Annotated in this window: 55 protein-coding genes (1 of these 55 cut by a window edge); 20 read left to right on the top strand and 35 right to left on the bottom strand. The window is 74.3% G+C overall.

The window, feature by feature from the left end; translation table 11 throughout:
• From AB0H53_RS14635 to AB0H53_RS14625, 3 genes are all read right to left on the bottom strand, one after another.
• On the bottom strand, positions 1 to 36 hold the start of the coding sequence (locus tag AB0H53_RS14635; RefSeq protein WP_362111740.1) for a PTS transporter subunit EIIC. It extends 1,458 nt beyond the left edge of the window; 36 of the gene's 1,494 nt are visible here — the first part of the coding sequence; its start codon is at positions 34 to 36; its stop codon lies beyond the left edge, outside the window.
• A 70-nt stretch (positions 37 to 106) separates the two neighbouring features.
• A complete protein-coding gene (murQ, locus tag AB0H53_RS14630) occupies positions 107 to 1,027 on the bottom strand; it encodes an N-acetylmuramic acid 6-phosphate etherase (protein WP_362111737.1) in 921 nt (306 codons plus the stop codon).
• A 14-nt stretch (positions 1,028 to 1,041) separates the two neighbouring features.
• On the bottom strand, positions 1,042 to 1,956 hold the full coding sequence (locus tag AB0H53_RS14625) for a MurR/RpiR family transcriptional regulator (RefSeq protein ID WP_362112060.1): 915 nt from the start codon (positions 1,954 to 1,956) through the stop codon (positions 1,042 to 1,044).
• 138 nt (positions 1,957 to 2,094) lie between these two features.
• Between AB0H53_RS14625 and AB0H53_RS14620 the strand changes: the two genes are divergently transcribed.
• Entirely contained in the window at positions 2,095 to 2,451 is a 357-nt protein-coding gene (locus AB0H53_RS14620) for a hypothetical protein (RefSeq protein ID WP_362111734.1), read from the top strand.
• Positions 2,448 to 2,717, top strand: a complete 270-nt coding sequence (locus AB0H53_RS14615) for a DUF4031 domain-containing protein (protein ID WP_362111731.1) — start codon at positions 2,448 to 2,450, stop codon at positions 2,715 to 2,717. Before AB0H53_RS14620 ends, AB0H53_RS14615 begins: the two co-directional genes overlap by 4 nt.
• Here AB0H53_RS14615 and AB0H53_RS14610 read toward each other — a convergent pair.
• Entirely contained in the window at positions 2,671 to 3,606 is a 936-nt protein-coding gene (locus AB0H53_RS14610) for a LysR family transcriptional regulator (protein ID WP_362111728.1), read from the bottom strand. The genes AB0H53_RS14615 and AB0H53_RS14610 overlap by 47 nt on opposite strands.
• Positions 3,607 to 3,662: 56 nt before the next feature.
• On the opposite strand from AB0H53_RS14610, the gene AB0H53_RS14605 reads away from it, so the two are divergent.
• Complete coding sequence (locus AB0H53_RS14605) at positions 3,663 to 4,850, top strand: MFS transporter (protein WP_362111725.1); 1,188 nt, start codon at positions 3,663 to 3,665, stop codon at positions 4,848 to 4,850.
• A 78-nt stretch (positions 4,851 to 4,928) separates the two neighbouring features.
• Here AB0H53_RS14605 and AB0H53_RS14600 read toward each other — a convergent pair whose 3' ends face one another.
• From AB0H53_RS14600 to AB0H53_RS14590, 3 genes are all read right to left on the bottom strand, one after another.
• Entirely contained in the window at positions 4,929 to 5,537 is a 609-nt protein-coding gene (locus AB0H53_RS14600; protein WP_362111722.1) for a hypothetical protein, read from the bottom strand.
• Entirely contained in the window at positions 5,534 to 5,866 is a 333-nt protein-coding gene (locus tag AB0H53_RS14595; RefSeq protein ID WP_362111719.1) for a hypothetical protein, read from the bottom strand. The genes AB0H53_RS14600 and AB0H53_RS14595 overlap by 4 nt, the downstream gene beginning before the upstream one ends.
• 86 nt (positions 5,867 to 5,952) lie before the next feature.
• Complete coding sequence (locus AB0H53_RS14590) at positions 5,953 to 6,642, bottom strand: hypothetical protein (protein ID WP_362111716.1); 690 nt, start codon at positions 6,640 to 6,642, stop codon at positions 5,953 to 5,955.
• A 274-nt stretch (positions 6,643 to 6,916) separates the two neighbouring features.
• On the opposite strand from AB0H53_RS14590, the gene AB0H53_RS14585 reads away from it, so the two are divergent.
• Together AB0H53_RS14585 and AB0H53_RS14580 are read left to right on the top strand one after the other, a co-directional pair.
• Entirely contained in the window at positions 6,917 to 7,825 is a 909-nt protein-coding gene (locus AB0H53_RS14585; protein WP_362112057.1) for an ALF repeat-containing protein, read from the top strand.
• 157 nt (positions 7,826 to 7,982) lie between these two features.
• Positions 7,983 to 8,675: a copper homeostasis protein CutC gene (locus AB0H53_RS14580; protein ID WP_362111713.1), complete on the top strand. Its 693-nt coding sequence runs from the start codon at positions 7,983 to 7,985 to the stop codon at positions 8,673 to 8,675.
• A 156-nt stretch (positions 8,676 to 8,831) separates the two neighbouring features.
• Here AB0H53_RS14580 and AB0H53_RS14575 read toward each other — a convergent pair whose 3' ends face one another.
• Complete coding sequence (locus tag AB0H53_RS14575) at positions 8,832 to 10,781, bottom strand: UvrD-helicase domain-containing protein (protein WP_362112054.1); 1,950 nt, start codon at positions 10,779 to 10,781, stop codon at positions 8,832 to 8,834.
• A gap of 297 nt (positions 10,782 to 11,078) precedes the next feature.
• Here AB0H53_RS14575 and AB0H53_RS14570 point away from each other — a divergent pair, with 297 nt between their 5' ends.
• Positions 11,079 to 11,255, top strand: a complete 177-nt coding sequence (locus AB0H53_RS14570; protein WP_362111710.1) for a hypothetical protein — start codon at positions 11,079 to 11,081, stop codon at positions 11,253 to 11,255.
• Here the strand turns inward: AB0H53_RS14570 and AB0H53_RS14565 are convergent.
• On the bottom strand, positions 11,242 to 12,942 hold the full coding sequence (locus tag AB0H53_RS14565) for a DNA repair helicase XPB (RefSeq protein WP_362111707.1): 1,701 nt from the start codon (positions 12,940 to 12,942) through the stop codon (positions 11,242 to 11,244). The genes AB0H53_RS14570 and AB0H53_RS14565 overlap by 14 nt on opposite strands.
• A 66-nt stretch (positions 12,943 to 13,008) precedes the next feature.
• Here AB0H53_RS14565 and AB0H53_RS14560 point away from each other — a divergent pair, with 66 nt between their 5' ends.
• A complete protein-coding gene (locus AB0H53_RS14560) occupies positions 13,009 to 14,610 on the top strand; it encodes a recombinase family protein (RefSeq protein WP_362112051.1) in 1,602 nt (533 codons plus the stop codon).
• Between the two features lie 255 nt (positions 14,611 to 14,865).
• Positions 14,866 to 15,393 (top strand): SMI1/KNR4 family protein, encoded by a 528-nt coding sequence (locus AB0H53_RS14555; protein ID WP_362111704.1) that lies wholly within the window; start codon positions 14,866 to 14,868, stop codon positions 15,391 to 15,393.
• 31 nt (positions 15,394 to 15,424) lie between these two features.
• Here the strand turns inward: AB0H53_RS14555 and AB0H53_RS14550 are convergent, their stop codons facing one another.
• Positions 15,425 to 15,895: an NUDIX domain-containing protein gene (locus tag AB0H53_RS14550; protein WP_362111701.1), complete on the bottom strand. Its 471-nt coding sequence runs from the start codon at positions 15,893 to 15,895 to the stop codon at positions 15,425 to 15,427.
• A 5-nt stretch (positions 15,896 to 15,900) separates the two neighbouring features.
• A complete protein-coding gene (locus AB0H53_RS14545; protein ID WP_362111698.1) occupies positions 15,901 to 16,641 on the bottom strand; it encodes a helix-turn-helix domain-containing protein in 741 nt (246 codons plus the stop codon).
• Between the two features lie 115 nt (positions 16,642 to 16,756).
• Between AB0H53_RS14545 and AB0H53_RS14540 the strand changes: the two genes are divergently transcribed.
• Both AB0H53_RS14540 and AB0H53_RS14535 read left to right on the top strand, forming a co-directional pair.
• A complete protein-coding gene (locus AB0H53_RS14540) occupies positions 16,757 to 16,951 on the top strand; it encodes a hypothetical protein (protein ID WP_362111695.1) in 195 nt (64 codons plus the stop codon).
• A 403-nt stretch (positions 16,952 to 17,354) separates the two neighbouring features.
• Positions 17,355 to 17,960, top strand: coding sequence for a VanZ family protein (locus AB0H53_RS14535; RefSeq protein ID WP_362111692.1), 606 nt, complete (start codon positions 17,355 to 17,357; stop codon positions 17,958 to 17,960).
• A 73-nt stretch (positions 17,961 to 18,033) separates the two neighbouring features.
• On the opposite strand, the gene AB0H53_RS14530 is transcribed toward AB0H53_RS14535, so the two are convergent.
• Together AB0H53_RS14530 and AB0H53_RS14525 are read right to left on the bottom strand one after the other, a co-directional pair.
• Entirely contained in the window at positions 18,034 to 18,186 is a 153-nt protein-coding gene (locus AB0H53_RS14530) for a hypothetical protein (protein WP_362111689.1), read from the bottom strand.
• Positions 18,187 to 18,575: 389 nt separating this feature from the next.
• A complete protein-coding gene (locus tag AB0H53_RS14525; RefSeq protein WP_362111686.1) occupies positions 18,576 to 21,149 on the bottom strand; it encodes a helicase C-terminal domain-containing protein in 2,574 nt (857 codons plus the stop codon).
• Positions 21,150 to 21,222: 73 nt separating this feature from the next.
• Here AB0H53_RS14525 and AB0H53_RS14520 point away from each other — a divergent pair, with 73 nt between their 5' ends.
• Both AB0H53_RS14520 and AB0H53_RS14515 read left to right on the top strand, forming a co-directional pair.
• Entirely contained in the window at positions 21,223 to 22,320 is a 1,098-nt protein-coding gene (locus AB0H53_RS14520) for a hypothetical protein (protein ID WP_362111683.1), read from the top strand.
• A 110-nt stretch (positions 22,321 to 22,430) separates the two neighbouring features.
• Positions 22,431 to 23,066, top strand: coding sequence for a haloacid dehalogenase-like hydrolase (locus AB0H53_RS14515; RefSeq protein WP_362111680.1), 636 nt, complete (start codon positions 22,431 to 22,433; stop codon positions 23,064 to 23,066).
• Here AB0H53_RS14515 and AB0H53_RS14510 read toward each other — a convergent pair.
• Positions 23,036 to 23,293 carry a hypothetical protein gene (locus AB0H53_RS14510; protein ID WP_362111677.1) on the bottom strand — a complete coding sequence of 86 codons (258 nt, stop codon included), beginning with the start codon at positions 23,291 to 23,293 and terminating at the stop codon, positions 23,036 to 23,038. The two genes, AB0H53_RS14515 and AB0H53_RS14510, sit on opposite strands and share 31 nt — an antisense overlap.
• Positions 23,294 to 23,500: 207 nt before the next feature.
• On the opposite strand from AB0H53_RS14510, the gene AB0H53_RS14505 reads away from it, so the two are divergent.
• A complete protein-coding gene (locus tag AB0H53_RS14505) occupies positions 23,501 to 23,884 on the top strand; it encodes a cold-shock protein (RefSeq protein ID WP_362111675.1) in 384 nt (127 codons plus the stop codon).
• A gap of 3 nt (positions 23,885 to 23,887) precedes the next feature.
• Here AB0H53_RS14505 and AB0H53_RS14500 read toward each other — a convergent pair whose 3' ends face one another.
• Genes AB0H53_RS14500 through AB0H53_RS14485 form a run of 4 tightly spaced genes read right to left on the bottom strand, consistent with a single transcriptional unit; the run spans position 23,888 to position 27,362 of the window.
• A complete protein-coding gene (locus tag AB0H53_RS14500) occupies positions 23,888 to 24,727 on the bottom strand; it encodes a 1,4-dihydroxy-6-naphthoate synthase (RefSeq protein WP_362111672.1) in 840 nt (279 codons plus the stop codon).
• Complete coding sequence (locus AB0H53_RS14495) at positions 24,724 to 25,500, bottom strand: futalosine hydrolase (RefSeq protein ID WP_362112048.1); 777 nt, start codon at positions 25,498 to 25,500, stop codon at positions 24,724 to 24,726. Before AB0H53_RS14495 ends, AB0H53_RS14500 begins: the two co-directional genes overlap by 4 nt.
• 2 nt (positions 25,501 to 25,502) lie before the next feature.
• Positions 25,503 to 25,982, bottom strand: a complete 480-nt coding sequence (locus tag AB0H53_RS14490) for a DUF2771 domain-containing protein (protein ID WP_362111669.1) — start codon at positions 25,980 to 25,982, stop codon at positions 25,503 to 25,505.
• A 27-nt stretch (positions 25,983 to 26,009) separates the two neighbouring features.
• A complete protein-coding gene (locus AB0H53_RS14485) occupies positions 26,010 to 27,362 on the bottom strand; it encodes an MFS transporter (RefSeq protein WP_362111666.1) in 1,353 nt (450 codons plus the stop codon).
• Between the two features lie 284 nt (positions 27,363 to 27,646).
• On the opposite strand from AB0H53_RS14485, the gene AB0H53_RS14480 reads away from it, so the two are divergent.
• On the top strand, positions 27,647 to 28,567 hold the full coding sequence (locus tag AB0H53_RS14480; RefSeq protein WP_362111663.1) for a DUF3027 domain-containing protein: 921 nt from the start codon (positions 27,647 to 27,649) through the stop codon (positions 28,565 to 28,567).
• A gap of 524 nt (positions 28,568 to 29,091) precedes the next feature.
• Positions 29,092 to 32,187: a molecular chaperone Hsp90 gene (locus AB0H53_RS14475; RefSeq protein WP_362112045.1), complete on the top strand. Its 3,096-nt coding sequence runs from the start codon at positions 29,092 to 29,094 to the stop codon at positions 32,185 to 32,187.
• Here AB0H53_RS14475 and AB0H53_RS14470 read toward each other — a convergent pair.
• The 5 genes from AB0H53_RS14470 to rfbA form a co-directional block, all read right to left on the bottom strand.
• Complete coding sequence (locus tag AB0H53_RS14470) at positions 32,184 to 33,395, bottom strand: acyltransferase (RefSeq protein WP_362111660.1); 1,212 nt, start codon at positions 33,393 to 33,395, stop codon at positions 32,184 to 32,186. The two genes, AB0H53_RS14475 and AB0H53_RS14470, sit on opposite strands and share 4 nt — an antisense overlap.
• Before the next feature lie 50 nt (positions 33,396 to 33,445).
• Positions 33,446 to 34,267 carry an SDR family oxidoreductase gene (locus AB0H53_RS14465; RefSeq protein ID WP_362111657.1) on the bottom strand — a complete coding sequence of 274 codons (822 nt, stop codon included), beginning with the start codon at positions 34,265 to 34,267 and terminating at the stop codon, positions 33,446 to 33,448.
• Between the two features lie 112 nt (positions 34,268 to 34,379).
• Positions 34,380 to 35,285 carry a methylenetetrahydrofolate reductase [NAD(P)H] gene (metF, locus tag AB0H53_RS14460; RefSeq protein ID WP_362111654.1) on the bottom strand — a complete coding sequence of 302 codons (906 nt, stop codon included), beginning with the start codon at positions 35,283 to 35,285 and terminating at the stop codon, positions 34,380 to 34,382.
• 72 nt (positions 35,286 to 35,357) lie between these two features.
• Positions 35,358 to 36,332 carry a carbohydrate kinase family protein gene (locus AB0H53_RS14455; protein WP_362111651.1) on the bottom strand — a complete coding sequence of 325 codons (975 nt, stop codon included), beginning with the start codon at positions 36,330 to 36,332 and terminating at the stop codon, positions 35,358 to 35,360.
• Between the two features lie 14 nt (positions 36,333 to 36,346).
• Positions 36,347 to 37,351: a glucose-1-phosphate thymidylyltransferase RfbA gene (gene rfbA / locus AB0H53_RS14450; protein WP_362111648.1), complete on the bottom strand. Its 1,005-nt coding sequence runs from the start codon at positions 37,349 to 37,351 to the stop codon at positions 36,347 to 36,349.
• 224 nt (positions 37,352 to 37,575) lie between these two features.
• On the opposite strand from rfbA, the gene AB0H53_RS14445 reads away from it, so the two are divergent.
• From AB0H53_RS14445 to AB0H53_RS14430, 4 genes are read left to right on the top strand one after another with little or no spacing between them, the layout of a single operon-like run.
• Entirely contained in the window at positions 37,576 to 38,724 is a 1,149-nt protein-coding gene (locus tag AB0H53_RS14445; protein WP_362111646.1) for an acyl-CoA dehydrogenase family protein, read from the top strand.
• A 56-nt stretch (positions 38,725 to 38,780) separates the two neighbouring features.
• Complete coding sequence (locus tag AB0H53_RS14440; protein WP_362111643.1) at positions 38,781 to 39,215, top strand: nuclear transport factor 2 family protein; 435 nt, start codon at positions 38,781 to 38,783, stop codon at positions 39,213 to 39,215.
• 18 nt (positions 39,216 to 39,233) lie between these two features.
• Complete coding sequence (locus tag AB0H53_RS14435) at positions 39,234 to 40,304, top strand: LLM class flavin-dependent oxidoreductase (protein ID WP_362111640.1); 1,071 nt, start codon at positions 39,234 to 39,236, stop codon at positions 40,302 to 40,304.
• On the top strand, positions 40,301 to 41,245 hold the full coding sequence (locus AB0H53_RS14430) for a 3-hydroxyacyl-CoA dehydrogenase NAD-binding domain-containing protein (protein WP_362111637.1): 945 nt from the start codon (positions 40,301 to 40,303) through the stop codon (positions 41,243 to 41,245). Before AB0H53_RS14435 ends, AB0H53_RS14430 begins: the two co-directional genes overlap by 4 nt.
• 103 nt (positions 41,246 to 41,348) lie before the next feature.
• Here AB0H53_RS14430 and AB0H53_RS14425 read toward each other — a convergent pair whose 3' ends face one another.
• From AB0H53_RS14425 to AB0H53_RS14370, 12 genes are all read right to left on the bottom strand, one after another.
• Positions 41,349 to 42,173, bottom strand: coding sequence for a BTAD domain-containing putative transcriptional regulator (locus tag AB0H53_RS14425; RefSeq protein WP_362111634.1), 825 nt, complete (start codon positions 42,171 to 42,173; stop codon positions 41,349 to 41,351).
• Between the two features lie 170 nt (positions 42,174 to 42,343).
• The gene (locus AB0H53_RS14420) at positions 42,344 to 43,657 is read right to left on the bottom strand and encodes an MFS transporter (protein WP_362111631.1); all 1,314 of its coding nucleotides are present in this window, start codon (positions 43,655 to 43,657) and stop codon (positions 42,344 to 42,346) included.
• Between the two features lie 118 nt (positions 43,658 to 43,775).
• Positions 43,776 to 44,696 (bottom strand): alpha/beta fold hydrolase, encoded by a 921-nt coding sequence (locus AB0H53_RS14415; RefSeq protein ID WP_362111629.1) that lies wholly within the window; start codon positions 44,694 to 44,696, stop codon positions 43,776 to 43,778.
• 29 nt (positions 44,697 to 44,725) lie between these two features.
• Positions 44,726 to 45,709, bottom strand: a complete 984-nt coding sequence (locus AB0H53_RS14410) for a Gfo/Idh/MocA family oxidoreductase (RefSeq protein WP_362111626.1) — start codon at positions 45,707 to 45,709, stop codon at positions 44,726 to 44,728.
• On the bottom strand, positions 45,706 to 47,136 hold the full coding sequence (locus tag AB0H53_RS14405; RefSeq protein WP_362111623.1) for an NDP-hexose 2,3-dehydratase family protein: 1,431 nt from the start codon (positions 47,134 to 47,136) through the stop codon (positions 45,706 to 45,708). Before AB0H53_RS14405 ends, AB0H53_RS14410 begins: the two co-directional genes overlap by 4 nt.
• A complete protein-coding gene (rfbH, locus tag AB0H53_RS14400; RefSeq protein ID WP_362111620.1) occupies positions 47,133 to 48,437 on the bottom strand; it encodes a lipopolysaccharide biosynthesis protein RfbH in 1,305 nt (434 codons plus the stop codon). The genes AB0H53_RS14405 and rfbH overlap by 4 nt, the downstream gene beginning before the upstream one ends.
• Complete coding sequence (gene rfbB, locus AB0H53_RS14395) at positions 48,434 to 49,447, bottom strand: dTDP-glucose 4,6-dehydratase (RefSeq protein ID WP_362111617.1); 1,014 nt, start codon at positions 49,445 to 49,447, stop codon at positions 48,434 to 48,436. The genes rfbH and rfbB overlap by 4 nt, the downstream gene beginning before the upstream one ends.
• A gap of 191 nt (positions 49,448 to 49,638) precedes the next feature.
• Positions 49,639 to 50,463: a 4'-phosphopantetheinyl transferase superfamily protein gene (locus AB0H53_RS14390; protein WP_362111614.1), complete on the bottom strand. Its 825-nt coding sequence runs from the start codon at positions 50,461 to 50,463 to the stop codon at positions 49,639 to 49,641.
• A 64-nt stretch (positions 50,464 to 50,527) separates the two neighbouring features.
• Positions 50,528 to 51,115, bottom strand: coding sequence for an NAD(P)H-dependent oxidoreductase (locus AB0H53_RS14385; protein WP_362111611.1), 588 nt, complete (start codon positions 51,113 to 51,115; stop codon positions 50,528 to 50,530).
• A gap of 75 nt (positions 51,116 to 51,190) precedes the next feature.
• Complete coding sequence (locus tag AB0H53_RS14380; protein ID WP_362111608.1) at positions 51,191 to 51,460, bottom strand: acyl carrier protein; 270 nt, start codon at positions 51,458 to 51,460, stop codon at positions 51,191 to 51,193.
• 522 nt (positions 51,461 to 51,982) lie between these two features.
• Positions 51,983 to 52,747 (bottom strand): response regulator transcription factor, encoded by a 765-nt coding sequence (locus tag AB0H53_RS14375; protein WP_362111605.1) that lies wholly within the window; start codon positions 52,745 to 52,747, stop codon positions 51,983 to 51,985.
• A 343-nt stretch (positions 52,748 to 53,090) separates the two neighbouring features.
• Complete coding sequence (locus AB0H53_RS14370) at positions 53,091 to 54,023, bottom strand: ScbA/BarX family gamma-butyrolactone biosynthesis protein (RefSeq protein ID WP_362111602.1); 933 nt, start codon at positions 54,021 to 54,023, stop codon at positions 53,091 to 53,093.
• A 234-nt stretch (positions 54,024 to 54,257) separates the two neighbouring features.
• On the opposite strand from AB0H53_RS14370, the gene AB0H53_RS14365 reads away from it, so the two are divergent.
• Positions 54,258 to 54,875, top strand: a complete 618-nt coding sequence (locus AB0H53_RS14365) for a ScbR family autoregulator-binding transcription factor (protein ID WP_362111599.1) — start codon at positions 54,258 to 54,260, stop codon at positions 54,873 to 54,875.
• Positions 54,876 to 55,189: the final 314 nt, after the last annotated feature.

Raw genomic sequence — 55,189 nt, 5'->3', positions numbered from 1 at the left:
GGACGAAGGCGCGGGTGTGGGGGGAGTCCGGTGCATGGGGTGCCTTGCTGTGCGGGGGCGCCGGCCGGGGGGTGGTCGGTCCGGGGCCCGGGGCGCGGGCAGGGGGTCAGTCGGGGAGGGTCAGGGCCTTGCGGAGGTGGCCGTCCGCCTTCGCCAGGAGCGCGGCCGCCGTGGGGGCGTCCACGCCGGCCAGCAGGGTGAGGATGGCGTCCTTCACCTCGCCCCCGGTCGCCGTGAGCGCCGCCTCGATCCGGTCCTCCGGCGCGCCCGTGGCCAGGGCGACGATCCGGCGTGAGCGGGCGCGGAGCTTGTCGTTGGTGGCGCGGACGTCGACCATCAGGTTTCCGTACGTCTTGCCGAGCCGGATCATCGTGATCGTGGAGATCATGTTCAGCACCAGCTTCTGGGCCGTCCCCGCCTTCAGCCGTGTGGAGCCGGTCAGGAACTCGGGGCCGACCACCACCTCCACGCGGTGGTCCGCCGCCGCGCCCAGGGCGCTGTCCCGGTTGCAGGCCAGACCGACCGTCAGGGCGCCGACCGAGCGGGCGTACTCCACCGCGCCGAGCGCGTACGGCGTGCGGCCCGAGGCGGAGACGCCGACCACCGTGTCGTCGGCGGTCAGACCGATGGCCGAGAGATCGTGGACCGCCAGGGACGAGGAGTCCTCCGCGCCCTCGACGGCCGCCGTCAGCGCGGTGGGGCCACCCGCGATCAGGCCGACGACCTGGGAGGGGTCGGCGTTGAACGTGGGCGGGCACTCGCTGGCGTCCAGCACGCCGAGCCGCCCGGCGGTGCCGGCGCCCGCGTAGATCAGCCGGCCACCGCGCGCCATGCGCTCCGCGACGGCGTCGATCGCCGCCGCTATCCGTGGGAGCTCGCCCGCGACGGCGGCGGGGACGGACTGGTCCTCGGCGTTCATGAGGCGGGCGATCTCGGCCGTCGGGAGCTGGTCGATCTCCGCGAGTTCGGGCCGGAACGCTTCGGTGGTGAGGGTCGACAGCTCTGACTGGAGGTCCGGGGAGGTCATCGGTCGGGGCTCTTTCAACGGGTGCTGGTCCGGGGGCTGTGGCGGTGGGCGAGTGCCTCGTAGGAGGCGGCGAGCGCGGGGGCCGCCGTCTCGTACGTCCGCTGTGTGACGCCGGTGAACAGGCAGTCGACCACCAGGAGTTGGCTGGTCCGGGAGGACATCGCGGCCGGGCGCAGTTCGCTCTCGCGGGCCGTGGAGGTGGTCAGTATGTGGTCCGCGTACTGCGAGACGGGCCCGTCGGGCCGGCCGGTGATGGCGACCGTGGTGGCGCCGTGGTCGAAGGCGACGCGGAGCGGTTCTATGACGTCCCCGGTGGAGCCGGAGTGGGTGATGGCGATCGCCACGTCACCGGAGCGGAGCTGTACGGCGTTGGTGACGGCCAGGTGGGGGTCGCTGTGGGCGTGCGCCATCAGGCCGATGCGCAGCAGCTTCTGGGCGAGGTCCTGGGCGACCAGGCCCGAGGCGCCGACCCCGTAGATGTCGGTGCGGCGGGCGCCCGCCAGCGCGGTGACGGCGGCGCCGAGCTGCACGGTGTCGAGGCCGGCCGCGGTGTCGGCGAGGGTCTGCTGTTCGTCGTGGGCGAGCTTGGCGACCACGTCGGCGATCGGGTCGTCCACGGCGATGTCGGCGGTGACCGAGGGCGCCCGGCCCGACTGCTGGTGTGCGGCCAGTCCGGCGAGCGCCAGGCGCAGGTCCCGGTAGCCGGGGTAGCCGAGCAGCCGGGCGGTGCGGACCACGGTGGCCTCGCTGGTGCCGGTGAGTTCCGCCAGTCCGGTGACCGTCAGGGCGGCGCAGCCCGCCGGGTCGCCGGCCACGGCCTCGGCGACCCGCAGCATGGAGCGGGTCATCGACGGTGCGAGGGTGCGCACCTTGGCGGCCAGCGCCGCCGGCGCGGGGGCCGCGGGACCGGCGGGCACGGCGGCGGGCACGGTGGGCTGCGCGCTCCGCCGGGTGAAACTTTCCTTCACATGGTCGGTCACATCTGAAACGTATTTTCAGTGCGGTGGGCCGTCAACCCCAGTTCCGTCACTGGTGGCACAGGCGTTCCCCGGGGTGACAATGGCTCCATGGACACGCTGGACCCCACCGAACAGGCTCTGCACGCCGCCCGCGCGCTCGTTCTCGCCGACCTCATGGCGCGGGAGGTCGCCCGGGCCGAGGTGGTCTCGCTGGTCGAGGACGCGGTGACGCACCGCCGCTGGTGGGTCCAGCAGTGGCCCGAGGGAGCCGAGTACGTCACCGGGCTCGTCGCCCAGGACGTGCAGGACGCGCTGCTCGAACGGCATGGACGCTGGCCGCTGTGCCCGGTCTGCGACGCGGGCGACCCGCACGCGCTGGAGGTGCAGCCGGAGTTGGGCCCGGACCCGCACTGGGTCTGCGGCAAGGCGGGCGTGGTGGTGGCCCGGGTGGGCGGCCTGACGTGACGGTCTACATCGACCCGCCCACCTGGCCGGGCCACGGCCGTATGTGGTCCCACCTGGTCAGCGACGTGTCCTACGAGGAACTGCACGCCTTCGCCGCCGCGATCGGCGCGCCCGCCCGGGCGTTCGACGGCGACCACTACGACATCCCCTCCGACCGGTACGCGGACGCGGTGGCCTCCGGCGCGGTGGAGATCGGCTCCAAGGAGCTGGTACGGCTGCTCAGCGCGGCCGGGCTGCGGCGCCGCAAGCACCGCCCGCGCGACTGACGGCCGCCGCGAACGCCCGGACGCGGGCCGTCTCCCTGCCCCGGTGCCACACCAGGCCCAGCGCCGAGTCGGGCAGCCCCTCCACCGGTACGAAGGCCAGCGGGCCGCGCCCGTGGTACTCGGCGGTGGGGCGGCACAGCAGCATCGCCCCCCGGCCGGCGGCGGCCAGGGTCAGCCCCTCCTGGAGGGTGGCCACCGCCGGGCCCGTGGGGATCGGCAGTCCGCCGGGGGTGCGGTCGGGGGCCGCGGCCCGCCGCCAGTACCCGGGGGCCGGCTCCCGCACCCCGATCAGGGCGCGGCCCGCCAGTTCCTCCGCCGTCACCGACGCGCGGGCCGCCAGCGGGTGGCCCGCCGCGACCGCCAGGGTCTGCGGCTGCCGCGAGAACACCGGCCCCAGCATCAGGTCCGGCTCCTGGACCGGCAGCAGGACGACGGCGGTGTCGACCTCGTCGCGGCGCACCGGCCCGAACGGGTCGGACAGCGGCACCTCCACGATCTCCGTCGCGCAGTGCGGGTGCCGCTCCTGGAACAGCGACACCGCCCGCACGAGGTGGTCGCCGGCCGTCCCCTGGAAACCGACGCGCAGACTCCCCCGCACGCCGCGTGCCGCCGCGCGGGTGGCGTCGACCGTCGCCCGCAGCGCCGCGTAGGCGGGGCCCAGCTCGGCGGCGAACGACTCGCCGAGCGGGGTGAGCCGGACCCTGCGGCTGGTGCGCTCCACCAGCCGCGCGCCGATCCGGCCCTCCAGGGCGCGCAGGAGCTGGCTGACCCGGGACTGCGACACGTACAGCCGCTCGCCGGCCCGGCCGAAGTGCAGTTCCTCCGCCAGCACGAGGAACGCCTCCAACTCCCGTATCTCCAGGCCCGCCGATCGATGAGTCACACTCATGGAAGGGTGAGGTAACGGCCGTTGTTCCCAGCCGCCGGCGCGGGTTGCCTGGAGGCATGGCACAGACCGAAGACATCACCCGTGGAGCGCGCGGCGGGCACGCGGCCGTCGCGGCCGTGGCGCTGGCCACGTTCACCGTCGTCACCTCCGAGATGCTGCCGGTGGGGCTCCTCACCCCGGTGAGCGGCGCGCTCGCAGTCACCGAGGGCACCGCCGGCCTGACCCTGACCGTCACCGGGGTGGTCGCCGCCCTGGCCGCGCCGCTGGCGGCGCCCGCGCTGCGGCGGCTGGACCGGCGCCGGGCGCTGGTGGGGCTGATGGCGGTGCTGGCGGCCGGGAACCTGCTGGCCGCCTGGGCCCCGCACTTCGCCGTCCTGATGGCCGGGCGCGTCCTGGTGGGGCTGGGCATGGGCGGGGTGTGGGCGGTGGCCGCCGGCCTCGCGGTACGGCTGGTGGCGCCGAAGGCGGTGCCCGGCGCGACGGCGGTCGTCTTCAGCGGTATCGCGGTGGCCTCGGTACTCGGGGTGCCCGCCGGGACCTGGCTGGGCGAACTGGCGGGCTGGCGGGCGGCGTTCACCGTCGCCGGGGTGCTGGCCCTGGTGGTGGCGGGCCTGCTCGCGCTGCTCCTGCCGCCACTGCCCGCCGAACGCGCCGTCGGGCTGGCGGCGGTCGCGCGGCTGCTGCGGGACCCCGCCCTGCGCACCGGACTGCTGGCCGTCGCCCTCCTGGTGACCGGGCACTTCGCCGCGTACACCTATGTGCGTCCCGTGCTGGAGCGGGTCTCGGGCGCCACTGCCGGAACGATCGGCACCCTGCTGCTGGTGTACGGCGTCGCGGGCGTGGCCGGGAACTTCGCGGCCGGCGCCGGGGCGGGACGGTCGCCGCGCGGCACGCTGCTGGTGCTGAGCGCGACGCTGGCGGTCGCCGTCCCGCTGCTGCCCCCGCTGGGCGCCTGGCTGCTGGTGCTCTGGGGCCTGGCGTACGGGGGTGTGTCGGTGGCCGCCCAGTCCTGGGTGACGGCCGCCGTGCCACAGGCCCGGGAAGCCGGTTCGGCGCTGTTCGCGGGGGTGTTCAACGCGGCCATCGCGGCCGGCGCCCTGCTGGGCGGACAGGTGGTGGACGGCTTCGGGCTGCGGTCGGTGATGTGGACCGGCGGCGCCCTGGCGGCGGTGGCACTGCTGGCGCTGGTGACGGGCACCGCGGGTGCCGGCCCGGGGCGGGCCCGGCGGGGCGGGGCCGGGTGAGGGTGACCGATGCGGGCCGGGCGACGGGGGCGGCCGGGGCGCGACAGGGCGCGCGCGAAGGGCGGGGCCCGGGTGCGCCTACCCGCCGTCCGCCGCCGTCCCCTCCCGCCGTACCGCCAGGGGATCGCGCCGGGCCACCACCAGGCCGGCCGCCAGCAGCGCCACCGCCAGGACCAGGGCCGGCACCGAGCCCGGTGCGTGGAAGGGCCAGGCCCATGGCTCCGGCCGCCCGGTCGGACGGACCCCGAACGAGGCGCAGGCGAACGGGAACAGCGCCACCACGACATTGGCGGCGCCCGGCCCGGCGACCCAGCGGGCCAGCAGCGCCAGCCCCAGGTAGCCGGCGAGGTTCCGGGCGATCGGGACGCCCACCGGGTGGCCTGCCCAGGCGGTCACCGCACCGGCGGCGCCGGCCAGCGGCACCAGTCCCGCCATGGCCCAGGCGTCCCACACCCGGACCGGCCGTACCGCGACCCGTTCCGCCTCGGCGTCCCCCCGCGCCTGGCCGTGCAGGAGCAGGCAGACGGGCACCACCGGCAGGAGCAGCGCGACGGGCACCGGGAAGACGGCGCCCTGGACGAGCGGGACGGGCACGGCGGCGGAACGGGCCAGGGCGCCCAGGGCCATGACGGCGGCCAGCGTCCCGTACACGGCCGGGAGCATCCGCACCCGTGACCAGAAGATCACCGGGGGGCTCCCGCGCGGTAGCGCTCCGGCCGCAGCTCGGGCCGCCGGTCGCAGCGGGACAGCGCGGTCACGTTGTCGCCGAACCACCGCCGCTGCGCGGCAGGCGGGAGCTCCCGTACCTCGCGGGCCAGCCGCACCTCCTCCTCGGGACGGGCCGCCGCCACGTCGTCCGGCCGGGCCCCCGCGGCGAACAGCGCCCAGGCCATCACCGGGCCCGACGCCGCGCTCCCCGGCCACGGGCCGTACCGCGCGCAGGACGGGACGTCCGGCGGCAGGGCACTGAGCGCCAGCGCCGCCACGACCTCGGGGCGCTCGGGCGCGCTGGACAACACCCGCACCCGGCGGGCCGGCCTCACCCCGGCCGCTTCGAGGCTTATTCCATCCGGGCTGGCGACAACTCGCCAACGCCGCCGCGTCAGCCGCCCGCGGTGAGCAGTTCCAGCTCCGTGGCGAGGTTCTGCCGGGCCCGCTCCTCCCACTCCCGCGCCCCGTGCGGAGTGCGGAACAGCCGTGGCAGACCCAGGAGTTGCCGCAGGACCGCCGAGCGGCCCGCCCGGAAGTCGTCGTCGGGCACGAAGCCGTACTCCTCACGCACGGCCGCCGCGTACGCCGCGTACGCCTCCGGCCCGGCGGCCAGGACCGCGAGGTCCGCGTCGCACAGGGCGGCGCCGTTGCGGTCGTCGTCGGCCGGGTCGTGGGTGAGGGTGAGGCGGACCAGTCGGGCGACCTCCGCCGTACCGGCCCGGCCGACTCCCAGCTCGGGCAGCGCGCGCTCGGCGAGGCGGGCGCTGCGCTCCTCGTTGGTGGAGCGGTCGGGGAGGTAGACCGCGTCGTGGAACCAGGCGGCGAGCCGGACCAGGGCGGGGTCGTCGGCGTACCGCTCCAGCTCGTCCACCCGGTCGAGCACGGCGACCAGGTGGTCGGTGGTGTGGTAGCGCCGCTGCGGCTCGGCCCAGCGGGCGAGCAGGTCGTCGGCGTAGCGGGCCGGGTCCGGTGCGCCCTCCGGGACCGGGGGGCCTCCGTCCGTGGCGCGGGCGGCGGTCACGGCCGCCTCCCACCGGCGGCGGAGCTCGTCGTGGGCGGGGTGAGCGGGGAGTGCGGGCATGCCGTGCATTGTCCCCGACGCACCCGGCGGCGCCACGGCCCGCGGGGTGCCCGCGGGTCCGTGGCCGGGCGCGGCTGCCCAGGGCCCCGGTCCCGGGCGCCGGTACCGGGGCGGGTGGGACATGACGGCCCGTGGCCCGACGCCCCGGGCCCGCCGCCCACCCCGTCCGAACGGCGGGGCGCCTCAACTCATTTGACCTGATGCGGGGATTCGCACAAGATCGACATGCTTTCGAAGATGACGTGAAGATCGTTCTTATGGTTGGTAGGTGTGCATGAAGCTGGCCCGTATCCCGGCCATTGTCGCGGCGGTGGCGATCACCCCCGCTCTCCTGTTCTCCGTCCCGGCGATCGCCGCCGACGGTGAGGCGCCGGCCACCCCGGTGTCTGCCACCCCGGCACCGTCCGCCTCGGCGACGGACGCCTCCCCGGCCGAGCAGGACCGGGTCGCGATCCTCAAGCTGCTGGCCAACCCGTACACCGGACCGGGTGTCCGCGAGGCGGCGCGGAAGGCGCTGGACGGCACGCCCGAGGACATGCGCCGGTTCCTGGAGACCGGCCAGTACGAGCACCGGTTCGACGACGACTCGGTGCGGGTCTCGCGGATCATCTCCACCGGTGGCCGCGGGGTGAAGGAGGCGGGCAAGAAGGCCCTGCTGGGTACGCCGGAGGACCTCGTCCGCTTCCTGGAGTCCGGCCAGTACGAGGCGCGGCTCCAGGACGACAGGGTGCGCGTCGCCCAGATCATGCATCGGGGCGGCCCCGGCGTGAAGGAGGCGGCCGGCAAGGCGCTCGACGGCACGGCGGAGGACGTACGGCACTTCCTGGAGACCGGCCAGCACGCGGCGCGCCTCGCGGACGACCGGGTGCGGGTCTCACGGGTCGTGAGCGTGAGCGGCCCGTCGGTGAGGGAAGCGGCGAAGAGGGCCCTGCAGGCAGGGACCGAGCAGGCCGTCCAGGAGTTCCTGGAGACCGGCCAGCACGCGGCGCGCCTCACGGACGACCGGCTGCGCGCCACGCGGATCGCCGGAGCGGGCGGTCCCGCGGTCAAGGCGGCGGCGACGAAGGCGCTGAAGGGCACGCCCGAGGAGCTGCGCCACTTCCTGGACATCGGCCAGTACGAGGCCCGTGCCAAGGACGAGGCGGCGAAGAAGCCGGCCCCCGCGAAGCCCGTCAAGCGCTGAGCGGGAGCCCGGAGCAGCCCGGCGGCGCTGAGGCGTCGCAGGCCCGCACCCGGGGGGTGCGGGCCTTTTGGCGTCCCCGTCCGGCTGCCCGCGTGCCCCGCGCGCACTACGCTGTCCATTGGACTAGACCTATAACCTTCCCGAGGAACGGAGTCCCATGAGCGACCGCGCACTCCTGGAGGTGATCGCCCTTGACGCGGAGGACGCGATCGCGGCCCAGGCCGGAGGAGCGGACCGGCTGGAGCTGGTCACCGACATCGCCGCGGACGGGCTCACCCCGTCCCGGGAGACCTACGCGCGCGTCCGCGCCGCCGTCGACATCCCGCTGCGCGTGATGCTCCGGCTGGCCGACGGCTTCGCGGCGGGTGACATCGACGCGCTCGTCCGGGCGGCGGCGGACCTGCGCGACGAGGGAGCCGACGAGTTCGTCCTGGGCTTCCTGGACGCGGCCGGCCACGCCGACCTGGTCGCCGTCGAACGGCTGGTCGCCGAGGTGGAGGGCTGCCGCTGGACGTTCCACCGGGCCATCGACCGGGCGACCGACCGGGACGCCCTGCGCAAACAGCTCGCGGACCTGCCGGGCCTGGACACCTACCTCACGGCGGGCTCACCGGCCGGTGTCGACGAGGGCCTGCCGACACTGCTCGCCGAGGCGGCGCGGCGGGGCGAGCCCGGGTACGAGCCGCGCGTCCTGGTCGGCGGCGGCCTCCGGCTCGACCACCTGCCCCGGCTCCTGGCGGGTGGCCTGGACGCCTTCCACATCGGCGGCGCGGCGCGCCCGGCCGGATGGTCCGCACCCGTCGCCCCGACGGCGGTACGACAGTGGCGCACGGCCCTGGACGAGCGCTAGCCGCCCCGCCGCCTCCCGCCCCCGCGGCCGGGGGCTCCGCCCGGGCCTCCGGCGCCGGGGCGGGCGCCCGCGTGCCGGCCGGCCGCGCCCCGGCGCCCGGGGCCGGCGCGCCGCACCGGGCGCCGGCCGCGCGGTGCCGCCCCGGCGGGGTGTCCCTCAGCCGAGCTGGGGCGGGAGCGGGGCGCCGTGGAGGACGGTCAGGCCGGACACGGCCCTGGTGAGGCTGACGTACAGACGGCGCAGGCCGGTGCGTTCGTCGGGCTCGGCGTCGACGACGGCCGCGGGTTCGTCCAGGACGACGTAGTCGTACTCCAGGCCCTTCGCCAGCGAGGCGGGGACCAGGGTGAGGCGGCAGGCCGCGGTGGTCTCCTCGCCGGGGGACAGCCAGCGCAGGCCCGCCGCGCGGAGGGCGTCGGCCAGGACCGGTACGCGGGGGTCCGCCGCGATCAGCCCGACGGACCCCTCGTGCTCCAGCGCCGCCGCGCACGCCGCGACCACCGCCGCGGCCAGGTCGCCGTCCACGTGGCGCACCTCCAGCGAGCCCGGCGCCTCCCGGACCGACCGGACCTCCGCCAGCCCGGGGGACATGTGCGGCAGCAGCCGGGACGCGTACGCGATCACCTCGCGCGGCACGCGGAAGCCGGCCGTCAGCTCCTCCACCACCGCTTCGGGCTTGCCCAGGTGGGCCAGCGCGTCGGCCCAACTGGAGGTGGCCCACGGCGTCGTGCCCTGCGCGAGGTCGCCCAGGACCGTCGCCGAGCCCGTCGAGCAACGCCGGCCCACCGCCCGGTACTGCATGGGGGACAGGTCCTGCGCCTCGTCCAGGACGACATGGCCCAGCGACGGCGTACGCTCCACCAGGTCCGCCGCCTCGTCGATCAGGACCGCGTCGGCCGGCGACCACTTGGCCGTCCCCGCCGAGCGCGGGGGCCGGGTCCACACGATGGCCTTGCGCTCCTGCTCGGTGAGCAGCCCGGCCGCGTGCTCCGCCAGGAAGTCGGGGTCCGACAGCAGCCGGTGGACCAGTTTCGCCGGGTCCACCGGTGGCCATACCGCCTTGACGACCGCCTTCACCGCCGGATCGCGCGCCACCGCGTTCTGCACCCGGTCGTCCGGCGCCTCACCCGCCTGCTCCATCCGCACCAGCACGGTGTGCGCGATCCGCTGCGGCAGCGCCTCGCGGGCCGCCCCGTACCGGATGTCGCGGTCCAACAGCTCCCGGACGATGTCCGCCAGCTCGTGGGCGGGCACCCGCCAGCGGCGCGAGCCGCGCACCACCATCAGCGGCTCCACCGGCATCGTCACGTGCGAGCGCACCGCCCGCCGCAGCACCTCGGCCATCCGGGCGTCACCCTTGACCACGGCCGCCACCGGGTCGTCCACGCCGCGCACCTCGACATGCCCGACCAGGTCGTCCACCGTCGCCTGCCTGACCTCCAGCTCGCCGAGCGCCGGCAGCACCTGCTCGATGTAGTGCAGGAAGGAGCGGTTCGGCCCGATGACCAGCGTGCCGGTACGGGCCAGCCGCTCCCGGTGCGCGTACAGCAGGTACGCCACCCGGTGCAGGCCCACGGCCGTCTTGCCGGTGCCCGGTCCGCCCTGGACGCAGACCGTGCCGGTCAGGCCGCTGCGGACGATCTCGTCCTGCTCGGGCTGGATCGTCGCGACGATGTCCCGCATCGGGCCGACGCGCGGACGCTCGATCTCCGCCCGGAGGAGCCCGGACGCGCGCTCCTCCTCCGCCGGGTCGCTCAGGTGCTCGTCCTCGTACGCGGTGAGCTCCCCGCCGGTGTACCCGAAGCGCCGCCGCAGCGCCACGTCCTGCGGGTCCCGCTTCGACGCCCGGTAGAACGGCTGGGACACCGGCGCGCGCCAGTCGACGACCATGGGATCGCCGTCCGCGTCGTGGACGTGCCGGCGCCCGATGTGGAAGCGCTGCCCCTCCTGGGTGGTGCTCAGGTAGTCGAGGCGGCCGAAGAACAGCGGGGTGTGGGACAGGTCGGCCAGCGCCTTGACGCGCTCCTCGAGCTGCGCCCGCAGGACGGCGGCGTTGACCCAGTTCGCGGTCACGTCCCGGATGTCGAGCGCCTGCGCGTCCTCGCGCATGGCGCGCAACGCGGCCCGCGAAGCGGCGAGGTGGGCGCGTTCACGCGCGAGTGGGTCAGGCACGGCGGAGCCTCCGGGGGTGTGACGCGGCTGATGGCGGGCCGTCCGGTTGCCGACCGGAGGGCGGCACTCCACGAGGGAGGCGGGCAAGCCGGCGATTCTAGCCAGGCGCCACGGGAGGGTCGACCGGATTACGACCCGTAGGGGACGGCGTATGCCTGGAGTCGTACGCGGGCCGGATCCGGGTTCGCCCTGTGGACCGATGTGCCGTCCCGGTGCGCGAACCATGCTGGGGGCATGACCTCATCGACCTTCGCCCACGGCAGCGAGCGACCCACCGCCGCCCACGCCCACGCCCGCTCCGCGCACCCCGTCGGCAGCGCCCTGCGCGCGGTCAAGGTCTTCGCCGGCGCGGTGTTCGGCGTGGTGGTCCTCGGCGAGTACACCGAGGAGGCCGGCATCAGGCGCCGGTGAGGCCCGCGCCCGGGTCCGCGCCGGAGTCCGGCGCCGAGCCCGGGTCCGGGTCCCGCGCCAGCAGCTCGTCCGCGTCCACGATCCGGTACGCGTAACCCTGCTCCGCCAGGAACCGCTGGCGGTGGGCCGCGAAGTCCTGGTCGATCGTGTCCCGGGCGACCACCGAGTAGAAGTGCGCCTGGTGGCCGTCGGCCTTCGGCCGCAGCACCCGCCCCAGCCGCTGCGCCTCCTCCTGGCGGGAGCCGAAGGTGCCCGACACCTGGATGGCCACCGTCGCCTCCGGGAGGTCGATCGAGAAGTTGGCGACCTTCGACACGACCAGCACGCTGATCTCACCCTGCCGGAACGCCTCGAACAGCTTCTCCCGCTGCGCGTTCGACGTCTCACCCTTGATCACCGGTGCGTCCAGGTGCTCCCCCAGCTCGTCGAGCTGGTCGATGTACTGGCCGATCACCAGGATCTGCTGCCCGGCGAACCGCCGTACCAGCGCCTCCGTGACATTCCGCTTGGTCGCGGTGGTGGCGCAGAAGCGGTACTTCTCCTCCGTCTCGGCGGTCGCGTAGGCGAGCCGCTCCGCGTCGGTGAGGTTGACGCGGACCTCGACGCAGTCGGCCGGCGCGATGTAGCCCTGCGCCTCGATCTCCTTCCACGGCGCGTCGAACCGCTTCGGCCCGATGAGCGAGAAGACGTCCGACTCCCGCCCGTCCTCACGGACCAGGGTCGCGGTCAGCCCGAGCCGCCGGCGGGCCTGGAGATCGGCGGTGAACTTGAACACGGGCGCGGGCAGCAGGTGCACCTCGTCGTAGACGATCAGGCCCCAGTCCCGGGAGTCGAACAGCTCCAGATGGGGGTAGATCCCCTTCCGCTTGGTCGTCAGCACCTGGTAGGTGGCGATGGTGACCGGGCGGATCTCCTTCCTGGTGCCGCTGTACTCGCCGATCTCGTCCTCGGTCAGCGAGGTGCGCTTGACCAGCTCGTGCTTCCACTGGCGGGCGGAGACGGTGTTGGTCACCAGGATCAGCGTGGTGGCCTTGGCCTGCGCCATCGCACCCGCGCCGACCAGCGTCTTTCCGGCACCGCAGGGCAGCACGACGACACCGGAGCCGCCGTGCCAGAAGTTCTCGACGGCCTGCCGCTGGTACGGGCGCAGCGCCCAGCCGTCCTCGGCCAGGTCGATCCGGTGAGCCTCGCCGTCCACGTACCCGGCCAGGTCCTCGGCCGGCCAGCCCAGCTTGAGCAGCGTCTGCTTGATCTGCCCGCGCTCGGAGGGGTGCACGACGACGGTGTCCGGGTCCACCCGCGCGCCGACCAGCGGCTGCACCTTCTTGGACCGGAGGATCTCCTCCAGGACGGGCCGGTCGGTGGTGGTCAGCACCAGCCCGTGGGTGGGGTGCTTGCTGAGGGTGAGCCGCCCGTAGCGGGCCATGGTCTCGGCGACATCGACCAGCAGCGCGTGCGGCACCGGGTAGCGGGAGAACTCCACCAGGGCGTCCACGACCTGCTCGGCGTCGTGACCGGCGGCGCGGGCGTTCCACAGGCCGAGGGGGGTGACGCGGTAGGTGTGGATGTGCTCGGGCGCGCGCTCCAGCTCCGCGAACGGGGCGATGGCGCGACGGCACGCGTCGGCCCGCTCGTGGTCGACTTCGAGCAGGAGTGTCTTGTCGCTCTGGACGATCAGGCAGGACACACATACCTCCGCAGATAGGATCCTCGTGTGACAGACACCACATCTGCGCCTGCCGCGGCCAGGGCCATGCCCCGTGCCCGTCGCCCGAAGGGCGTCCCGGCGAACGCGTCGGGAATGCGCGCGGCCATCTATGTCCGCCTTTCGCGGGAAACAGAAAACTCTACCTCGCCCGAGCGTCAGCGCGCGGCCTGTGAGGCACTGTGCGCGGCCCGTGGTTGGCAGGTCATAGCCGTGGAAGAGGACATCGACGTCTCGGGCTACTCGCGCGGCCTTGATCGTCCGGGACTTCAGCGGATCTTGGCCCGGCTCGCCGAGTTCGACGTGATCGTGTTCTTCAAGATCGACCGCTTGGCCCGCTCCACGGTGGACTTCGCGGAGATCATGAAGGTCACCCAGGCGGAGAGCGTGGCTCTCGCGTCCGCCAGTGAGCCGCTGGACCTCACCTCTTCCATGGGGCGTGCCATGGCGAAGGTGATCGCGGTCTTCGCCGAGCTGGAGTCCGACACCATCGGTATGCGCGTCTCAAGCGCCCATGAACACCTGCGACGGGAGGGCCGCTATACGGGCGGCAGAGTGCCGTACGGGTACCGGGTGGCCCCCGACCCCGACGGTGCGGGGAAGGTCCTGGAGATCAACCCCGAGGAAGCGAAGACGATCCACGAGATCGTGGAACGGGTCCTCAACAAGGACTCGCTACTCAAGATCGCATCGGACCTCACGAAGTCGGACAAGCCCTCGCCCGGCCACTCGTCACGGCAGACCACGGGCAAGCGCAGCGACTCCAAGCGGTGGTACCCCTCCACCTTGCGCAGCCTTCTCGGCAACCCTCAGTTGCTGGGGCAGGTGATCGAGGACGGCAAGCCGATCCTGATGACGGACGGGCTGCCACTGGTCAACCGCACGCCGATCCTGGACATGGACACCTGGCAGGCGTTGCAGGACGAGCTGAGCCGGCGAGCCAATCCGGGCGACCGGCGACGCGAGGGAACGGCGCTGCTGCGGGGGATCGTCTATTGCGCGGTCTGCCACAACCGCATGTACACGTACGTCGCCAAGGGCCGCATCCGCTATCGGTGCATCGGCCGGTTGAAGGCCCGGCAGGCAGGCACGGAACTCACCTGTTACGGCGTGAGCATCGCGGGTGAGGGCATGGAGCAGCACGTCACGGCGCTGTTCCTGGAGAAGTTCGGCGCCTTCCCCGTGGTGCGCATGGTGGAGCACGTGGGCGAGGACTTCCGTCCGCAGATCCGGCAGGCCAGGGAAGCGCTGGAGGACCTGAGGAAGGACCGGTACGACCGTGGCCTGTTCAAGGGCGAGGAAGGTGCCGCGAGGTACGCGGCCCAGTACGCCAAGCTGGAGGAGCGCTTGGCTTCGCTGAGCGAAAAGCAGCGCACCGCGAAGCCTGCGGGCGTGGAAGCGGTCCCGACCGGCCGGACTCACGCACAGCTCTGGAAGGACGCGGACACGGCGGGCAAGCGTGATCTGCTGCTGAACGCGGGGGCGTACGTCGAGGTCGGCATGTCCCGCAAGGGCGGCCCGAGACTGGACACTTCCCGCCTCGCGGTCTACTTCGGAGAGGACGGCGAGATCCGCCGCGCGGACGCCGACGGCAAGGACGTCGAAGCGGTCGTACAGCGCGCTGCGGCTCAGACGCTTGAGCTGTTCTGAGCCCGCCGAGCGATGACGGAATGACGGTTCTCCCTACTTTTTGATGGCACGTAGAAAAGTAAGAGAAAAACAGATCAGGGGCTCCATCCGTCATCCCGTCTTCTCAACCGCGTCCGATCGTGTGAGAGAGGGGGGCGGTGGCCCCCTTCCGTCCTTGGCCAGCTCGTGTGGGAGGGAAAACTGTCGCATGGTCGATCGGGGTGTTCCTGCGGGGTGTCGGTCGTCGGTGTCCGACCGCACCGTTAGCGTGTCCGGATGACGCTCCCTGATGATCTACAGTTCCCCGCCGGGCTAGCCGCTGCGATGGCCACTCGTTTCGACTATGCCGGTGGTGATGGGGTCGACTTCGAGCCCTTCACAGCCTTCCTGTCCGCCGAGGAGACCACTGACTGGTTCCGGGCATGGACCGGAAACGGCGAACTGTGCGGGGATGACTTCCGCGTGTTCGGCCAGGACGGCTCGGGAGGGTATGCAGCCTTCTGGCTAGTGCGGCCGGGGCTACCCCTGGCCGATCAACCTGTCGTCTTCCTCGGGTCCGAAGGGGAGACCGGCGTCGTCGCACGCGACCTGGGGGCCTTCCTTTGGCTGCTGGCCGACGGCTTCGGCCCATGGGAGGCGGTTACCCAGTACGAGCCGGATTGGACTCCACGCCCCAACGATGAGTTGCTGGCCGTTGCAGAGCGGTTCGCGTCCGACCAGCATCAACCGGCGGCCACCGTGATCGAGCAAGCCGCAGCGGAGTTCCCTGACTTCGACGACACCATCATGGACCTCTGCCGCTGAGGTGACAGGTCGAAACGGGCGGTTCGTGGCCCTACCCCAAGTACGGGGCGGCGCGGTGTTCCAGGAAGTGCCGGATGCGCAGCCGTTGCGTGTGGTGCATGGGAAGTGAGTCGAGTTCTTCGGGCGCCACGAAGCGGAGCTCCGTGCTCTCCTCGGAGATGGCCAGGGTGCCGCCGACGACCCGGCCGGTGAAGCAGATGTTGAACTGCCGGCGTACCTCTCCGTCGCTGTACGCGATGACATGGCGGGGGTCGGTGTACGTGCCGACGAGTCCCGTGATCTCAACGTCCAGGCCGGTCTCCTCCTTGACCTCTCGCACGGCCGCGCCAGGCAGGGAATCGTCCATGTCCATGGCTCCGCCCGGCAGCGCCCACAAGTCGTTGTCCCGGCGCCGCTGGAGAAGTACGCGGCCGTCCCCATCTGTGACGACGGCGGAGGCTGCCACGACCAGGCTGTTCGGCCGGGGGGCGTTCGGATCGTCGTAGTACTCGGTTCGGGCCACGGTGCTCAGCCTTCCACGGGGTGGGCGGTTTCCCACACGGCGTCGAAGCTCCCCGCGTAGGTGTCGAACATGCCCCCGTCGCCGTGGCGCCGGAGGTGCCACACGGGCGCGCCGTAGGCGTTGACGCCCCACACATGTGTGTTGACCAGCATCTGGTCGTCGGCGAGGTACAGGCTGTTGTAGAGGGTCGTTCCGTGGGTGCGCAGCTCGATGCCCGGTACGTCCGCGAGGGGCCGGTAATGCAGGAGTGCGAGACGACAGCGGGATTCGATGCCGTGGCCGAACCTCTCTTCCCGCCCGCGCTGCTGGACGTTGGGGTCATCGGCGTCGCCCACGGCGATGCGGACCGCGCAACCGTCGTCGGCCCGTTCACGCAGGAGGTCGCTGAGGCGGGGGTATGCCTCGTGCAGGAAGACGGCCGCGTACACCAGCACGTCGATCCGCTGGCGCGCCTGGGAGAGAAGGTCCACGAAGACCGACACAGGAAGGTCTGCTCGCTGCCCATAGAGAGCGACCAGTTCGGAGCTGACAGCTCGTGCGGCACGCGCCTGTCGGAGTGTCGGCCACAGGGCGTGCACGTCCTCGCCCAGCGCTTCCGCTGCCGCCAGCGCCGTTGCTCGGCGCGGTGTGCGCCCTAGATTGACCCACCGCTCCACGGACTTGGGGTCGACCCCCGTGACCCCGGCCAAGGCTGCGTGTGTCCAGCCACCTGCCTCCATGACGGCTCGAAGTCGCTCGTTCGACATGATGTGCCCCCTCGGCTTTCGGACGTCCGAGGGACGTTCTACACGCGGTGGGACGTCCCGAAGTGGGAAACGTACGAGGTTCCTCCGTCCTGACGGCCGGCGCGACCATCGCGCCATGAGTGAGCCCACGCGATACAGCACCCCGCCGATCGAGCTGCCGTTGCACCTGGATCCGGACCCGGATCCTGTCGACGGGTGCGCGGGATGCACCGAACTGGCCAACGTGCGCTCCCGCGCCCGTGCCGGGGGCGACATGACGACCGTGTCCGACTGCAACGTCTTCATGCGGCGACACCCCGAAGGGCACTGATGGTCACCGCGGCGGACATCGGGCGACGCGTGGAAGACGGCGCGGGACGCGCCGGCATCCTGCGAGACGTGATTCCGGACTATGAGGATCCCGCCTGCCTGCCGAGCGAGCGCCGGAAGCGCCCTATGGCCTTCCTCTGGCCTGAGGGCGGGGGCCGTGAGTGGCTGGTCCCGCCGGAGAGTGTGAAGCGCACGTAGCGCCCCGTGCGGTGGCCAGGCGGGTCTTCCCGTCGCCCACCCTGGCGTGCTAGGTATGCGTATCCAGCTTGATCGTCCGGACGATCAGTGGTCCGTTCACGCCTCACCCTTTCCTGACGGCCTTCGGTATCCGGCCAAACAACCAGTGTCCCTGATCGGCGGGGTGAGCGGGGAGTGCGCGCGGGGCGGGCGGGTATCCGGGCGCCATGACTACGGGAGCTGGGCCCCGTGCGGAGTGGGGCAGGACGGTCCTTCGGATAAGCCTGATCGTGGTGGCGTTCCTGGCGCTGGTGGCCTTCTCGGCCGTGCTGGCCCGCCTGACGCTGACCCCGTCACAGGCCTCGGCGGGTGTGGCGACCACCAACTTGCGGCCGGGTGCCTCGCTGCGCCAGTACGCCCAGGACTACACGTTCCTGGCGGCGTGTAAGCAGATCGGCGGCAATCTGCTGCTCGGTGTGCCCTTCGGTGTCCTGCTGCCGGTCCTGGTGCCGCGCTCGCTGCGACTGCTGCGAGTGGTGGCGCTGACGGTGCTGGTGATGACGCTGGTGGAGCTCATCCAGGGCGCGATCGTGACGGGGCGGGCCTTCGACGTGGACGACGTGATTCTGAACACGTCGGGTGCGCTGCTGGGGTACGTATTGCTGGGGAGGCGCCTGGGTCGCCTGGTGCACAGGCGGCGGGCGGTGGCGGAGCCGGCCGAGCGGTCCGGGGAGCCGCCGGCCGACGGGCCGGCCGCGCCGCCGCCGCACACCCGGCCGACCGTCCAGTCGGCCCCTCCCCGGGAGCCCCACCCGGTCAAGCCGGCCGAGTAACGGCGGTACGGGCGGTGACCGGCCGGTGAAGTGAGGGCGACCGGCGCGGAGCCCTCGGAACGCCGTCAGCGGGTCAGAGCATGATGCTCTGGATCAGCGGGCCCTCCACCTGGACGTCGGTCAGCGGTCCGGTGATCGGCGGGAGCGGATTGGCGGCGGCCGGGGTGGCCAGGGCGGTGAACAGCAGGACGGCGCCGGCGAGGACAAGGGCGAGACGACGGGACATGGCGGTCCTTTCGCGAAGGTGACCACGGGTCGGCGGGTCGGCGGTCGGCCGGTACCGGGCCCGCACCGTCCGGAAGGCGGCGCGGACCCGGTCGCCCGGAGGCGGGCGGTCAGAGTGTGAGCCCGCCCCCGAGATCGATGCCGATGGCGGCGGCGGGTGCCGTGAGGGCGGAGAGGATCGCGGCGGCGACGAACAGGACGGTGGTGACACGACGCATGGAACTGCCTCTTTCTGTTGGTGCGGCGAGCGCCCCGTGGGGTGACCCCCGGGGCGTCCGGGGACACCCCCCTGCTGCCCAGGCCGCGCCGCCGGGATGCGAAATGTCCCTCGGGGGTGGCCGATCGGTCACCCCGGGGAGGTAAATCCCCGCACTGCGGGCATGGTTGGCGTCAGACCGGGTCGTCGGCCAGCTCCGCGACACCCGTGATGCGGTGCAGCGGGTACGTACGGACCTCGTCGGCCGTGTGGTCGTACGCCGTGACGAAGCCGCCCTCCACCCGTACCGGAGCGATGACGCGCTGACTGGCCGCGCCCTCCGCGTTGACGTAGCCGATCCACACGGCCGAGCCGGTCATCGCCGCGGCCTGGACGGTGGCGAGGGTCTCGGCGGCCGAGGTGCGCGGCAGTTCGCCGGCGGCGGTGGTCCGGCCGCTGTCCGGCTCCTCCTTGCGCACCACCGTGGACGCCCGGTCCCCGGCGCGGATCGCCCGTACCGCCGCGCCCAGCAGTGTGCCGTCGGGTGCCGGAGGCCCGTCCGGGACGGGAGCGGGAGCCGCACGGGGCGGGGTGCGGTGCGCGTGGGCGCGGGTGACCAGGACGTCGCCCTCCGCCGACTCGGCGGCCGGGGCGAAGCCCATGGACCTCAGTCCCTCCAGCAGCGCCGCCGGGTCCGCCTGGGCGGCCAGCACGGTGGGGGCGAGGCGGCGCAGCCGCAGGGAAGCGGACCGCTTGTCGGCCAGGATCTCGCCCAGCACGGCGTCGTCGTCACACCGTACGTAGGCGGAGGCGGCGCCCACCCTGAGGTGGCCGTGCCGGCGGGCGACGTCGTCGATGAGGTAGGAGAGCGGCTGCGGAACGGGCGTGCGGGAGTGGGCGGCCAGGAAGGAGTGCAGGTCGGTGGCGGCCTGCCCGGAGTCGAGGGCGCGGCGCACGGAGCCGGGTGTGAAGCGGTACACGGTGGCGCCGCCCTTGGACTCCACGTCCGCGAGGACGGCGAGCATGTCGGCGAGCGGCCGCTCCAGGGGGCCGGGGGCGACCGCGGTCAGGTCGGCCTGGAGCAGTACGTGGTCGACGGGCTCGGGCAGCAGCGGCGCCAGCAACCGGGCGGCGCGCTCGGCGACGGCCGTACCGGTGCCGCCGGCACCGTGCCCGCCGGCGCCTCCGGCGTCCGGGGCGCGGCCGGTGTCCCCGGTGCCCGCGGCGCTCCCTCCGGCGTCCTCGCCCAGCAGGGCGCGGCCCGCCGACGACAGGGCGCCCCGTCCCGTGACGCCCAGTGCCTCCGCCTCCGTCAGTGTCCAGGTCGCCAGGCGGGCGCGCAGGTCGGCGCCCGAGGTGGCGGCGCCGCGCAGCGGGCGCTCCCAGCGCAGCCGGGCCAGCAGGGTGTCCGGGTCGGGCGCCGCGCCCGGCTCCAGCGTGGCCAGCAGGCTCAGCACCCGGCGGCGCACCTCCGGCGCGGGGCCGCGGTCCAGGTCCGGGCCGAGCGCCGACAAGGTGCGGCCCTTCGCGTCCTGGCCGCCGACCAGGCCGGGGGCGCGGGTCGCGGCCAGCCAGGCGGTGACCAGCCCGGCCCACCGCTCGGCGGCCGGCAGGTCGAGCCACTCGTCGGACTCGGGCGTGGGCGCGTACCGCTCGGCGGCCTCGCCGTCCGAGGCGATCAGCCCCGCCCCGTACGCCAGTTCAAGCCAGAACGCCGTCGCCTGCTCGGGCAGGTCGAGCGCCGTCGCCGTCCGCTTCAGGTCGCGTACCGACAGACCACCGGCCCGCAGGACCGCCGGGCCGCCCTCGTTCCACTCCCTGAGCAGTTCCTCGACGGTCGCCAGCGCCGTGTACGCCTGACCCGCGGCCGTGTTGTCCACAACCTGTGGACGGTGTTCGCGCGCCGCCGTCACGACCGGCGCCACCGGCTCCGGCGCCCGGTGCGCGCGCCCGCCGCGCAGGTGCAGCGCCGCCTCGCGCGGCAGCACGACCGTGCGCGCCGACACCGGCAGCAGCAGCCCGCGGTCCCGCAGCCACCGCACCGGTGGCGCCGGGTCCGCCGTCACCTCGCCGTACGGCGGCCCCCACACCAGCCGGTCCAGCACGCCCAGCGCGTCGGCCGGCGCCGTGTCCAGCAGCGCGCCCATCCGGGTCCGGTCGGTGAACAGCGCCGTCAGCGCGGCGACCGCCGAGACCGGATCGTGTGTCGTGGGCAGCCCCGCCGCGCCGAGGATCTCCTGCAACCGCCCCGGGGACATCCCCGCCGTGGCCTCCGCGACCGTCGGACCCAGCCCGGTGGGCGAGGGGTGCTGCGGCGACGGCGCCAGCAGCTCACGCGCCGTGCGCACCAGCCGCAGCCGGTCGTCGTCCCCCCACACCAGTGCCTGGTCGCGCAGCGTGCCCACCGCGCCCGGCAGCGCCGCCGCGACGTCCGGGTCGCCCTCGTCACCGGCCATCAGCGCCAGCAGCACCGGGTACGGGGCCGGGTCCGGCGCCACGGCCAGCGCCTCGGCGGCCTGGAGGGTGAACCGGTCGAGCCGCTCCAGCGCCCGTACCACGGAGGCCCGGGTCCCGGCCCGGGTGGCGAGCTGGCCGAGGTCGGCGGGCACCGGCACCAGCAGGTCGGGCCGGGCCCGCAGCAGTGCGGTCAGCCCCTCGTCGCCACGTGCCCGCAGCGCCTCCGCGAGGGTGCGCGGAGCCGCCGTACCGCCACGGCCCTCGGACACGTGCGCCTCCTGATCCACCTGATCGAGCTCACCGGTCCCCATCCGCACCACGTTAGCCCCTGCGCAGGCGCTAACGTCGGGACAGGGCGGCAGCCCATGGCCGTGGAGGGGAACAGTGGGGATCGAGAGCGACCAGCTGGTCTTCGACTACCTGAGCCGGGTCGGCGACCTGGCTCAGCAGCAACAGCTGTCCTCCCAGGCGCGGATGCGGCTGGTGGCGACGCTGCGCGAGGAGATCGCCCGCCGCCGCGCGCGGGACGGCGCGGACGACCCGACGGCCGTACGGCGCATCCTCGGCGCCATCGGCACGCCGGACGACGTGGTGTCGTCGGCGGCGTCCGGCGGCCCGGGCGGAACGGGCGGCCCGGGCGGTACCGGTGCTTCGCGCGGCCCGGGCGGTACGGGCGGTACAGCGGCGGGCGGGCCGGCGCCCGGGTCCCCGCCGGTGCGGTCCGCCGTGCCCGAGCAGCGCACGCCCCGCGCCCGGCGACTGGTCCCCCGCCCCCGCAGGACCGAACCGGAGCCACCCGCGCCGGCCCCCCGCGAGTGGGGGCCGCACCTGGCGGGGATGGACGAGGTCGGCGCGGCGGACACCGGGCCGGACTGGTGGCGGGTCGAGGAAGGCACCTACGGTCCGGGCGACATCGTGCCCGGGTTCCGTGGCGGTGTGGAGATCCCGGACATGCTCAAGCCCCCGCCCAAGGAGGCGGACGGGGAGAAGGCCGAGGGCGAGGTGGCGGACCCGGCCGCCGCGCCGGACGCCTCGCCACCGCGCGGCCCGCGCCTGGTCCGGCACGCCTGGCGGCTCCGGCGCGCCAAGGGCCCGGCCCCGGCTGTCGTCGAGCCCGTGGTGGCCGAGCCGGCCCCGGCCCGCCGGGTCGCCAGCCCGCTGCTGCTGATCGCCGCCGTGCTGCTGGTGGCCGGCGCCGTCCTCGGCTCATGGCTGGCCCTGGCCGGCGGCTGGCTGCTCGCGTACGCCTCGCGCCGGCTCAGCCGCGCCGAGGCGAAGTGGGCCGTGCTCGGCCTGCCGGGTCTGGTCGTGGCGGGCGCCGCCGGTTGGCTGTGGGGCAGGGTGGACGGCCGCTGGGGCGACCCCGTCGCACCGGGCGGCGACGCGCTGGGGGCGGCGGTCGCGGAGCTGTGGCCCTGGGTGGTGCGCGGCGCGGCGGTCGCCTCCGCGCTGTACCTCGTCCGGCGCTCCCGCCGCCGCTGACCCCCGCCCCCGCGCCTCAGGGCGCGCGCCCTGAGGTGCCTCCGCGCCCGCACCGGGGCGGCCTGGGGCCGGTCCTCGCACCCGCGCCGGGTCGGCGGACAATGGCCGGTATGGCCTCCACCCCGATCCCCACCGTCGGTTTCGACCTCGACATGACCCTCATCGACTCGCGACCCGGTATCCACGCCGCCTACCGGGCGCTGTCCGCCGAGACCGGCGTGCCGATCGACGCCGACCTGGCCGTCACCCGGCTCGGGCCGCCGCTGGAGCAGGAGCTGGCGCACTGGTTCCCGGCCGAGCGGATTCCGGGGATGGCCGACCGGTATCGCGAGATCTACCCGGAGTACGCCATCGAACGGACGCTCGCCATGCCCGGTGCGAGGGATGCGATTCAAGCCGTTCACGCCTCGGGCGGCCGGGTCGTCGTCGTCACCGCCAAGCACCAGCCGAACGCCGAACTCCACCTCGCCCATTTGGGCATGGAACCGGACGAGGTCATCGGGTGGCTGTGGGCCGAGGCCAAGGGGGAGGCGCTGCGCGAGCAGGGGGCGAGCGTGTACGTCGGTGACCACACCGGCGACGTCAGGGGCGCCCGGACCGCCGGTGCGCTGGCCCTGTCCGTACCCACCGGGCCGTGCGACGCGGACGAGCTGCGTGCCGCCGGGGCGGATGTCGTCCTGCCCGACCTGACGGCCTTTCCTGCCTGGTGGGAGGGTTACCTGGCGTCGGTGGCCGACCGCGCCTGACGGCGCTGCGCCGCGATCGACCGCAGCACGCCCGCCGCGGCGATCAGGAAACCGGCACCCATCAGCATGCAGACGGCGTAGGCGACGGGCGGGAACGGGTCGGTGCCCAGGAAGAGCGGTGCCACGGTGACCAGAGTGGCCACCGCGCCGACGATGAAGACGATCCCGCCGGCCCGCACGAGACCGTCACCGGGGGCGGCGCCGCTGGAAGGGGTTTCACTAAGCATTCAGCCAGGGTAGTTCCCAGGCCGCGGGAACGGACCGGCGACGTCTTGTCACCGGCCCCTGGACCATTAGCCTTGGTGCGCTGGGGGTCCCGCCCTGCTCGAAGGCAAGCCAAGGCCTTGGGAGGAGGGTCCGGGCGACCCGCTGCAGTGCCATCCGGAGCCGAATTCTTTTGGCGTCACCCATCGAGTACGAGGACGAGGACAGACGTGCCTACCGGCAAGGTCAAGTGGTTCAACAGTGAGAAGGGCTTCGGCTTTCTCTCCCGCGACGACGGCGGCGACGTCTTCGTGCACTCGTCGGTGCTCCCTGCCGGGGTCGACAGCCTGAAGCCCGGCCAGCGGGTGGAGTTCGGTGTCGTCGCCGGCCAGCGCGGCGATCAGGCGCTGTCGGTGACCGTCCTCGACCCGACGCCCTCGGTGGCGGCGGCGCAGCGGCGCAAGCCCGACGAACTGGCCTCGATCGTCCAGGACCTGACCACCCTGCTGGAGAACATCACTCCGATGCTGGAGCGGGGCCGCTACCCCGACAAGGTGCACGGCAAGAAGATCGCCGGCCTGCTGCGGGCGGTCGCCGACCAGCTGGACGTCTGACCCCTAGACGAACGCGAGCGCGTCCGGGCCGAGGGGCGGGACCAGTCCCTCGGCCGCCGCGCGGGTCAGCAGGCCGCGTACGGCGGCGTAGCCGTTCTCGCCGAGGTCGGCCGTGAACTCGTTGACGTAGAGACCGATGTGCTGGTCGGCCACGGCCGGGTCCATCTCCTGGGCGTGCGCCCGTACGTACGGGCGGGAGGCCTCCGGGTCGTCCCAGGCCATCCGGACCGAGGTCCTGGCCGACTCGGCGAGCAGCCTCAGCGTGTCCGCGCCCAGCGAGCGCTTGGCGATGATCGCGCCGAGCGGGATCGGCAGCCCCGTGGTGCTCTCCCAGTGCTCGCCCATGTCGGCGAGGCAGTGCAGCCCGTACCGCTGGTAGGTGAAACGGGCCTCGTGGATGACGAGCCCCGCGTCGACCCGGCCGTCCCGTACCGCCGGCATGATCTCGTGGAACGGCATCACCACGACCTCGCCGAAGCCGCCCGGGACCAGGTCCGCCGCCCACAGCCGGAACAGCAGGTACGCGGTCGAGCGCTCGCTCGGCACCGCGACCGTCTTCCCGGTGAGGCCGGCGCCCGCCTCGCGGGTGAGCACCAGCGGGCCGCAGCCACGGCCCAGCGCGCCGCCGCAGGGCAGCAGCGCGTACTCGTCCAGGACCCAGGGCAGCACGGCGTACGACACCTTCAGGACGTCCAGCTCGCCGCGCTCGGCCATCCCGTTGGTGACGTCGATGTCCGCGAACGTCACGTCGAGACCGGGCGCGCCCGGCACCCGGCCGTGCGCCCACGCGTCGAAGACGAAGGTGTCGTTGGGGCAGGGCGAGTACGCGATCCGCAGGGTCACAGGTCCTCCACGAAGACGGTGCCGCTCAGCAGCTCGAAGGAGTACCGCAGCGAGTCCATCGCCCGGCCGATCCGCCAGGCGGCCCGGTCGCGCGGGCCGACGGCGTTGGAGACGGCGCGGATCTCGACCACGGGCACGCCGTGGGCGGTGGCCGCCTCGGCGACGCCGAAGCCCTCCATCGCCTCGGCCCCGGCCCGGGGGTGGCGGGCGGTCAGCTCGGCGGTGCGGGCGGCGGTGCCGGTGGCCGTGGACACCGTGAGCACGGGCGCGACCAGGTGTCGCTGCTTGCCCTCGCGCAGCACTCCGGCGATCCGGCCGGGCAGGCCGGCGGGCGGCAGGTGGACCGAGCGGCCGAAGCCGAGCTCCTCGACGGACAGGTGGCCGTCGGGCGTGTCGGCGCCCAGGTCGGCGGCGACGATCGCGTCGGAGACCACGACGGCGCCCAGTGGCGCGTGGGACGCGAAACCGCCGCCGATACCGGCGGAGACGACGAGGTCGTACGGGTGGGGGGTGGCGGCGAGCGCGCTGGTGGTGCCCACCGCGGCGGCGGCCGGTCCGACGCCCGCGGCGACGACGTCGACCAGCCCGCCGGCGGTGCCGGGCGAGCCGCCGGGCACGGGCGGCGCGCCGTACAGCGGGCCGCGGGCGCGGCGGGTGAGGGTGCGACCCCCCGGCAGGGGGCGCCCGGCGGTCTGTGCCGGGCCGTAGCCGACCAGGCCGGCGGCGACGGAGTCCGCCTCCGCCGCCACGGCCGTCACCACCAGGACACGCAGGGTCAGGACGCCTTCTTCAGCGTGAAGTGCCAGATGCCGGTCAGCTTCTTGCCGCTGGTCTCCACGATGCTGATCTGCGCCGTGCTGGAGGTCTCGCCCGTCTGGGCGGAGAAGAAGGCGCTGGCCGGAACGGTCCGGTAGGTCTTCTTGTACGGCTCCTGCTCGGCCTGCTGGCCGCCGATGAACAGCGTCCAGCCGTGCTCGGCGATCTCCGGGTCGACCCCGAAGCGGATCTTGTCGTCCATCGAGACCGTGATGGTCTTTCCGGTCTTCTTGTTGAGGCAGCCCTGGATCAGGGATTCCTTGATCGCACCGCCCTCGTTGTAGCAGGACGCCTCGGAGTTGACCGAGTCCGACCCGACCGTCACGGTGGCGAGCGGCGTCGGCTTGTCGCAGGCGGAGAGTACGAGGAGTCCGGCGGAGACGGCACCCAGAGCGACGCCGGCCCGGCGGGCCCTACCGGAAAAGAACGCAACGGTCATGGGGCGAAGGCTATCGGTCGCCCCCGGTCACGCCACGCGGGGGTGCGGCGTGCCGCGCCGGGCCGCCGCCAGGAGGCCCCGCACCGTGACCGCCACACCGAGCCCGAGGATCGCCGCGGCGACCGTCATGCCGACCGGTCCGTTCAGCGGCAGGGCGATCCCGATGGCGCCGCCGACCACCCACGCCATCTGGAGCAGCGTCTCGGACCGGGCGAACGCCGATGTGCGGACCACCTCGGGCACGTCCCGCTGGATCAGCGCGTCCAGCGACAGCTTCGACAGGGCCTGGGACAGCCCGGCCACCGCGCCCAGGACCGCCGCGGCCACCCCGCCGAAGAACACCGCCGCGCAGACCGCCGCCGTCAGGGCCAGCGTCAGCATGGTGGCGATGATCACCTCGGGGGCCCTGGACCTGAGCCAGGCCCCCACCGCGGTACCGCACGCGTTGCCCACGCCCGCCGCGACCCCCACGATGCCCAGCGACACCGCCGCGCTCTGCCCCGCGAGCGGATGCTCGCGCAGCAGGAAGGCCAGGAAGAAGATCAGGAACCCCGAGAGCACCCGGTGCGCCGCGTTGGCCTGGAGCCCGTGCAGGACCGACGGCCCGACCGTGCGCAGGCTCGGCTTGCTCTCGCCGTGGGTCAGCATGTGGGCCTTGCGCTCGCCCTTCGCCGAGTCGACCTTGTGCGGCATCGACAGCGCCAGGAGCGTTCCGCCGATGAACAGCGCGCACGCCCCGTACAGCGGCCACGCCGGGCCGACCTGCTGGAGCCCCGCGCCGACCGGGGCGGCCACCCCGGTCGCCAGCAGGCCGGACAGGGTGACCCGCGAATTGGCCTTCACCAGGGAGAACCCGGGTGGCAGCAACCGCGGCACGACCGCCGACCTGACCACTCCGTACGCCTTGGAGGCCACCAGCACGCCCAGTGCCGCCGGGTACAGCTCCAGACCGCCGGTGGCGACCGCCCCCGACATGGTCAGCGCGAGCAGCGCCCGGGTGAGCATCGCCCCCGACATCGCGGCGCGGCGGCCGTGCGGGACACGGTCGAGCAGCGGCCCGATGACCGGGGCGAGGAGGGTGAAGGGCGCCATGGTGATGGCGAGGTACAGCGCGACCCGGCCGCGTGCCTCGTCCGTCGGTACCGAGAAGAACACCGTGGACGCCAGGGCGACGGTGATCATCACGTCACCGGCGCCGTTCACGGCGTGCAGTTCGATCAGTTTTCCCAGGCCCGACTCGCCCGCGCCGTGCGCGTGCGTCGCCCGGCGGATGCCGCGCGCGGTCCCGGTGAACGGCAGGTGGAGGGCACGGCCGAGCCGCCGGGCCGCCCTGCGGAGCGGCCGGGCATCGTCATCCTGGGACGACCTCTCGCCTGCCACCCCGTCATAGTGCCCCAGGGGTCCTCCGTGAACCGGGATGACGTCTACTTGGGGCGGGCAGGTGGGCGGCGGGCTGCGGAGGGGGTAGCGTGCGTAGCGCGCCACCGGCGGAAGTTCTCGGCCGCGCGCCTCTTCGTCATCCCGCAGAATGGATGACGATAGGTGTGCCCGAGACACGAAGGGCGCGGACGTCGATGCGGCCCCCTGGTCCGCTCCGCCCGCCGCCCCTCACCTCGCGAATCGGCCGGCGCACCTGTGAGACGGCGTAGAGAGAAGCGAGACCTGTGAGTGCTGCGACGACGCGAAGCCGTACCCCGCGTACCCCCGCCCCCGACCGCCTGTGCGCCGAGGCGGTAGACCTCGCCCGGGAGGCCGCGGAGGAGGTCGCCGCGCCGGGAGTGGTCGGTGAGCACGCGGGCGTGGTCTCCGAGGGCGACCGGGTGGTCACCCACCTCTTCGAGTGCGAGGAGCCCGGCTACCGGGGCTGGCGCTGGGCGGTCACCGTCACCCGCGCCTCCCGCGCCAAGGCCGTCACGCTCGACGAGACCGTCCTGCTGCCCGGCCCCGACGCGCTCCTGGCGCCCGAGTGGGTGCCGTGGAGCGAGCGGCTGCGCCCCGGCGACCTCGGTCCGGGCGACCTGCTGCCCACCGAGGCCGACGACCTGCGGCTGGAGCCCGGCTTCACCGGCGAGGACACCCCGCCGCCGAACTCGCCCGTCTCGGAGGAGATGGCCGAGCTGGTGGAGGCCGAGGACGCCGAGTTCATCACCCGTACCCCCTCGCGCGGCTCCATCGCCGCCGTCGCCGAGGAGCTCGGCCTGCGCCGGGCCCGGGTCCTGTCGCGGTACGGACTGCACGTCGCGGCGGACCGGTGGGAGGAGAAGTTCGGCGCCAAGACGCCGATGGCCCAGGCCGCGCCCGCGCCGTGCGTCTCCTGCGGCTTCCTGATGCCGCTGGCCGGCTCCCTGAAGCAGGCCTTCGGCGTGTGCGCCAACGAGTTCTCCCCGGCCGACGGGCACGTCGTGTCGCTCACCTACGGATGCGGCGGCCACTCCGAGGCGGCGGTCATGCCGACGCCCCCGCGCCCGGCGCCGCCGGTACTTGACTCGATGGGCGCGGACGAGTTCACCCTGCGCCCGGCCCGTGACGGCGGCTCGGTGCCGCCCGCGACGGACGCGGCCGCGGAGGACCTGGGCCACAGCTGACCCCTGGCCGGCGCGGCCCCGCCGGTGGTGCTCCCCGGACGGGCCGGACGGCCCGCCGCTTCCGGGCGGGCGGGCGCCGGACCCGGTGCCGCCCGGCCCCCGCGCCGGCCCCTGGGCGTCCGCGCGGGGGCCGGCGCGGCCGCCGGGCGGGGCGTCCCGGGGCCGGGGTGGCCCTTGCCGTGCGCGCCCGCCCCGTGGAGCGGGCGCGGCGTACCGCTGGGCGCGGTGCCCGCCGGGCCGGACGCGGGCCCGGGGCGTCGGGGCCCGGGACCGTCCCCGCGAGCCGGCCGGCCCGGCCTGCCCGCGTGCCCGCCGCCGGTGCGCTGCCGTCCCGGCCGCCCCCGGGCCCGGTGAATGGGCCCCGCGCAGGACTGAAACCCTTCGGGAAGGGGACTGGGCGTGCGTCACCCCGTTCGGGGAAGGGGCGGGAGCGGCCCGTCCCGGGTGGGCGGCCCGGACGCGGTACGTTCGGGCCGCGACAACGTCATACCTGCAAGTCCGAGAGAGCGGAGCACGACGTGAGCGTGAGGGCGACGGCGACCGAGGCCGACCCGTTCGGGACCGCGCGGTTGCGGCGCGGGGTGCTCGACGCGTGGGGCGCGGGGCCGGCGCGGTTCCGGGAGGACGCCAACGCCGAGGAGGACCTGGCCCTCGGCGGCTACCGCGACCGCCTCGTCGTCGAGCTGGCCCAGAACGCGGCCGACGCCGCCGCCCGCGCGGGCGTCCCCGGACGGCTGCGGCTCACCCTGCACCCGGCCGGCGCGGACGGGCCCGCCGTCCTGGCGGCGGCCAACACCGGGGCGCCGCTGGACGCGACCGGTGTCGAGTCGCTGAGCACCCTGCGCGCCTCCGCCAAGCGGGAGGGCCACGAGAGCGCGGTCGGCCGGTTCGGTGTCGGGTTCGCCGCCGTGTTGGCGGTCAGCGACGAACCGGCCGTCGTCGGCCGCCACGGCGGTGCGCGCTGGTCGCTGCGCGAGGCCCGCGAGATGGCCGCCGACGCCGCGCAGGGCAGCCCGGGCCTGGGGGACGAACTGCGCCGCCGCGACGGCCACGTACCGCTGCTCCGGCTGCCGCTGCCCGCCGAGGGCACCGCCCCCGAGGGGTACGACACGGTCGTCATCCTGCCGCTGCGGGACGCCGCCGCCGTGGACCTGGTGGAGCGGCTCCTCGCCGGGATCGACGACGCCCTGCTGCTGACCCTGCCGGGGCTGGCCGAGGTCGTCGTGGAGACGCCCGGCGCCCGCCGGGTGCTGACCCGCTCGCAGCACGACGCCTACGTCCACGTCGACGACAGCGCGGGCGGCACCAACCGCTGGCGCACCGTCACCCACCACGGCACCATCGCCCCCGAGCTGCTCAGGGACCGTCCGGTCGAGGAGCGGCTGCGGCCCCACTGGTCGGTGACCTGGGCCGTCCCGGTGGACGCCGACGGCGCCCCCGGCCACCCGCGCACCGCGCCGGTCGTGCACGCGCCGACGCCCACGGACGAGCCACTGGGCATCCCGGCGCTGCTGATCGCCTCCTTCCCGCTGGACACCAGCCGCCGCCACCCGGCGCCCGGACCGCTCACCGACTTCCTGGTGCGGTGCGCGGCCGAGGCGTACACCGAGCTGCTGGGTGCCTGGCGGCCCGTGTCGACCGGCACGATCGGCCTGGTGCCCGGCCCGCTCGGCAAGGGCGCCCTGGACGGGGCGATCCGGGCGGCCGTCCTGGAGCTGCTGCCGCGCGTCGCGTTCCTGGCGCCCGCCGCGCCCTCCGAGGAGCTGACCGCGCTGCGCCCCTTCGAGGCGGAGGTGGTCGAGGGCGCGGGCGCGGACACCGTACGGGTCCTGGCCGAGGTGCTGCCGACGCTGCTGCCCGCGGGTCTGGAGCGCCGCGCCGAGCTGCGCACCCTCGGCGTGGGGCGGCTCCCGCTGGGTGACGCGATCGACCGGATCGCCGGGGTGGAACGCACCCCGGAGTGGTGGTACCGGCTGTACGAGTCGCTGGCCGGCGTCGACCCGGACCGGCTGACCGGCCTGCCCGTGCCGCTGGTCGGCGGCCGTACCGCGACCGGCCCGCGGCAGGTGCTCCTGCCGCTGCCCGACACCCCCGCCGACCTGACCCGGCTCGGCCTGAAGGTGGCGCACCCGGACGCCGCCCACCCGATCCTGGAGAAGCTGGGCGCCCTGCCCGCCACCCCGCGGGCCGTGCTCACCACGCCCCAGGTGCGGGCAGCGGTGGCGGCCTCGCTGGACGCCGGTGAGGTGTGGGACGAGGAGGGACCGGACGCCGAGGAACTGGCCGACACGGTGCTCGCCCTGGTGCGCGAGGCGGGCCTCGAACCGGGCGACGAGCCGTGGCTGGGCGCGCTGGCGCTGCCCGACGAGGACGGCGAGCTCGCCCCGGCCGGTGAACTGGTCCTGCCCGGCAGCCCCTTCGCCTCCGTCATGCGCGAGGGCGAACTGGCGCTGTGCGACGCCGAGCTGGCCGCGCGGTGGGGCGAGCAGCCGCTCGCCGCGTGCGGGGTACTCGCCGGCTTCGCCCTGGTACGGGCCACCGACGTGGTCCTGGACCCGGACGAGCTGGAGCCGCGCGACGGGGACTACGCGGAGCCGGACGACGCCGGGCTGCTCGACGCGGTCGACGTGTGGTGCGAGGACGTGCTGGACCAGCTCCCCGAGACGCCGGTGCCGCCGGTCGCCACCGAGATCGTCGCCGTGCGGGACCTCGACCTGGTCGACGACGACGCCTGGCCGCGGGCGCTCGCCATGCTGGCCCGGCCGCCGCTGCGCGACGCCCTCACCCAGCCGGTACGGATCCTGCTGCCCGACGGCACCACCGGGACCGTCCGCTCCTACACCGCCTGGTGGCTGCGCGGTCACCCGGTGCTGGACGGCCGGCGCCCGGCCGGGCTGCGCGCCGCGGGGGCCGACCCGCTGCTGGAGGGCCTGTACGACCCGGCCGACACCACCGGTTTCGCCGATGTGGAGGTCCTGCGCGCCCTGGGAGTGCGCACCTCCGTCGCCGCGCTCCTGGACGAGCCGGGCGGCGCCGCCGAGCTGCTGACCCGGCTCGCCGACCCGGACCGGGAGGTGGGCGCCGCCCAGCTCCACGGCCTGTACACCGCGCTCGCCGACCTCGACCCCGAGCAGGTGACCCTCCCCGACGAGCTGCGCGCCGTGGTCGACGGCGCGGTGCGGGTGGTGGACGCGGCCGACGCGCTGGTCGCCGACGCGCCCGACCTGCTGCCGCTGGCCACCGGCCGCCCGCTGCTGCCCGTCGCCCCCTCACGGGCGGCCGACCTCGCCGAACTGCTCCAGGTACGGCGGCTGAGCGAGACCGTGGAGGCGGACGTCTCGACGGACGGCGAGGAACACGACGTGCCCGGCCCGGTGCACGCGCTGCTCGGTCCCGGCACCCCGGCGTCGTACGTGGAACACGGGGAACTGCGGGCCGGCGGCGTCGAACTGGACTGGCGGCTCACCCCGGACGGCACCCTGCACGCGGCCACCCTGGAGGGGGTGGCGGCCGGCCTGGCGTGGGCGGCCGGGCAGTGGCCGCGCCGCTTCGAGGTGGCCGCGCTGCTGGAGGACCCGTCCCGGACGGAGGAGCTGGCCCGGGACCGCTGGTTCGACTAGGCCCCGTCCCGCGCGCGCACCGGGCCCCGCCCCGGCGGGACCTCAGGGGCCGGGGCGCGGCCCGTCTCCCGGCCCGGGACGGGTGCCGCGCCCCCGGTCCCGGCCCGGGCGCGGGGGCGTGCCCAGCGGCGCACGACGGGCAGTTCGACGGTCCGGTACAGGATCCGGGCGAGCACCACGGTGAGGGCGAACCAGGCGGCGATCCGGGCGACGGCCCAGGGCGTGTCCCACTGCTGCCCGCTGCCGAACGCCACCGGGCCGTGGTACGCCACGAGCATGTGCAACATGTAGAAGGCGAACGAGGTCTCCCCGAGCCACACCATCACCCGGCCCCCCAGCACCCCGGTCCGGCCGGAGGCGTCGGCCCGCGCCGCGCCGGCGACGACGAGGGCCAGCGGTGCCAGCAGGGGCAGTACCAGCCCGTACGAGCCGGTCAGCCACACCGTCAGCAGGTAGCCCGGCACCACGGTGAGCGCGGCCACGGCGCGGTTCACCGGGAGGCGCCGGCCGTCGCTCACGATCCGGGCCAGGAGCATGCCGGTCACGAACTCCGGCAGTCGGCTGACGGGCAGGAAGTAGACGCTCCAGAACTGCCACCAGCCGTACTTCAGGCCGGGCAGCGGCTGGTGCGGCAGCAGTGTCTCGGCCAGGACCGGGACGGCCAGCGCGCCCAGCGCCACGGCCCCGGCCCACTTCCACAGGTTGCCCGGCCGGATCCGCCGCACCCAGGGCAGCAGCGCCGGGAAGGCGAGGTAGAAGACCAGCTCCACGCAGAGCGACCAGGCGACCCCGTTGGTGCCGCGCAGCACCGGGTACTGCGGAACCCAGGCGTTGACCAGGAACAGGCCGGGGAAGAACTCGCCGGCCGTGACGGCCTGCCCGGCCCACAGCGCCAGCAGCAGGCCACCCACCCAGGTGACGAGGTGCGTCGGGTAGATCTTGGCCAGCCGGCGACGCCAGAACAGGGCCGGCCGGTCGTCGTCCCGGGCGGACCAGGTGAGCACGAATCCGCTGAGGATGAAGAAGAACGACACCCCGGCGCCGCCGAGCGTGCCGAGCCAGGTGTCGAGACGCTGGTTGATCCGCCCGTCGGTGAACACGCCGGCCGCCGACATGTGGGAGAGGAAGACCAGCAGCGCGGCGACGAACCTCAGGCCCGTCAGCCTCGGCAGGGCGACGGGACGCTGCGGGGTGTGCGGGACCGCCATGGAGTCCTGTCCTTCTGGCAGAAGCGGGAGGCGCCGGGACCGGGAGCGCTTCACTCCCAGTTGGTGGTGACCACGCCGTCGGGGCCGTAGGCGCGCATCCGCTGGACCAGCAGCTCCTCGTCCCGTATCTCCTTCAGCCGGTCGAGGAGCCGGTCGAGGTCGTCGTTGACCGACAGGTACCGGCCGTGCAGCTCGTCGTACCGTCCGGAGGCCAGGTCGACCACCAGCCGGCCGCTGTACTCGGCCGGGGTCCACCGCATGTCGGGGAACTTGACGGCGAACGGCTCCGTCAGCCGGGTGCGCACGGCGCCCGGGCTGATCGCGAACGTCCGGACGCCGCTGCCGGCCTTGTCCAGGGAGATGCCCAGCGTCTCGGTGAGCCGCACCAGCGCGCTCTTGCCGAAGGAGTACGAGCTGAGCGGATAGGGCAGGACCCCGCTGTCGCTGCTCACGGTGATCACCCGGCCCCGCCCCTCGGCGACCATCGCCGGCAGGACGGCGCGCAGGCAGGTGAGGGGACCGCGCACATTGGTCTCGAAGTCCCCCCACCAGGAGTCCAGATCGGCCTCCCACAGCGGTGGTTCGCCGGGGGTGTAGACGGCCGCGTTGTTGACCAGCAGGGTGGCCGGTCCGAACCGGTCGTGGACCCGCGCGACGGCACCGTGGACCGCCGTCGCGTCGGTCATGTCCGCGGGGACCACCAGGAGGGGCGGGCAGCCGGGGTCCGCGAGGGCGGCGGTCTCCTCCAGCTCACCGCGGCTGCGCGCGAGGACCGCCACACGCGCCCCCGCGCGGGCCAGGGCGAGCGCGATCTCGCGCCCGATCCCCCGTCCGCCGCCCGTGACGATCGCCACCTGGTCCGACAGTGTCATCCGTACCTCCGTGAGTGTGCGCGGGGGAGCCACCCTCCCGGGGCGCCGCCGAGGGCCGGTGGAGGATGTCTCGATCCGTGGTCGAACGGCGCGGCGGCGCCCGGCCCCCGGGTCAGCGGGGGACCGCGAGCGCGTCGGGAGCCGGCCGGGCGCCCAGGACCTCGCGGTGGATCTCCAGCGTGGCGGTGGAACGGTTGAGGGTGATGTAGTGCAGGCCGGGGGCGCCTTCGGCCAGCAGCCGGCCGGCCATGGCGGTGGCGTACTCGACGCCGACGCGGTGGCCCTGCGCCGGGTCGCCGCTCGCCGCCTCCAGGCGGTGGGCCAGCTCCTCGGGAAACGCGGCGCCGCTGAGCCGGGCGAACCGGCTGATCTGGCGGACGTCGGTGGCCGGCATGATCTCCGGGATGACGGGGGTGTCGCAGCCGGCCGCGGCCAGCCGGTCGCGCAGCCGCAGGTAGTCCTCGACGTGGAAGAACATCTGGGTGATGGCGTAGTCGGCGCCGGCCCGGCACTTGGCGACGAAGTGCCGGATGTCGCTGTCCCAGTCCGGGGAGCGCGGGTGCCGCTCGGGGAAGGCGGCGACACCGACGCTGAAGTCGCCGGACTCCTTGACCAGCGAGACCAGTTCATGGGCGTGGGTGAAGCCGTCCGGGTGCGGGACCCAGGGGGCGTTGGGGTCACCGGGCGGGTCGCCGCGCAGGACGAGGACGTCGCGTACGCCCACGTCCGCGTAGTGCCCGATGATGTGGCGCAGCTCGGCCACGGAGTGGCCGACGGCGGTCAGGTGGGCGACGGGGCGCAGGGTCGTGTCGGACGCGATCCGCCGGGTGACGTCGACGGTCCGGTCCCGCGACGAGCCGCCCGCCCCGTAGGTGACCGACACGAAGGAGGGCGACAGCGCCTCGACGCGGCGGATCGCCTCCCACAGGGTGCGGGCACCGGCGTCGGTCCTGGGCGGGAAGAACTCGAACGAGAAGGACGGGGTACCGCTCGCCAGGATGTGCCGCAGGGTCGTCATGGGTGCCTCCGGTCTCGTGCCGGCCGGTCTGGAGGGGGCGTGGGGCCGCGGCGGGCCGGCCGGCACGGCCGCTCAGCCCAGCCACGGTTCGATCTCCCGGGCCGCCCGGCGGCCGTAGCACCGGTCGACGCGGGCCAGCAGCTCGGCGGGGAGCAGCTTGTACTCCTGGGTGCCGACCGATTCGAGCACCACCGTGGCCAGCGCGCAGCCGAGCTGGGCGGCCCGTTCGTGCGACAGGTCCCAGGAGAGGCCGGCGAGGAAACCGGCGCGGAAGGCGTCGCCCCCGCCGGTCGGGTCGGCGACCCGGTCCGCCGGTACGGCGGGCACGTGCCGGGGGGCGCCGTGGGCGGTCATCAGCGAGACGCCCCCGGCGCCGCGGGTCACGATCCAGGTACCGGTCCGGGCCAGGATCTCCGCCTCGCTCCAGCCGGTGCGCCTGCGCAGCAGGGCGCTCTCGTACTCGTTGGTGAACAGCAGGCGGGCGCCGGTGATCAGGCGCCGGGTCTGCTCGCCGTCCAGCAGGGCGAGCTGCTGGGAGGGGTCGGCCGCGACCGGGATGCCCAGCGCGTGGGCGGTGGCGGTGTGGCGCAGCATCGCCTCGGGGGCGTCGGCGCCGACGATGATCAGGTCCAGGCCGTCCACCCGCTGCTGGACGTCGGCGAGGTCGATCAGCCCGGCCTCGGCCATGGCGCCCGCGTAGAACGTCGCGATCTGGTTCTCCTCGCGGTCGGTGGTGCACACGAAGCGGGCGGTGTGCAGGGACGGGCTGACGCGGACCGAGTCGGTGTCCACACCGGCCTCCCGCAGCCGGGCGCCGTACGGGCCGAAGTCGACGCCCGCGGCCCCCACGAGCACGGGCCGCAGGCCCAGCCGGGCCAGGCCGAAGGCGATGTTGGCCCCCACGCCGCCCTGCCGCACGTCGAGCCGGTCGGCCAGGAAGGACAGCGAGACGTGCCGGACCTCCTCGGCGATGAGCTGGTCGGCGAAGAGCCCCGGGAAGACCATGAGGTGGTCGGTCGCGATGGAGCCGGACACGGCGATGCGCACAGGCCTCTCCTCCGTCAGCTCTGGGCGGGACTCGGCGGTCCGGCCGGCGCCGCCGGCCGGGCCGGGTGCGACCGGGCGGCGGTGGGCAGCGGGTCACGGCCGCCGTGGTGGGGGCCGAGCGTCCCGCCGCGCTGCTCGGGCCCGGCGTCCCGGAGCGAGTCGGCGACGTCCATGACGTAGCGGCCGTATCCGGAGTTGCCCAGCCGTTCACCGAGCCGGCGGCACTGCCGGGCGTCGATGAACCCCATGCGCAGGGCCACCTCCTCGATGCAGGCGATGCGCAGACCCTGGCGCCGCTCCAGTGTCTGGATGTACTGTCCGGCGTCCAGCAGGGAGTCGTGGGTGCCGGTGTCCAGCCAGGTGAAACCGCGGCCGAGGTCGACCAGGCGCGCCTTTCCGCGCTCCAGGTAGCGCAGGTTGACGTCGGTGATCTCCAGTTCCCCGCGCGGGGACGGCCGCAGGCCGCGCGCGATGGGGACGACGTCGTTGTCGTAGAAGTACAGGCCGGTGATGGCCCGGTTGGACCGGGGGACGGCCGGCTTCTCCTCCAGGGACACCAGCCTCCCGTGCTCGTCCGCCTCGCCGACCCCGTACCGCCGCGGGTCGCGCACCGGGTAGCCGAACAGCAGCGCGCCGTCCGTGTGCGGCATGTGCCGCCGCAGCAGCGCCGAGAAGCCGGGGCCGTGGAAGATGTTGTCGCCGAGGACCAGCGCGACCGGGTCGTCGCCGATGTGCTCGGCGCCGATGACGAACGCCTCCGCCAGGCCGCGCGGCTCCTCCTGCTCGCGGTAGGACAGGCGGATGCCCAGCGCGCTCCCGTCGCCCAGGACGGCGCGGAACTGCGGCAGGTCCCGTGGCGAGGAGATGACCAGGATGTCCCGGATGCCGGCCAGCATCAGCACCGAGAGCGGGTAGTACACCATCGGCTTGTCGTAGACGGGCAGGAGCTGCTTGGACACCCCCAGCGTGATCGGGTGCAGCCGGGTGCCGTTGCCTCCGGCCAGGATGATTCCTTTCACTGATCGCCACCTCGCGTCGTCGTCGGCCCAAGGCCGTCACAAGCCCGTGGGTGACCGAGGCTGGACGGCCCCGGTCGAACCTGGGTCGAGAGCGGACCGGCCCCGGCGCGGGCGGGGGGCGTCAAGCGTCCTTCCAGTCGCGCTGGATCGGGCGCGGCCAGGGTTGCCGAGTCCCCCCGCCCGTACTGCCGCGCCCGCCACGGCGACTGAGGGAGTGGTCCCGCATGCCAAGCCGGCCGACATCCGGTACCGAGCTGCGTCCCGGCGCGTCCCGGACCGCCACGCTCGCCGCCCGGTACGCCGAACGCGCCGACGCGGAGGCCGAGTTGCCGCGTCCGGTGGCCGAGTCGATCGTGGACGCCGGATTCGCCCGCCACTTCGTGCCGGCCTCCTTCGGCGGCCGGGCGGGCACGGTGTCGGACCTCCTGCACGCCGTGGCCGACGTGGCGCGGGGCTGCACCTCGGCCGCCTGGTGCGCCTCGGTGGTGGCGGGCGCCGGCCGGATGGGGGCCTACCTGCCCGAGGAGGGGCAGGCGGAGCTGTGGGCCAAGGGCGCGGACACCGTGGTGGTGGGCGCGCTGATGCCGCGGGGTACCGCGACGGCGGCGCGCGGCGGCTGGCGGGTGACCGGGGAGTGGGCCTTCACCAGCGCGGTCGCCTTCTCCGACTGGGCGCTGGTGTGCGCGCTGCTGCCGCACGGCGACCACCGGGTGCCGTGGTTCTTCGCCCTGCCCCGGCAGGACTACCGGGTGACCGGCACCTGGACCTCCGTGGGCATGCGCGGCACGGGCAGCAGGACGCTCGTGGCCGAGGACGTCTTCGTACCCGCCCACCGCGGGTTCGCCCGCCAGGACATGATCACCGGCCGTGGCGTCGGCTCCGACGCCCGCTGCCACACCGCTCCGCTGCGGCTGGTGAGCGGGCTGCTGTTCGGTGCCCCCGCGCTCGGCGCGGCCCGAGCCGCGCTGGACGCCTGGGCGCGGGACCACGGCGCCGGGCCGGCCGGGGAGGAGCCGGCGGTGCGCACCGCGCTCGCCCGCGCCACGGTCGCCGTCGACGGGGCCGCCCTGCTGCTGGAGCGGGCGGCGCGGCTGGCGGACGCCGGCGGGGCCACCGAACTCGAACTGGCCCGCACCCCCGCCGACTGCGCCTACGCCGTGGAGCAACTGGTGGACGTGGTGGAGCGGCTGCTGCGCACGACGGGCAGCTCCGGGCAGCTCGCCGGGCACCCGTTGCAGCGCCTCTGGCGGGACGTGCACAGCCTGGCCAGCCATGTGGCGCTGCGCTTCGACCCGGCGGGCGGGGCGTACGGGGCACGGCTCCTGGACCGCTTCGGCCACGGCCCCGGTTCCGCCGGCGCCACCGCTCACTGAACTCCGTCGACGTAACGCAGCCGGCAGTCCGGCGCACCCCAGGAAAGGCAGACCGCATGACCGACTTCGTCTCCGCCGAGCTTTACGCGCAGGTGCAGCAGTTCTACGCCCGCCAGATGGGCCTGCTCGACGACGGCAGGCCCGACGAGTGGGCGGAGACCTTCACCGAGGACGCCGTCTTCCAGGAGGCGAGCCGGCTCTCCGAGCCGCTGCGCGGACGGGACGCCATCCGGGTGTCCGCCCGCGCCCGCAAGGAGCGGCTGGCCGCGGACGGCATCGACTTCCGGCACTGGCTCGGGATGCTGTCCGTCACCCCGGACGAGGACGGCTCGCTGCGGGCCCGTTCCTACGCGCTGGCCATGCGCGTCCCGCGCGGCGGCGCGCTCGACATCTTCGCCAGCGTGGTCTGCCACGACCAGCTCGTCCCGGTGGAGGGCACCTGGCAGGTGCGCCACCGCGACCTGACCCACGACGGCTCCGGCCGCGACTGACCAGGCTGAGGAGCCCACGTGAGATTCGGGATCGTCTTCTTCCCCACCGTCGGCCCCGCCGACCGGCCGGCCCGGCAGTACTTCGACGAGGCCCTGCGCCTGGTCGACCTCGCCGAGGAACTGGGCTTCGACCACGTCAAGATGGTCGAGCACTACTTCTTCTCGTACGGGGGCTACAGCCCCGACCCGGTGACCTTCCTGGCCGCCGCCGCGGGCCGCACCCGGCGGGTGCGGCTGGGCACCAGCGCCACCATCCCCGCCTTCCAGCACCCGGTGAAGCTGGCCGGGAAGCTGGCCATGCTGGACAACATCTCCGGCGGGCGGGTGGACGCCGCCTTCGGGCGGGCCTTCCTGCCGGACGAGTTCAAGGCCTTCGGCATCCCCATCGACGAGTCCAAGGACCGTTTCGTCGAGGGCGTGGACGCCATCAAGCGGCTGTGGAGCGAGGAGGACGTCGTCTTCGAGGGGCGCTTCCACCGGTTCGGGCCGGTGACGCTGCTGCCCCGGCCGGTGCAGGAGCCGCACCCGCCGGTGTTCGTCACCACCGCGCGCAGCGCCGAGTCGTGCGCCGAGGCGGGCCGGGCCGGGCACAACCTCCAGACGGTGCCCAATGTGATGTCCACCGAGGAACTGCAGCAGCGGCTCGCGGTGTACCGGTCGGAGTGGGCGGCGTCCGGGCGCGCCCCGGGCACCGAGCGGATCCACTTCAGCTATCCGTGCGTGGTGGCCCAGGACGGCGAGGAGGCCCGCCGCAAGGGCCGCCACGACGACGACCGCAACTCGGCCGCGATCCGGGACGCCGTCGCCTCCTGGGAGACCACCCGCTCCGAGGCGTACCCGGGCTACGAGAAGCTCGTGGAGGCCACCAAGCGATCCCACTTCGACGCCAAGATGGAGCAGCGCAAACTGCTCATCGGCGCCCCCGAGCAGGTCAGGACGCAACTGGAGCAGATAGCCGAGTGGTTCGGTGACGACATCACCATCAGCCTCGGTGTGCACTCGGGCCACCTGTCCTTCGAGGACGCCGCCACCACGATGCGGCTGATGGCCGAGCAGGTCATCCCCAAGCTGAACGGAGCACGCGCATGAGCCGGTCGCGGCAGCCCAGGGTCACGGTGATCGGCGCGGGGACGATCGGTCTCGGCTGGATCGCCCTCTTCCTCGGTCACGGTCTGCGGGTCACGGTCAACAGCCGCCGGGCCGAGGCCCCGAAGATCGTCGCGGAGGCGCTGGAGCTGTTCGCGCCGTTCCTTCCCGAGGGCACCGGTGACCCGGCCACCTTCCCCGGCCTCCTGGAGTTCGAGCCCGACCTGGAGCGGGCCGTCGCCACGGCGGACGTCGTCGTGGAGAACGCCCCGGAGAACCTCCAGCTCAAGCAGGAGCTCTTCGAGCGGATCGGCGCGGCCGCGCCGGCCGGGGCGCTGCTGCTGTCCTCCACGTCCACCCTCGACCCCGACGACATGGGCGCCAGGATGGCGGACTCGGGCCGGCTGGTCGTCGGCCACCCCTTCAACCCACCGCACGTGGTGCCGCTGGTGGAGGTGGTCGCGGGCCGGCGCACCTCGCCGGAGGCGGTGGCGGAGGCCGTGGAGTTCTTCGAGTCGGTCGGCCGGGTGCCCGTCGTGCTGCACAAGCCGATCCTGGCGTTCGCCGCCAACCGGTTGCAGTCCGCGCTGCTGCGTGAGTCGGTGCACCTGGTGCGCGAGGGCGTGGTCACGCTGGAGGAGCTGGACCGGGTGGTCACGCACTCCATCGGCCTGCGCTGGGCCACCGTCGGCCCCTTCCTCGCCTTCCACCTGGGCGGTGGCACGGGGGGGCTGCGCAAGTGGCTGACCACGCTGGGCGCCGGACTGGAGCGCGGTTGGGAGCTGCTGGGCCGGCCACCGATGGACGAGGAGACCATCCAGTTGCTCATCGAGCAGGCGGAGCGCACGTACGGCGCGAAGTCCTACGAGGAACTGGTGCGTGAGCGGGACACCAGGCAGACGGCCGTGCTGCGTGCCCTCGCCGAGGTGGACGACGCCTCCTGAGCGCCGCCCCGGCGGGGCGCCCGGCACCGGTGCCCGGCACCGGCGCCCCGCCGGGGCACGTCCCCGGGGCGCCGGTTCGGGACGGCCGGTACGGCCCGTCCGCTCAGGCGGACTTCGCCTGCACCAGCTCCCGCTCCGGCAGCACGTCGGGCACCCAGGGCCCCAGGCTCTGCGGGTCGGGGCTCAGCAGCCGGAACTGGAGCCGCTGCAGCTCCACGGAGGGCTCCAGGCCCAGCTCGTCGGCGAGCAGCCGGCGCACCTTCTGGTAGGACTGGAGGGCCTCGGCGCGGCGGCCCGCCGCGCCGAGCGCCGCGATGAGCCGGCAGTGGAACCACTCGTTGAGCGGGTAGTCGTTGATGAGCCGGCGCAGCTCGGGGATGGACTCCCGGTGCCGCCCCAGCTCGTGCTCGGCCTCGACACGTGTTTCATAGGCGCGGATGCGCAGCTCCTCCAGGTGCACGATGTGCCCGGTGAGCACGTCGCCGGCCGGGAAGTTGGAGAGGGCCGGCCCGCGCCACAGGCCGAGTGCCTGGCGGACCGTGCGCAGGGCGGCGACCGCGTCGCCGTCGCCGAGCAGGGTGCGTGACTGCGTCACGAGCCGTTCGAAGACCCGGATGTCGACCTCGTCGTCGTCGACCTGTATCGCGTATCCCGGCGGGCTGGTGACGATCAGGGATCTCTCCGGCTCCACGAGGTGTTCGTTCACGAACATTCGGCGCGCGTGGTAGACGTACGTCTGCAGCGTGGTGACGGCGCTGCGCGGCGGGCGCTCGCCCCAGAGCTCCTGGATGAGGGACTCGGCCGTGACGATCTCGTTCGGCCGGGTGAGCAGCAGCGCGAGTGTCTGGCAGACCTTCGGGGTACCCGGTCGGTAGACCCTGCCGTCGTCGGTGACGATTTCGAACGGACCGATGAGATTGAAACGCATGGAAACTCCTCGTCAAGCGAAGACGGCTTTCCGAATCCGGAGCGTGCGATACCTCGGATACCTCGCGGATTGCGGAATGTCTTGGCCGGTCCGCTTGGAATAACATCGAGTCTCTTTCGCCGGAATAGACCAGTCAAGTGCGGTTCTGTCAGGCGGGAGTCAACTTGCGTCTAGGAATGCGCGGTTCCGCCCGGCGTTTCTTCTCCGGAGGTCAAAGCGGCGGGGGAACGCGCCGGAACCTCCTCTTCCACCCGGCTGCTCGGCGCCCGGCGCGCCAGGTGGACCGCGAGCACGGCCGCCGCCGCCACCACGCAGGCCGCGCCGCCCAGCACCAGCCCCGACCGGGCCCCCAGCGCCTGGCTGAGCGCCCCCACCAGCAGGGCGCCGACCGGCGTGGTGCCCTGGAAGACCAGGGTGTAGAGGGCCATCACCCGGCCCCGGTAGGCGGGGTCGGTGCCCAGCTGGATGTGGTGGTTGGCGGCCTGGGCGAAGTAGACCGAGCCGAATCCGGCGCAGAACAGCAGCACGACGGCCGAGGCGTGACCGGGGGCGAGACCGGCCAGCGCCTCCAGCGCCCCGAACCCGGCCGCCGACCCGATGACGAGCGCCAGCGGGGGCCGGCCGCGGCGGGCGGTGGTGGCGAACGCGGCGGCCAGCGAGCCGGCCGCCAGCGCGGTGGTCAGCAGGCCGAAGGCGGCGGCGTCGGCGTGGAACACCGTCTTGGCCAGCAGCGGCAGGGTGAGCTGGAAGTTGAAGCCCAGCATGCCCACCACCGAGACGAGCAGCATGGGCAGCAGCAGGTCGCGGCGCGCGACCATGTACCGGATGCCGTCCGCCACCCCGGCCCGGCGCGGCCGCTGCCCGCCCCGGCGCAGGTCGGCCGTCCGGATCAGGCGCAGCCCGGCCACGGTCGCCAGGTAGCTCACCGCGTTGAGCAGCATCACCGGTCCGGTGCCGCACCAGCCGATCAGCGGGCCGGCGAGCGCCGGGCCCACCACCCGGGCGGAGTTGAAGTACGCGGCGCTCAGGGCCGACGCGTTGGGCAGCAGGTCGGGGCCGACGAGCTCACTGACGAAGGACATCCGCGCCGGCACCTCGACCGCGTTGACCGTCCCGAGCCCCAGGGCGAACAGGTAGACGTGCCAGAGCCGCACCTCGCCGGACAGCACCAGCAGCGCCAGCAGCAGCGCCAGCGCCCCCGAGACGAGGTTCGCGACCGTCAGCAGGGTGCGTTTGTCGTGGCGGTCGGCGAGTCCGCCCGCGTACAGGGTGAGCAGCAGCAGCGGGGCGAACTGGCAGGCCGTCACCGCCCCCAGGGCGGTGGCCGAGTCGCCGGTGAGGGACAGCACCAGCCAGTCCTGGGCGACCACCATCATCCAGGTGCCGGCCACCGACAGGAGCTGACCGGCGGCGAACAGCCGGAAGTTGCGGACGGTCAGGGACTGGAAGGTGTGGAAGAGGACCGCTCCGGCCCGGCGTCGCACGTACGTCCCTCCCTTCCCCGTCCTCATCACCCTTCCGCTCCCCATCGCCTTCCGTTCCTCATGGGCTCTCCGCTCCCGTCGTCGGGTCCGCCGCGCGACCCGTGGCGCGCGGCCCCGCTCAGCCGCCCGGCGCCACCGCCGGGACGGGGGGGAGCGCCGTGGCGCGCGCCAGCAGGCACTCCTCCAGGAAGGCCAGGGCCCGCAGATGGTAGGTACGGGCCGCCCAGCCCAGGCTGATGTTGTGCCCCGCGCCGGGCTGCCGGGCGACGGACGCGCGGGTGGCGTCCAGCGGGGCCAGCAGCTCCCGCACCGCCTCCTCGTCGTGCCGCCACCAGCGCTCCTGCTCGGCGAAGGTGAAGCGGACGGGCACCCGTACCCGGGCGGCGACGCCCGGGTACATCTCCGGCCACAGCGGCATCTCGGCGGCCTCCCGGGCCGGTACGGGGGACACCAGCGCGCCGCCGAGCCGGAAGGCGTCCGGCGGGTAGAACCGCAGCGCACCCCAGTGGCGGCGCCAGTCGCCGCGCCCGGACGCGCTCGGCAGCCGGTCCCGGTCGACGGCGAACCGGCGGCCGAGGCCGGAGATGTCCAGCCCGATGAGCGGCACGTCCGCGCGCTCCCACCGGCCGGCCGCGGCGCTCAGCGCGAGCCGCCCGCCGTTGGAGTGGGCCAGCAGGAAGAATCCCGCGCCCGTCGCGTGGTCGCGGGCGAAACCGGCCAGGGCCGCGCGCAGCGTGGCGGTCTGCCCGGCCAGGTCCTGGCCGTCCGGCAGGTGGCGGGCCGACAGCCCGTAACCGGGCCGGTCCAGGGCCAGCACCGCGCAGCCGAGCTCCGCCCCGAGCGTCAGCAGGGACAGGCCGGGCCGCGCCCGGCTGTCGAAGTAGCCGGCGCTCATCCCGGCGCCGTGCAGCGCGACCACGACGGCTCGTGGCGCGCGGCCACCCGCCGGTTCGGCCAGCAGACCGGACAGCGGCAACCCGCCGGCGTCGAGGGTGACCGCGCGGACCCCGGCCGGGGACGTGGCGGGCGGTGCGGTCATGCGGCGACCTCCTGATGGGGACGGCGGTGTCACCGTGCGGGAACCCGGGCGTCCGGGGCGCGCCGGGCCAGTTCGTCCAGCAGGGCGGCCTGGCGCAGCGAGGCGGCTTCCAGCGGGGCGCCGGCGCGCACCGCGCGGGCGAACGCCGTCACGGTCCGCAGGACCTGGTCGTCCGGGCCGGTGGTGATCTCCTCGGTGCCCGTGCGGCGCGCCAGGCGGATCCGGGGCACGTGGTCGGCGGGCGGGGTGAAGGCCCGGTCGACCGTGAGGGAGCCCTCGCTGCCCCAGATTTCGTACGAGGACCGGTAGGCGTGGTCGAGGCCGAAGGTGAGGTGCGCCCCGGCCCCCCGGGCAGTGCGCAGCAGGGCCGTGCCCGCGATGTCGACCGCGTCGCCCGGCCCGCCCGGCACCAGCAGCGAGCCGGCCACCCGGAGGTCCTCGCCCAGCAGGTGCAGCGCCGCCCGCACCGGGTAGACCCCGGTGTCCCACAGGGCGCCGCCGCCGAGCGCGGGGTCGTGGCGGATGTCGCCGTCCGGTGGGCGGGGGACGGTGAAGGCGGCGTGGAAGGCCCGTATCTCCCCGATGGCGCCGTCCGCCAGGAGGCGCCGCACCACCGCGTGCTGGGGGTGGTGGACGAACATGACGTTCTCCATCAGCGCCAGCCCGCCGGACGCCGCCAGCGCGGCCAGCGCCTCGGTCGACGCCGGTTCCGTGGTCAGCGGCTTCTCGGCGAGGACGTGCTTGCCCGCCCGGAGCGCGGCCTCCGTCCAGGTGGCGTGCAGCGCCGCCGGCAGCGGGACGTACACGGCGTCGATGTCGCCGCGCTCCAGCAGCGCCGGGTAGCCGCGCACCGCCGCGCAGCCGAACTCCCGGGCGGTGTCCCGGGCCTTGGCCTCGTCGCGGCTGGCCACCGCGACGAGTTGGGTGTCCGGGCAGGCGTGGAAGGCGGGCAGCATCCGGCGGCGGGCGATGCCGGCGCAGCCGAGCACCCCGACGCGTACGGGGCCGGTCACAGGCGTACCGCTCCCGAGGTCAGGCAGGACAGCAGGGTGCGGGCCTGGACGTTGAGGTAGTGGTTGTGCCGCAGGAAACCGGTGAGCTGGAACGGCGTGGCCCAGAAGTAGCCGGGCGGCGGGTCCAGCGGCGCCTGCCGCTCGTCGGCCGCCACGATCAGGTAGCGGCTCTCCGCGTTCAGGAAGCGGCCGCCCTCCTCCGAGTGCCGGGCCTCGTAACGGACCGCCGAGGGGTCGGCGCCGAGCACCAGGTCGAGGAAGGGCGGGCGGTGGGGCCCGGACAGGTGGGCGTAGTTCGACGGCGTGTACTGCACCGTGGGGCCCAGCTCCACGGTGTCGGCGAACCCGCCCTCGACCCGGGCGTGCACCAGGAGGTGCGGGACCCCGCCGATCCGGCGGGTGAGGAACGCCGTTACGCCCAGGCCGGTGGGTTCGAACAGCGGCTGGGTCCAGCCGGACACCTCGCGGCTGTCCGCCTGCACGGCGACGGCCACCACGCTGAAGTAACGGCCCTCCTCGTGGTCGATGGACCATTCGCCGCGCTTCCAGCCCGGTATGCCGGCCAGGGGCACGCGCTCGGCCGCCACGTCGTGGCGGGCGCGCTCGGCGGTGAACCAGGACAGCAGGCCGGTGTCGGAGTGCAGCGCGCGGCCGTCGGAGTCCGGCAGCGGCACGCAGGACAGCACGGTGCGGGCGTCCATGTTCACGACGTTGTCGCGGCGCAGCAGTTCGCCGATCTGGCCCAGGGTCAGCCAGCAGAAGTCCTCGTGCACCGGCACCTCGCCGGTGGCCTCGACGAGCATGTTGCGGTTGCTCTTGCGGAAGAACCACGAGCCGTGCTCGGACTGGAGCACATCGGCGAGCACCCGGCCGCGCAGCGGGCCGTTGAAGTACTCGATGTAGCGCACGTCGGCGCCCTTGTGGGCCTTGGTGTAGTTGCTCCGGGTGGCCTGGACGGTGGGCGAGAGCTGGAGCAGGTCGCGGTTGCCCGGCTCCATCTTGGCCTGCATCAGGAAGTGCGGCACCCCGTCGAACTCCTTGACCAGGATGCCGAGGATGCCCACCTCGGGCTGGGTGATGATCGGCTGGTGCCACTCGCGCACCGGTCCCTCGGAGGTCCGTACGCGCAGGCCCTCGACCGTGAAGAACCGTCCGCTGCGGTGCCCGAGATTGCCGGTCGACGGGTCGAAGGACCAGCCGTCCAGGTCGGCGAAGGGGATGCGGTCCACCCGGAAGCGGTGGGCCCGGCGGCGGCCTTCGAGCCAGTCGGCCACGTCCTCGGTGCGCAGCAGCGCGCCCCGGGGCGTGGCGGCCGACCGGGCGAAGCGCGCCGGCAGCCGGTCGTCGGTCCGGGGCTGGAGCACCGGCGCGGCTCCGGTGGCCCCGGTGGCGCCCGGCGCTTCGGTGCGCGTGGTCCGCACGGTCATGACCGGCCTCCCACGAACTCCTTGACGGAGGTGGCGACGTAGTCGGTCATCTCGTCGGTGAGGGCGGGGTAGACGCCGACCCAGAAGGTCTGCTCGGTGATGATGTCGCTGTTGGCGAGGTCGCCGCTGACCCGGTGCGGCTGGCCGATGTAGGCGGGGTGCCGGGTCAGGTTGCCCGCGAACAGGCGCCGGGTGCCGATCTTGCGGTCCTCCAGGAAGTCCACCAGGGCGGCCCGGGTGAAGGGCGCGTCGGGGGACACGGTCAGCGCGAAGCCGAACCAGCTGGGGTCGCTGCGTGGCGTGGCCTCGGGCAGGACCAGGTGCGGCACGCCGTCCAGGCCCTCGCGCAGCCTGCGCCAGTTGTGGCGGCGCGCGGCGCAGAAGTCGTCCAGCTTGTCGAGCTGGGTCAGCCCGAGGGCGGCCTGGATGTCGGTTGCCTTCAGGTTGTACCCGACGTGGGAGAAGATGTACTTGTGGTCGTAGCCCTCGGGGAGGGTGCCCATCTGGTACTGGAAGCGCTTGAGGCACTTGTTGGTCTCGCCCGGCTCGCACCAGCAGTCCCGGCCCCAGTCCCGCAGTGACTCCACGATCCGGGCGAGCGCCAGGTTCGAGGTGAGCACACAGCCGCCCTCGCCCATGGTCAGGTGGTGGGCCGGGTAGAAGCTGACGGTCGTCACATCGCCGAAGGTGCCGGTCAGCCGCCCGTCGTAGGTCGAGCCGACGGCGTCGCAGTTGTCCTCGATGAGGAACAGGTCGTGGTCCTGCGCCAGTTGCGCGATCTCGGCGACCTCGAAGGGGTTGCCCAGGGCGTGGGCGATCATGATGGCCCGGGTCCTCGGCCCGATCGCCCGCGCGACCCGGTCCGCGGTGGTGTTGTACGTGCCCAGCTCGACGTCGACGAAGACCGGGACGAGGCCGTTCTGGATGATCGGGTTGACGGTGGTCGGGAAGCCCGCCGCCACGGTGATCACCTCGTCGCCCGCCAGCAGCCGGCGGTCCTCCAGCAGGTGGGAGGTGAACGCGGTCATCGCCAGCAGGTTCGCGGAGGAGCCCGAGTTGGTCAGGTGCGCCTTGCGGTGGCCCATCGTGCGGGCGAACCGGGACTCGAACCTGCGCGAGCTGGGGCCGGCGGCGATGCGCATCTCCAGCGCCGCCTCGACCAGGGCGGTCCGGTCCCGTTCGTCCAGTACCGCGCCGGCGGGCCAGATCTCCGTCGTGCCGGGAACGAAGGCCCCGTCGGGCCGCAGATCGTGGTGGTACTTCACGGTCTCGTCCAGGATGAGTCCCTTGTGGACGTTCATGAGGCGTTCCCTTCCCGGGCCTGTCGGCCGGAGTCGTCGCTGCGGTGCTGCTTCAGGGGCTTCCACCAGCCGGGGTTGTCGCGGTACCACGCGACGGTGTCGGCGAGACCCCGCTCGAACGGCACGCGCGGGGCGTATCCGAGCTCCTCGCGGATCTTGGTCTCGTCCAGCGCGTAGCGCAGGTCGTGCCCCTTGCGGTCGGCCACCCGGCGGACCATGGAGCGGTCCGCCCCGCACAGCTCCAGCAGCCGCTCGGTGACGCGCAGGTTCGTCCGCTCGTCGCCGCCGCCGACGTTGTAGACCTCGCCCGGCCGGCCCCCGGCGAGCACCAGGGCGACGGCCCGGCAGTGGTCGTCGACGTGCAGCCACTCGCGGACGTTGCGCCCGTCGCCGTACAGGGGGACCGGCTCGCCCTCCAGCAGGTTGGTGACGAACAGCGGGATGAGCTTCTCCGGGTGCTGGTACGGCCCGTAGTTGTTGGAGCAACGGGTGATCGTCACGTGCAGGCCGTGCGTGCGCCAGTACGCGCGGGCGATCAGGTCGGAGGACGCCTTGGACGCGGCGTACGGGGAGTTGGGCGCCAGCGGCCACTCCTCGGTCCAGGCGCCCTCGGCGATGGACCCGTACACCTCGTCCGTGGACACGTGCGCGAACCGCCCCACGCCGGTGGCGAGGCAGGCGTCCAGCAGGGTCTGGGTGCCACCCACGTTGGTGCGGACGAACTCGGCGGCGGAGTGCACCGACCGGTCGACGTGCGACTCGGCGGCGAAGTGGACGACCGCGTCATGACCGGGCAGCAGCTCCAGCAGCAGCCGCGGGTCGCAGATGTCCCCCCGTACGAACTCCAGACGGGGGTGTGTGGCCGGGAGGTTGGCCCGGTTCCCGGCGTAGGTGAGCTTGTCGAGCACGGTGACCGAGGTGGTCCGGTGGCCCTCGTAGCCGCCGTCCAGCAGGGTGCGGACGAAGTGCGAGCCGATGAACCCGGCACCGCCGGTGACCAGCAGTCTCATACCGCCGCCTCGGTGCGCGTCCGGTGCAGGACGAGCTGCGTCATGGGATTCTCCTCCTGATGGCGCTCCGCGCGGAGCCTTTGTCCGCGGACCGGGGGACAGCAAAGGGCATCGCGGTCGCGGGTGGCTCGTGCCGCGCAAGAGCGGCCGTGCGGACCCCGGTCCGCGGCCGGTCGGGGGACGGCGGCCGGTCAGCGGACGGCGGAGCCGGCGGCCAGCCAGTCGTCGGGAACGCGGTGCACCTCGACCTCCACCGGCGCCGTCTCCCGCACGGCGACGCAGGCGGCGTGGGCCACGTCGCAGGGCACCTGGGCCAGGGTCCAGCCCCGGGGGTGCCGGCGGGTGTCGGCGCCGAGGTAGTCCTCGGCGGGCGACCGGCCGAGGCCGGTGCCCAGACCCTTGAGATAGGACTCCTTGCGGGTCCACAGGTCGCCGAAGTGCCGCCGCCGCTCCTCCCGGCCCCGCGTGGCGGCCAGTTCGGCACGCTCGTCCGGGTGGAGCGCCCGCGCGCAGATGTCGACGGCCTCCGCCGCGGGCAGCCGCTGCACGTCCACCCCGACCGGCACGGCGGCCACGGCCACCGCGGCGAGGTCACCGCTGTGGGAGAGCGAGAAGTGCAGCGGCGGGGGCGCCGGGGCGACGGAGGGACGGCCGTGCGGCAGGCCGCAGCCGGGGCAGGGCTCGCGCAGGAACCGCACATCGCGCGGGGCCGTTCCGGTGTAGCGGCCGATCAGCCGGCGCAGTGCCACATGGGCGGCCGTGTACAGCAGCGCGTCGGCGGGGCGGCGGAAGGAGGCGGCCCGGAGGCGTTCCGCCTCGTCCAGTTCGCTCCGGGCGAGCGCCCGGGCCGCCACGCCGGCGGGACGGCGCACCAGCCACACCTCGGGCCGGCCGGAGCGGACGCGGAAGCGGGGTCCGGCGGCGCCGGGCGGGGCCGGGGGGCCGCAGGCCGGGTCGCCGGTCCCGGCGGCGACCGGAACGGCACCGTCCGGCACGGTGGGGGCGGGGGTCATCATGCCTTGTCGTCGGTGGGGGGACGCGCCCCCGGCGGGTACGGACCGGGGGCGCGCCGGCGGCGGCTCAGACCTGGTACGGGGTCCTGGCGCGGCCCTCGCGCAGCACCGCGCCCCACCAGGCGAGCTGGTCGAGGAGGACCTTGGCGGCGCCCGCCGGGCCCTGCGGGTCCGTGGGCAGGCCGTCCTCCCCGAACCGCTCCCAGACCGTGTGGAAGCTGACGACGTCCCGGACGGTGACCGCGTGCAGCTCGGCGAAGACCGGGCGCAGGTGTTCCACCGCGCGCAGCCCGCCGGACACGCCGCCGTACGAGACGAAGCCGACCGGCTTGGCCCGCCACTGCGTGTAGTGCCAGTCGATCAGCAGCTTGAGGACCGCGGGGTAACTGCGGTTGTACTCCGGCACCACCACGACGTACGCGTCGGCCTCGGCCAGCCGGGGCGAGATCCCGGCCAGCGCCTCGGCGGCCTCCGGCGGCGGGCTGTGCGGTGCGACCGCCGGCGGCAGCTCGTGGTCGGCCAGGTCGATCAGGTCGACCGTGAAGTCCTCGCGCTCCCGGGCCAGTGCGGCGAACCACGCGCCCAGGAGCGGCCCCATCCGGCCCTCGCGGACGCTGCTGATGATCACCGCAAGCCGCAGTGGCTCGTTCGACATGCTTCCTTCTCTCATCGGTGGCTGGGGGACGCCCGGCCGGTTCGGGACCCGCCGCGCGGACCGTACGCCCCTCGCTCAGGCGGTGGCGACGGGTGCGAGAGCCGCGTTGACGGCCGCGATCAGGGCACGGGGGGTGGGGCTGTCGGTGAAGACGTCGTCGTCCAGCGTGATGCCGTACTCCCGCTCGATCCGGCCGGCGGTCTCCAGCAGCGCGAGCGACTCGTAGCCGAGCTGCTCGAAGTCGGTGTCGAGGATGTCGCCGTCGAGGTCGACGCCCTCGCCGGCACCGGCCCCTTCGAGGAGGATGCGCTTGAGGTCGGCGAGGGTGAATTCCTGCTTGGACAAGGTGGGTCCCTTCATCGGTCTGCCGCACGCCCCGGGCGTCGCGGGGTGCGGGGTACAGGGCGCCCGCCGCAGGGCTGGGGAGAACGGCGGCGGGCACCGGCTGGGGGGCCGTCGTCGGACGGCGCGCGTCGGCCTCGGCGGAGTCGGTGACCGACGAGGCGTCCGCCCGGTACGGCCGGACCGGGCGGTGCGGCCTCCTGGCGGGGCGCGAGCCCGCGCGACCGGACGGACACCGGGCGACCGCGCGGGACGGGTGACCCGGTCGTCCCAGCCCGCCGGACGGGCCCGGGAACAGCGCACCGGATCGTGGGCTCCAGACTCCCCCGGCCCGGCGGGGCGGGGCAATGCCCGTGGGTTCAGGACCCGGTCAGGTTCGACAAGGGCCGGTCCGGTCTGTCGGGATCCGGCCAAGCCGATGTCAAGAGCAGGTCAGGCAGGCGGGTCCACCGGGCCGGGCGGGGCGGACCGGGAAGCGGCGGCGGGGGAGATGGGCGGGCGGGTACGGCGCGGGCGGGCGCGGCATCAGCCGGGGCCGAACCGGAACCCGACTCCCCGGACGGTGATGATCCAGCTCGCGCCTATCTTCCCGCGCAGCGTGCTCACATGGGTGTCGACGGTCCGGCGGGACCAGGAGTCGCCCCACACCCGCTGCATCAGTTCCTTGCGGGGGATCACCGTGCCGGGGTGGGAGGCGAGGAGGTAGAGCATGTCGAACTCCTTGCGGGTGGTCTCGACCGGCCGGCCGTCGAGTGTCACCTTGCGGGTGCCCGCGTCGATGTGCAGCGGTCCGCAGGTGATGGCGGTCGCGGCGGCCGAGGGCTGCGGACAGGCACGCCGCATGACCGCCTCCATCCTGGCCATCAGCTCCCGGAAGCCGTACGGCTTGGCCAGGTAGTCGTCGGCGCCGGCCTGGAGGCCCAGGACGCGGTCGAGTTCGGACCCCCGGGCGGTGACGGCGATCAGCGGCAGCTCACCCGCCGCGCGGATCCTGCGGCAGATCTCCAGCCCGTCCAGGTCGGGGAGTTCGAGGTCGAGGAGGACCAGGTCGGCGGTCCGGTAGGTGTGGAGGGCGTCCCTCCCGGTGGCCACGATGTCCACCTCGTGGCCGTGCCGGCGCAGGCCGTGGGCCAGGGTCTCCGCCTCGGCGGCGTTGCTCTCGACGATGAGGATCCGCCAGGAGGCCGGCGTGTGGTCGGGTGCTGTTGGCGCGGGTTCTGCCCGTATCGGGCTGTTCAGCGGATGTCTGGCTCTGTGCGGTTCCAGTACGGCGGCGGAACTCTGGCCCATCTTGTCCCCCTACTCGCGCAGGCTTGCCTGACTCCGAAAATATAAACCGCTCCGTCGGTTTGTCAAAGGAATATGCTCGACCTCAAGAACATGACAGGGGAGTCTCAAGGGCACGCCACGGCCGGCCCCTCGTGGGCAGGGGCCAGGACGGCGGCAGGTGCTTTCGGGCAGATGGCCGGGTTGTCACGTCGTGGACCAGGGATGTTCCCCTCGGCGGCCCGGCCGGTTCACGCCCACCGGAACGGCACGTCCGGTCCACTTCTCCGGGAGTTCACCCGGCGGCCGGTTCGCACGGCGGCCGGGTGTCACGTGTCAGGCGCGGCCGGGCCCGCCGGCGGCGGCCTCAGGCGGGCGGCCGGCCCGGCACCGGGAAGCCGCAGCGGAACACCAGCTCCCCCTCCTGGTGGCCGGTGACCCCCAGCACCGGGCCGTCCGGGCCGGGGAGCGGGGAGAAGCGGGTGCGCAGCCGGCAGGGCGTGTCGAATTCGGCGTACCGGTGGAAGCCGATGGTGCCGCGGAAGGGTGCGAAGTCAGGGGCCGTGGCCGCGCGGGCCGCCTGGCGGGCCGCCTCGAAGAGCAGCATCCCCGGTATGTGGTCGTTGGGCCGCTGGAAGAGCGTCCGGTGCCGGGTGTCGGCGCGCAGCTCCCACTCGTCCTCGCGCGGGCCGGGCGAGACCACGACGTCCTCCACCCGGGCGCGGCCGACCCGTCCGGGGTCGGCCGGTTCGGCGGTCGGGTGCCAGGTGACCGGGTGGGCGCGGTCGCCGCGCAGCCGGCGGTAGACCCGCGGGCTGGTGAGCCGCCCGCCTCCGGTGCCGGTGGCGATGCCGCGCCCGGACCGCCGCAGGGCCCAGTCCACCCGGAGGCGGGTCAGGGACCGGCCGCTGTACTCCGGTTCGGAGACGGTCACCTCGACGTCCACCTCGGTGGCGGCCCCGTCCGCCGCCAGGCCCTCGGGGCGACAGGCGTAGTCGAGGTCCGTCAGCAGGAAGTGGTGGTCCAGCGGGACGCCGTAACCCGCGTGCAGGACCGCCATCGCCGACTGCCGCATCGTCTCCACCACGAGCAGCGGGTCGTGGAGGCCACCGGGCAGCGGGGCGAAGAACGGGTGCCGGGTGGGCCAGACGGCTCTGACGAGGAAACGATTCGGCCCCAACTCGGTCCAGCCGACGGCGAACGCGTCCTCCACGCGGACGCGGTGGCACAGCTCCATCGGTACGGGCTGGTCGGGCTCCGTGCCGCGTCCGATGCCGGACGCGGGGTCGACGACTGCCACGGACTGCATGTTCCCCCCCGGGTTCATGAGACTGGTCGCGCTCAGTGGCAGCAAAGATACAGACTCCCCGGTTTTGTGCACCGTTTTCCGCCATGAACATCGGCCGGTTCCGGCGGCCGGGGTCCGCTCGAGAGTCGCGGGGGCGTTTCGGCGGGGCCGGGCCGTGTTGTTCCGCTGTACAAAACCAACCATGCGGTTTATCAAGTAGGGCGTGAAGACCTACAGGAGCCGTCCGTGATCAGACAGGAACGGGCTGTGCGCACCAGGTGCGCGCTGATCGTCGCGGCGGCCACCGCGTTCGAACAACGCGGATACGCGGAAGCGACGCTGAGCATGATCAGTACCGGGGCGGGCGTGAGCCCCGGAGCGCTGCACTTCCACTTCGAGAACAAGGCAGCCGTCGGCGCCGCCGTCGAGCTGGCCGCCGTCGGCTCCCTGCGGGCCCTCGCCGCGGCGGTGTACGCCCGCCGCAGCTCGGCCCTCCAGGCGCTCACCGAAACCTCGCACGCCCTGGCCCGCGCGCTCATGTCCGACGTGGTGATGCGGGCCGGCTTCCGGCTCGCCCGGGAGACCGCGTACGCCGCCTCCCTGGACCTGCGCGGGGAGTGGCACGCCCATGTGGACCGGTTGCTCGCGGAGGCCGCCGCCGAGGACGCGCTGCTGCCGGGGCTCAGCCCGCACCCCGTGTCCGCCCTGGTGGTCGCCGTGACCACCGGCCTGGAGGTGCTGGCGCAGGACGACGGGGAGTGGATGTCGGCGCGGTCACTCGCGGGCTTCTGGCGACTGGTCCTGCCCGCCTTCGCCACCCCCGCGGCCCTGCGCGGCCTCGATGTGGCCGGCCCGCACATCTGAGCACCGGGCGGCGCGCCACCGCGCGCCGCCCGGCCCGCCGCGCGCGGGGTACGGGGCCGGGCGGGCCGGCCGACGGGGACCGCGTCGGCCCCGCCCGCCGCCCGCCGCCTGCCGCCCGCCGCCCGCCGCCCGCCGCCCGCCGCCTGCCGCCCGCCGGCCCGCCTGCCGGTCCCGCCCGTCGGCCCGCCGGACCCCGCCGTGGTTCAGGCCGTGCCGGTGGCCTTGCGGAGGGCGTCGACGCGGTCGGTGCGTTCCCAGGTGAAGTCGGGCAGTTCGCGGCCGAAGTGGCCGTAGGCGGCGGTCTGCGCGTAGAT

This window comes from Streptomyces sp. NPDC050856 (genome assembly GCF_040653855.1).
In the GTDB taxonomy this organism is placed as follows: domain Bacteria; phylum Actinomycetota; class Actinomycetes; order Streptomycetales; family Streptomycetaceae; genus Streptomyces.
Note: the sequence above shows the minus strand (reverse complement) of the source record. Positions and strands in the feature narration are given on the sequence as shown.

Bases quoted from the DNA above. Each gene is read 5' to 3' on its own strand.
- AB0H53_RS14610 (WP_362111728.1), bottom strand. From the start codon at position 3,606: ATGAGTGTGACTCATCGATCGGCGGGCCTGGAGATACGGGAGTTGGAG.
- AB0H53_RS14535 (WP_362111692.1), top strand. From the start codon at position 17,355: ATGACTACGGGAGCTGGGCCCCGTGCGGAGTGGGGCAGGACGGTCCTT.
- AB0H53_RS14375 (WP_362111605.1), bottom strand. From the start codon at position 52,747: ATGGGCCAGAGTTCCGCCGCCGTACTGGAACCGCACAGAGCCAGACAT.
- AB0H53_RS14570 (WP_362111710.1), top strand. From the start codon at position 11,079: ATGACCTCATCGACCTTCGCCCACGGCAGCGAGCGACCCACCGCCGCC.
- rfbB (WP_362111617.1), bottom strand. From the start codon at position 49,447: ATGAGACTGCTGGTCACCGGCGGTGCCGGGTTCATCGGCTCGCACTTC.
- AB0H53_RS14525 (WP_362111686.1), bottom strand. From the start codon at position 21,149: ATGGGGACCGGTGAGCTCGATCAGGTGGATCAGGAGGCGCACGTGTCC.
- AB0H53_RS14470 (WP_362111660.1), bottom strand. From the start codon at position 33,395: ATGGCGGTCCCGCACACCCCGCAGCGTCCCGTCGCCCTGCCGAGGCTG.
- AB0H53_RS14530 (WP_362111689.1), bottom strand. From the start codon at position 18,186: ATGTCCCGTCGTCTCGCCCTTGTCCTCGCCGGCGCCGTCCTGCTGTTC.
- rfbH (WP_362111620.1), bottom strand. From the start codon at position 48,437: ATGAACGTCCACAAGGGACTCATCCTGGACGAGACCGTGAAGTACCAC.
- AB0H53_RS14560 (WP_362112051.1), top strand. From the start codon at position 13,009: ATGCCCCGTGCCCGTCGCCCGAAGGGCGTCCCGGCGAACGCGTCGGGA.
- AB0H53_RS14490 (WP_362111669.1), bottom strand. From the start codon at position 25,982: ATGACCGTTGCGTTCTTTTCCGGTAGGGCCCGCCGGGCCGGCGTCGCT.
- AB0H53_RS14445 (WP_362111646.1), top strand. From the start codon at position 37,576: ATGCCAAGCCGGCCGACATCCGGTACCGAGCTGCGTCCCGGCGCGTCC.
- AB0H53_RS14430 (WP_362111637.1), top strand. From the start codon at position 40,301: ATGAGCCGGTCGCGGCAGCCCAGGGTCACGGTGATCGGCGCGGGGACG.
- AB0H53_RS14390 (WP_362111614.1), bottom strand. From the start codon at position 50,463: ATGATGACCCCCGCCCCCACCGTGCCGGACGGTGCCGTTCCGGTCGCC.
- AB0H53_RS14575 (WP_362112054.1), bottom strand. From the start codon at position 10,781: ATGCGCGAGGACGCGCAGGCGCTCGACATCCGGGACGTGACCGCGAAC.
- AB0H53_RS14620 (WP_362111734.1), top strand. From the start codon at position 2,095: ATGGACACGCTGGACCCCACCGAACAGGCTCTGCACGCCGCCCGCGCG.
- AB0H53_RS14440 (WP_362111643.1), top strand. From the start codon at position 38,781: ATGACCGACTTCGTCTCCGCCGAGCTTTACGCGCAGGTGCAGCAGTTC.
- AB0H53_RS14465 (WP_362111657.1), bottom strand. From the start codon at position 34,267: ATGACACTGTCGGACCAGGTGGCGATCGTCACGGGCGGCGGACGGGGG.
- AB0H53_RS14385 (WP_362111611.1), bottom strand. From the start codon at position 51,115: ATGTCGAACGAGCCACTGCGGCTTGCGGTGATCATCAGCAGCGTCCGC.
- AB0H53_RS14515 (WP_362111680.1), top strand. From the start codon at position 22,431: ATGGCCTCCACCCCGATCCCCACCGTCGGTTTCGACCTCGACATGACC.
- AB0H53_RS14605 (WP_362111725.1), top strand. From the start codon at position 3,663: ATGGCACAGACCGAAGACATCACCCGTGGAGCGCGCGGCGGGCACGCG.
- AB0H53_RS14585 (WP_362112057.1), top strand. From the start codon at position 6,917: ATGAAGCTGGCCCGTATCCCGGCCATTGTCGCGGCGGTGGCGATCACC.
- AB0H53_RS14415 (WP_362111629.1), bottom strand. From the start codon at position 44,696: ATGACCGCACCGCCCGCCACGTCCCCGGCCGGGGTCCGCGCGGTCACC.
- AB0H53_RS14580 (WP_362111713.1), top strand. From the start codon at position 7,983: ATGAGCGACCGCGCACTCCTGGAGGTGATCGCCCTTGACGCGGAGGAC.
- AB0H53_RS14590 (WP_362111716.1), bottom strand. From the start codon at position 6,642: ATGCCCGCACTCCCCGCTCACCCCGCCCACGACGAGCTCCGCCGCCGG.
- AB0H53_RS14555 (WP_362111704.1), top strand. From the start codon at position 14,866: ATGACGCTCCCTGATGATCTACAGTTCCCCGCCGGGCTAGCCGCTGCG.
- AB0H53_RS14425 (WP_362111634.1), bottom strand. From the start codon at position 42,173: ATGCGTTTCAATCTCATCGGTCCGTTCGAAATCGTCACCGACGACGGC.
- AB0H53_RS14545 (WP_362111698.1), bottom strand. From the start codon at position 16,641: ATGTCGAACGAGCGACTTCGAGCCGTCATGGAGGCAGGTGGCTGGACA.
- AB0H53_RS14510 (WP_362111677.1), bottom strand. From the start codon at position 23,293: ATGCTTAGTGAAACCCCTTCCAGCGGCGCCGCCCCCGGTGACGGTCTC.
- metF (WP_362111654.1), bottom strand. From the start codon at position 35,285: ATGACGACCCTGCGGCACATCCTGGCGAGCGGTACCCCGTCCTTCTCG.
- AB0H53_RS14540 (WP_362111695.1), top strand. From the start codon at position 16,757: ATGAGTGAGCCCACGCGATACAGCACCCCGCCGATCGAGCTGCCGTTG.
- AB0H53_RS14405 (WP_362111623.1), bottom strand. From the start codon at position 47,136: ATGACCGTGCGGACCACGCGCACCGAAGCGCCGGGCGCCACCGGGGCC.
- murQ (WP_362111737.1), bottom strand. From the start codon at position 1,027: ATGACCTCCCCGGACCTCCAGTCAGAGCTGTCGACCCTCACCACCGAA.